The 56,453-nt window shown below is 39.5% G+C and carries 38 protein-coding genes; 12 read left to right on the top strand and 26 right to left on the bottom strand.

Going from position 1 to position 56,453, the window contains the following annotated elements; translation table 11 throughout:
* Positions 1–464, top strand: a 464-nt coding sequence (locus AAV96_RS05685; protein ID WP_046738624.1) for a TetR/AcrR family transcriptional regulator, incomplete at its 5' end; no start/stop codon positions are given.
* Positions 465–519: 55 nt separating this feature from the next.
* On the opposite strand, the gene AAV96_RS05680 is transcribed toward AAV96_RS05685, so the two are convergent.
* The 9 genes from AAV96_RS05680 to adeR form a co-directional block, all read right to left on the bottom strand.
* Positions 520–1,638, bottom strand: coding sequence for an OmpA family protein (locus tag AAV96_RS05680; RefSeq protein ID WP_227505825.1), 1,119 nt, complete (start codon positions 1,636–1,638; stop codon positions 520–522).
* A 68-nt stretch (positions 1,639–1,706) separates the two neighbouring features.
* A complete protein-coding gene (locus AAV96_RS05675) occupies positions 1,707–7,799 on the bottom strand; it encodes an SdrD B-like domain-containing protein (RefSeq protein ID WP_046738619.1) in 6,093 nt (2,030 codons plus the stop codon).
* 130 nt (positions 7,800–7,929) lie between these two features.
* Complete coding sequence (locus AAV96_RS05670) at positions 7,930–10,611, bottom strand: beta strand repeat-containing protein (protein WP_046738618.1); 2,682 nt, start codon at positions 10,609–10,611, stop codon at positions 7,930–7,932.
* A gap of 39 nt (positions 10,612–10,650) precedes the next feature.
* Complete coding sequence (locus AAV96_RS05665; protein WP_004662635.1) at positions 10,651–11,145, bottom strand: hypothetical protein; 495 nt, start codon at positions 11,143–11,145, stop codon at positions 10,651–10,653.
* Between the two features lie 233 nt (positions 11,146–11,378).
* Positions 11,379–15,374, bottom strand: coding sequence for an SdrD B-like domain-containing protein (locus AAV96_RS05660; RefSeq protein WP_046738617.1), 3,996 nt, complete (start codon positions 15,372–15,374; stop codon positions 11,379–11,381).
* Positions 15,361–18,048, bottom strand: coding sequence for a DUF11 domain-containing protein (locus AAV96_RS05655; RefSeq protein WP_046738616.1), 2,688 nt, complete (start codon positions 18,046–18,048; stop codon positions 15,361–15,363). Before AAV96_RS05655 ends, AAV96_RS05660 begins: the two co-directional genes overlap by 14 nt.
* A gap of 19 nt (positions 18,049–18,067) precedes the next feature.
* Entirely contained in the window at positions 18,068–20,728 is a 2,661-nt protein-coding gene (locus AAV96_RS05650) for a DUF11 domain-containing protein (protein ID WP_046738615.1), read from the bottom strand.
* A gap of 324 nt (positions 20,729–21,052) precedes the next feature.
* Complete coding sequence (gene adeS, locus AAV96_RS05645) at positions 21,053–22,132, bottom strand: two-component sensor histidine kinase AdeS (protein WP_046738614.1); 1,080 nt, start codon at positions 22,130–22,132, stop codon at positions 21,053–21,055.
* Between the two features lie 42 nt (positions 22,133–22,174).
* Positions 22,175–22,906: an efflux system response regulator transcription factor AdeR gene (adeR, locus tag AAV96_RS05640; RefSeq protein WP_046738623.1), complete on the bottom strand. Its 732-nt coding sequence runs from the start codon at positions 22,904–22,906 to the stop codon at positions 22,175–22,177.
* 143 nt (positions 22,907–23,049) lie between these two features.
* On the opposite strand from adeR, the gene AAV96_RS05635 reads away from it, so the two are divergent.
* The 4 genes from AAV96_RS05635 (at position 23,050) to AAV96_RS05620 (ending at position 29,265) form a co-directional block, all read left to right on the top strand.
* The gene (locus AAV96_RS05635) at positions 23,050–24,195 is read left to right on the top strand and encodes an efflux RND transporter periplasmic adaptor subunit (protein ID WP_046738613.1); all 1,146 of its coding nucleotides are present in this window, start codon (positions 23,050–23,052) and stop codon (positions 24,193–24,195) included.
* Positions 24,195–27,308 carry a multidrug efflux RND transporter permease subunit AdeB gene (adeB, locus tag AAV96_RS05630; RefSeq protein WP_046738612.1) on the top strand — a complete coding sequence of 1,038 codons (3,114 nt, stop codon included), beginning with the start codon at positions 24,195–24,197 and terminating at the stop codon, positions 27,306–27,308. Before AAV96_RS05635 ends, adeB begins: the two co-directional genes overlap by 1 nt.
* A gap of 75 nt (positions 27,309–27,383) precedes the next feature.
* Positions 27,384–28,784, top strand: coding sequence for an AdeC/AdeK/OprM family multidrug efflux complex outer membrane factor (gene adeC, locus AAV96_RS05625; protein ID WP_046738611.1), 1,401 nt, complete (start codon positions 27,384–27,386; stop codon positions 28,782–28,784).
* Between the two features lie 85 nt (positions 28,785–28,869).
* A complete protein-coding gene (locus tag AAV96_RS05620; protein WP_004662651.1) occupies positions 28,870–29,265 on the top strand; it encodes an acyl-CoA thioesterase in 396 nt (131 codons plus the stop codon).
* Positions 29,266–29,309: 44 nt separating this feature from the next.
* On the opposite strand, the gene AAV96_RS05615 is transcribed toward AAV96_RS05620, so the two are convergent.
* The 6 genes from AAV96_RS05615 to AAV96_RS05590 all read right to left on the bottom strand — a co-directional run bounded on the left by AAV96_RS05615 (position 29,310) and on the right by AAV96_RS05590 (position 36,781).
* Positions 29,310–30,251 carry a Dyp-type peroxidase gene (locus AAV96_RS05615; RefSeq protein WP_046738610.1) on the bottom strand — a complete coding sequence of 314 codons (942 nt, stop codon included), beginning with the start codon at positions 30,249–30,251 and terminating at the stop codon, positions 29,310–29,312.
* A gap of 84 nt (positions 30,252–30,335) precedes the next feature.
* A complete protein-coding gene (gene fdhD / locus AAV96_RS05610; RefSeq protein WP_046738609.1) occupies positions 30,336–31,124 on the bottom strand; it encodes a formate dehydrogenase accessory sulfurtransferase FdhD in 789 nt (262 codons plus the stop codon).
* Between the two features lie 26 nt (positions 31,125–31,150).
* Positions 31,151–33,559: an FdhF/YdeP family oxidoreductase gene (locus tag AAV96_RS05605; protein ID WP_046738608.1), complete on the bottom strand. Its 2,409-nt coding sequence runs from the start codon at positions 33,557–33,559 to the stop codon at positions 31,151–31,153.
* 166 nt (positions 33,560–33,725) lie between these two features.
* Positions 33,726–34,733 carry a putative solute-binding protein gene (locus tag AAV96_RS05600; RefSeq protein ID WP_004662661.1) on the bottom strand — a complete coding sequence of 336 codons (1,008 nt, stop codon included), beginning with the start codon at positions 34,731–34,733 and terminating at the stop codon, positions 33,726–33,728.
* An 81-nt stretch (positions 34,734–34,814) separates the two neighbouring features.
* Positions 34,815–35,726: a metal-dependent hydrolase gene (locus AAV96_RS05595; protein ID WP_046738622.1), complete on the bottom strand. Its 912-nt coding sequence runs from the start codon at positions 35,724–35,726 to the stop codon at positions 34,815–34,817.
* Positions 35,727–35,779: 53 nt separating this feature from the next.
* Positions 35,780–36,781 carry a putative solute-binding protein gene (locus tag AAV96_RS05590; RefSeq protein ID WP_004662666.1) on the bottom strand — a complete coding sequence of 334 codons (1,002 nt, stop codon included), beginning with the start codon at positions 36,779–36,781 and terminating at the stop codon, positions 35,780–35,782.
* Positions 36,782–36,950: 169 nt separating this feature from the next.
* Here AAV96_RS05590 and AAV96_RS05585 point away from each other — a divergent pair, with 169 nt between their 5' ends.
* Positions 36,951–37,958 carry a helix-turn-helix domain-containing protein gene (locus AAV96_RS05585; RefSeq protein ID WP_004662668.1) on the top strand — a complete coding sequence of 336 codons (1,008 nt, stop codon included), beginning with the start codon at positions 36,951–36,953 and terminating at the stop codon, positions 37,956–37,958.
* Between the two features lie 94 nt (positions 37,959–38,052).
* On the opposite strand, the gene AAV96_RS18245 is transcribed toward AAV96_RS05585, so the two are convergent.
* A complete protein-coding gene (locus AAV96_RS18245; protein WP_171249124.1) occupies positions 38,053–38,226 on the bottom strand; it encodes a hypothetical protein in 174 nt (57 codons plus the stop codon).
* A gap of 42 nt (positions 38,227–38,268) precedes the next feature.
* Positions 38,269–39,093, bottom strand: a complete 825-nt coding sequence (locus AAV96_RS05580; protein WP_046738607.1) for a hypothetical protein — start codon at positions 39,091–39,093, stop codon at positions 38,269–38,271.
* Positions 39,094–39,445: 352 nt separating this feature from the next.
* On the opposite strand from AAV96_RS05580, the gene AAV96_RS05575 reads away from it, so the two are divergent.
* The 4 genes from AAV96_RS05575 (at position 39,446) to AAV96_RS05565 (ending at position 43,494) form a co-directional block, all read left to right on the top strand.
* Positions 39,446–40,891, top strand: a complete 1,446-nt coding sequence (locus AAV96_RS05575; protein ID WP_046738606.1) for a cytochrome ubiquinol oxidase subunit I — start codon at positions 39,446–39,448, stop codon at positions 40,889–40,891.
* Positions 40,884–41,888, top strand: coding sequence for a cytochrome d ubiquinol oxidase subunit II (cydB, locus tag AAV96_RS05570; protein ID WP_046738605.1), 1,005 nt, complete (start codon positions 40,884–40,886; stop codon positions 41,886–41,888). The genes AAV96_RS05575 and cydB overlap by 8 nt, the downstream gene beginning before the upstream one ends.
* 9 nt (positions 41,889–41,897) lie before the next feature.
* Positions 41,898–42,020: a hypothetical protein gene (locus AAV96_RS18505; protein ID WP_264673817.1), complete on the top strand. Its 123-nt coding sequence runs from the start codon at positions 41,898–41,900 to the stop codon at positions 42,018–42,020.
* Positions 42,021–42,081: 61 nt separating this feature from the next.
* Entirely contained in the window at positions 42,082–43,494 is a 1,413-nt protein-coding gene (locus AAV96_RS05565) for a PLP-dependent aminotransferase family protein (protein WP_046738604.1), read from the top strand.
* On the opposite strand, the gene AAV96_RS05560 is transcribed toward AAV96_RS05565, so the two are convergent.
* Entirely contained in the window at positions 43,491–44,555 is a 1,065-nt protein-coding gene (locus tag AAV96_RS05560) for an AraC family transcriptional regulator (RefSeq protein ID WP_046738603.1), read from the bottom strand. The genes AAV96_RS05565 and AAV96_RS05560 overlap by 4 nt on opposite strands.
* A gap of 118 nt (positions 44,556–44,673) precedes the next feature.
* On the opposite strand from AAV96_RS05560, the gene AAV96_RS05555 reads away from it, so the two are divergent.
* Both AAV96_RS05555 and AAV96_RS05550 read left to right on the top strand, forming a co-directional pair.
* Positions 44,674–45,390: an enoyl-CoA hydratase/isomerase family protein gene (locus AAV96_RS05555; protein WP_046738602.1), complete on the top strand. Its 717-nt coding sequence runs from the start codon at positions 44,674–44,676 to the stop codon at positions 45,388–45,390.
* Positions 45,391–45,427: 37 nt separating this feature from the next.
* Positions 45,428–46,255 (top strand): SDR family oxidoreductase, encoded by an 828-nt coding sequence (locus tag AAV96_RS05550; protein ID WP_046738601.1) that lies wholly within the window; start codon positions 45,428–45,430, stop codon positions 46,253–46,255.
* A gap of 70 nt (positions 46,256–46,325) precedes the next feature.
* Here the strand turns inward: AAV96_RS05550 and AAV96_RS05545 are convergent, their stop codons facing one another.
* The 8 genes from AAV96_RS05545 to hutC form a co-directional block, all read right to left on the bottom strand.
* Positions 46,326–47,597 (bottom strand): Glu/Leu/Phe/Val family dehydrogenase, encoded by a 1,272-nt coding sequence (locus tag AAV96_RS05545; RefSeq protein ID WP_046738600.1) that lies wholly within the window; start codon positions 47,595–47,597, stop codon positions 46,326–46,328.
* Between the two features lie 32 nt (positions 47,598–47,629).
* Positions 47,630–48,550 (bottom strand): formimidoylglutamase, encoded by a 921-nt coding sequence (gene hutG / locus AAV96_RS05540; RefSeq protein ID WP_046738621.1) that lies wholly within the window; start codon positions 48,548–48,550, stop codon positions 47,630–47,632.
* Between the two features lie 34 nt (positions 48,551–48,584).
* Positions 48,585–49,790, bottom strand: a complete 1,206-nt coding sequence (gene hutI / locus AAV96_RS05535; RefSeq protein ID WP_046738599.1) for an imidazolonepropionase — start codon at positions 49,788–49,790, stop codon at positions 48,585–48,587.
* A 52-nt stretch (positions 49,791–49,842) separates the two neighbouring features.
* Positions 49,843–51,252 (bottom strand): amino acid permease, encoded by a 1,410-nt coding sequence (locus AAV96_RS05530; RefSeq protein ID WP_046738598.1) that lies wholly within the window; start codon positions 51,250–51,252, stop codon positions 49,843–49,845.
* A 64-nt stretch (positions 51,253–51,316) separates the two neighbouring features.
* Positions 51,317–52,855 (bottom strand): histidine ammonia-lyase, encoded by a 1,539-nt coding sequence (gene hutH, locus AAV96_RS05525; protein WP_046738597.1) that lies wholly within the window; start codon positions 52,853–52,855, stop codon positions 51,317–51,319.
* An 84-nt stretch (positions 52,856–52,939) separates the two neighbouring features.
* On the bottom strand, positions 52,940–54,616 hold the full coding sequence (hutU, locus tag AAV96_RS05520; RefSeq protein ID WP_046738596.1) for a urocanate hydratase: 1,677 nt from the start codon (positions 54,614–54,616) through the stop codon (positions 52,940–52,942).
* A 237-nt stretch (positions 54,617–54,853) separates the two neighbouring features.
* The gene (locus AAV96_RS05515; RefSeq protein ID WP_005216752.1) at positions 54,854–55,435 is read right to left on the bottom strand and encodes a HutD family protein; all 582 of its coding nucleotides are present in this window, start codon (positions 55,433–55,435) and stop codon (positions 54,854–54,856) included.
* Complete coding sequence (hutC, locus tag AAV96_RS05510) at positions 55,432–56,184, bottom strand: histidine utilization repressor (RefSeq protein WP_046738595.1); 753 nt, start codon at positions 56,182–56,184, stop codon at positions 55,432–55,434. Before hutC ends, AAV96_RS05515 begins: the two co-directional genes overlap by 4 nt.
* Positions 56,185–56,453: the final 269 nt, after the last annotated feature.

Here is a 56,453-nt window from a genome sequence, read left to right as displayed (position 1 = left end):
AATATTTTAAAAATAAAGAAGAAATCTACGATGCGATGGCAAAATCATTTGTCAAAGAAGTTCTAGACATGGTTAAAGAACTGACACCTATTATTGTCGAAATGGAGTTAGAACCATTATTTGAAATGATTTTCTATACTTTTCGTGACTTACTTACCCGTGATAATGATCGCTATCTCATCTGTCTACGATATGCAACTGAACTTAAATATGAGCGCTATATTGGACAAATTGAAATGGCATTGATGGAGGTTCTAATGAAATACATGATGCGCCACCCTAAATATTTGAAAGTGAGCAATTTGAGTGTTACAGCCTATATCAGTATCAATAGTAGTATTTTTAATGTAGCACGACATCTCATTTTGCCTAATCCACAAATTAGTTTCGATGAAATGGTCAAAGGCTTAAGCACGATGATTATTAGCTATATTGATGCAGAATTAGCTAAAGCTGAACGTTAAAAAAAGAGCTTTACAGCTCTCTTTTTAACGTACTTTCACTGTTTTCAACAGAGAGTTATTTTTCTACTTGGAGATCCTGACGTTGCTTGAAAGTTGATACTTCTTTACCTTCTGGATCAACATAGACTAATTCGACTCTACGACTTAATGCATGACCAAATTTCTGATTTTCATCGTTAATTGTTTGATTTTTACCTTTTGCCTCAACTGCAACTCGATCTAAATGAATCCCTTGTTGTTGAAGGTATGCAAGTACACTCTGTGCTCGTCTCATCGAAAGTTTTAAATTATATTGTTCGCTTGCACGAGCATCAGTAAAACCGTACAGAGTCAAGGTGTAGGTTGGATTATCTTTTAAGAATGTTACAACTTGATTTAACACATCAATCGATTCTTTTGATAAGTTTGATTGATCTAAGGCGAAGTGAACTACATTTGGTACATTTGATGGAACTTTAGCTACTGGTGGTTCAGCGATAACTTTCTGTTCAGGCGACCAAATTGGCCACTTCCCTTTAACTCCATGACAACCTTTAGCATCACCATTCAATTCTTGTAAAGATGGATAATTAATTTTAGGTAATTCTAATGCTGTTGCAGACTTACACGCAGATGCTTTGAGATTTGATTGATCAATTAAACTTTGAGCGGATAGAAACAATTCTCTTGAGTGCCGCCATCCAAGTTCACAATGTTCTGCTGCTGCCCAAACCAACATCACTTCTGCTTGAGCAATCTCAGCCTGAGCACATGAAAAACCTTCCGTTTGCTTTAATAATTCAGCATTTGCCCAAAGGTCTCTGCGCATAACACTTGATTCAGAAAGAATAGCTGTTGTCAGCGTAAATTTTTCAATTTGTCCTTGTTCTAAGGCCTCAATAATAATTTTTGCTTGTTGCAGCGCTTCAATTCTCGCAGAACTTGGACTCTTTTCACTTGCTTCGTGAGCAGCGTAACTTAACCACGATAAGGCTTTTATCGCTTGATAATATGCAATATTTTCTGATGGTTTTAAATAAGGTATCAGACGTGTTTGTAATGCCGCAACTTGCTTATCTTTAGGATTATAAGGCTTCTGTTGATTGACATCTTGTACCAAAGAACTAGATTGCTCTCCAACAATAATTTGCTCAGATGCAGACTCAGCAAATACAGAAGTGCTTACTGCAAGCAAACTAGCAGAAACCCCTATATAAAAATAAGAACACATTTTATATAAATTATTGTGAAGATATTTCATGTTTATGGTTCTCTCGAAGCATTTATTCCAGCGTTATTACCAGCAAATAGATTCTCATCGAACTTGAATCTAAAACGAACATAAGCGCCCTGAATTGTAGTATCACTATCTACCAGATCATCATCTTTATAACCTGAGAAGTTATAGCCACCTGACAACCATAAGTTTGCTGCAACAAGATACCCAACCTCACCACCAACGAGAACTCGACGCCCTGAACTCATATCAGACCATAATACACCTGTGTGTACTCCTGCATCCCATCTTTCATTGATGTCATACATAGCTCTTGCACTGAACATATGTGTCATACCTGTAGACTCTAAACCAGAGAATGTAGCCTGCACATTTTTCACCGCATATTGACCCGACAATGTAAGATCACGTGTTGGATGATAATTTAAATGGTTCGAGAAAATATAAACATGTTTAAGGTATGGTTTAGTTAAATCAGTTTTATTATCATCATAACGATATTCAACTTTAGCTAGTGCATCAAAACGATTGTGTTCTGTATCACGATAAGCCAATCCTAATTGGAAGCGATCTACTAAACGATCACCTCCACTATTACTTTTACTATCTGTTAGGCTAACGACATTTTTTGCCAATAATGTCACATCATCCGAATATTTATAAGCAGCGCCTAAATTGTTCAATATCGTATCTGATTGATCTGTCCAACGTGCTTCAATGCGAGCAACCGCTTTCCAGTTAGGGTTCTTTAAATATTCAATACCTAAAGATGCTGCTGTGCTATCAGAATTTGAGTTATTGGCATTTGATAATGATTTAGTTTGTTCAAAACTCGTATTGGCATAAAAACCTTTTTCAAGTTCCCAACGATTACGTAAACCAATTGCTGCCTCAGCCTCTCTCGCACTAATACCATCCCGAACACGATATTCACTGAAGGCTGTTCCATTATTGTTATATTTACTATCAAGACCAAATACTGTTACATTTCGGCGTTGATTACTATTTAGATCATAAAGACCGTTAATACTTGAAACTAATTCGTGACGCGCGTAAGCACGGAGTTTGGAATTAATTTGATAATTTGCACCCAACGCAAAAATACGACGATCCGCTTCAGAAATGTCTTGTTCATATTCAGCAAAGACATTCGAACCTTGCCAAGGTAGTTGACTGATTAATTTAGAGCGAACTGTGACACCATGATATGGTGCAACTTGTGTTGTATTCAGTGTTGCTGGATTAGATGACTCATCATAATACTTTAAACCAAGTTCTACAGCCAAAATACGGTTAATTGCCCGTTCAATACTTGCTGATACACCTTGATTTACGCCACTTAACTGATCTTCTGTGCGAATCGCTTCAAGCTTAGCTAAGCCGATTTTATTTAATTGTACACGTCCCTTAATGCCGCTTTCTTTACGACCAGCAGTAATAGGCGCCGCTGTATTATAAAATTCTCTATCAGCTTGGTTATGATAAACTTTCATTTCCAAGTCTTTATAAGAATAGTTTAATTCAACTCGTGCAGCATCACCCGATAACTTACCAGTTGCATCTGGTTTCACATTACCTGACGTCGATGAATTTAAGTCATCATTAATATTCTCTGAACGAGCAAACTCAGCAATGAATTTACCTTTATCATTGGCAAATTTAACGACAGTATTCACACTTGCTAACTGATCTTGAGTTAGTGGGTTATTACTCTTCACATAAGAACCACCTAGTTTAACTTTATCGGTGACTTTTACAGAACCAGACACACCACCAACCGTATATTCTTCACCACCTTGATCAGATTCAACTGTAATTCGTAAATATACTGGGTTTAAGTCAGCATCAACACTTGGAACAGGATCTTTCAAATAAATACTATTACTGAAAGTATCAATCTCATAATCAGTAAAACGAGTCAAACTTGTACGTGCAATAATTAAACCCGAATTATTACGATCACGCGTAATAACTTCTACTTTTTCACTGTTTTCACGCACGTCTTGCGCATTAACACCATTACCTAAACTATAAGGACCTGAAATACCCATAGCACGTTGTTCATTCACAACTTGTTGTGAATTTGTCTGTGCAGCAAACGCAGTAACTTTATATTTATCAGCTTCTACTGTACTACGAACACCTGTCAATGAACGGTTGTATTGACCTAAAGATAGGCCCTCATCATTTTCAGTACGAGTTACGTAGTCACCATACATTGCATATGAACGTCCTTTATCGACACGAACATACAATTTACTAGTAGATTGAGCATCAAAGCCTTTGGCAGCAGAATCACCGTAAACTGGATAGTATTCATCAGGACGAATATCACGGAATAATCTTTGGTTTTTATCTTTATCTGAATCATATGCAAGTGTAAGCAGGTATTCACCTTTTACCTTACCTTTCAAAAATAATGCAGCACGACCCGTTATATTGCGCTTTCCATCTTTTGAAGCTGAAATCTCATTTAATTCTTCTTCAAAACCATCATTTGAATTAATACCACTCAGTTCTTTAGGGTCAAACTTTTTGAAATTAAAAGAACCTTCGACCATACCTACAGCGATAATCGGTCTTAAATCAGGTAAGAAACGAATAGGTGTGCTTGAATGGAAGATACCACTTTCAACCGATAATGTTCCTTCACCAGCTTCAATTGGCGCTTGAATTGGAACAAGTAAAGTTCCACCTTCAACGAATACTTGGATACCTGGCTGTTTTGGATCTAAGTCTACTAAGTCAATCTTACCGATTGAACTATCTAAGGTGATAGGTGTACGGTTTGATACAAGCGTACCATGTCGATCGACAATTTTTAAATTGACGTTAAAACGATCACGTCCATTTGCCTGTGGAATCGTTTTACTCGGCTCAAGTTGCAACTTATCTAACTGATCAGGTGCAATAACATTAATACGTTTAATGTCTCGAGTATTGCCCATCATATCCACTTGACGTACTTCGATGGTGTTGTGACCTGTACTTAAATCAACACCGATAAAGTCTAAACCTGAAACCTGCATGTTCGGCAATACAGCACGTTTACCAATGCGCTTTTCAGGAACACGAGTTCCATTTACCCAAAGCTCAAGCTGAGTACCTGCTGCACCTTTAACCTGAATAGAGGTCTGAGGATAAGGCAATACTTGCCCATCTTTAAGATTTAAAATTTCTAGTTGATTATTCACAGCCGTTTCTAAAGCTGCTTCAAGATTAATCATTTTCGCAGGATTAACAGTATCTACAGACTCTTCATTTGGCAGAGCAAGAGTTGAAGAACTCGGTAAAGCGACAGATGGTTGAACACCAGACTTTTCTGGCTCAAATTGTATTTGCTTGATTTCTTTAATTTGTTCTTTTGAAAAATCAAGATTACAATTTGCCTGAACTCCAACTGCTGAAATACAGCCACTAGATGGCTGTCCACGAACATCCGTAACTTTAGAAAAAATTGGATCAATCGTTAAATCAGAACGTAATATTTGCTCTAAATTTGTATTATCTTGTTCAATACGTTTTTTACGCTCTAGCACTCGTTCAATTAAAGATTCTGAACATTGACCAACACCTTCAGCTATCGCAAAATCGGCACGATGCAATTCACCACGTTTTAAATCGACAAAACGGCTATTTGGATCACCTGCTTGGCGATTATTTATTAATACTAATTCAGAACCAATTGGTAAACTTGTACGATCGACTTTTAAAACATGCGTTTTTGCACTAATTCCATAGAAGTCATACTTACCTTCGCTATCAGTAATAACATAACTACCATCTTCAAGATAAATACGAACACCAGGAACACCTATTTCACCAGCATCTTGGATGCCATTCCGATTACAGTCGGTGAAGATTTTACCTACGATAAAACCTTCAGACATCATCATACCAGGTGTGACTTCTACTTTTGCTGATGCTTCATTAGACTCAACACCATTTTTATCTTTAGCGCGTACACGGTTTATACCATCACCATTGAGTGCATTTGGTCCAATATAAACTCGATAATTTACTTCAAGGTCTTTACTTGGAGTGAGTGTACCTAATCCAAGTGTTAAATAAGGCCCCTTACCACCTAATGGATCTTCTACCTTATTACCATTAACTCGCATTGAGCCTTGAACATAAATAAAGCCTCTAGGGAGTTTATCGGTAATCGAAACATTTGATAAATCTACAGTTCCAAGATTTGCAACCTTAACAGTATATTCTTCGAAATCGCCAATCTCTGCAGTTTTATTTTTGGCTTTTTTTGTTACAAATAAAGTAGAACTGTTAGCTGGAAGTTCAGGGTCAATTGGAATATCAATATTGAGTGCAGGATCATTATCATTAAGAGTAAACTTACCTGCATATGACCATATTGAATTAACTGCTTTATCAGCTGGAAAAATTGGATATACATTGGTATCACTAGGGAAGTGGTATGGTGTATTACTCGGAATAGTCTTTGTGTCTACAATAAAACTATATGTACCTGCTTTCACCAGTGGGTAGATAAATTCACCAGCATCATTTGTAAGTTGTGATGCTGGAATAGAAACTTTGTTTCCTGAAACAGGATCAATCGAAAATGCGATATTATCACCGATTGGTTGACCATTTTGATCCAATAAAGTAACTGTAGCACCGGCTACAGGTAAACCCGTTTTAGCATCAAATACTGTACCATACGGATCCATTAACACACTTGTATTAATGTCGGTAATTGTTCCTGTAGATTGGCCTTGCGCATCCAAACAGTCAGTTAAACTAATATCAACTTTATCACGTTTAAGTGTCTGCAAAACAGCATCACGTTGAATACCTTTATCTGAAAGTGTTGTTGGTAATGTATAGCGAAATACACCAGTATTTGGCCCAGTTTCAATACCAATAACTTCTTCTAAATCATCTGTTTTTGTAGATTTAATTCGAATTTTAACACGATCTGCACTATAACGATCTGCATTACAACTTGCATTCTTAGCTTCTATATTCAGTGGTTTATTTACACTACCAGTTGCCAAAATACTCTTAAAATCACTCGAATTATTTGTAATATCTGCTGAACCACTAACTAAAGTAGATGCAACGTTTGATAAAACATCTTTTTGACTATCAGTTACAGCATATGAAACTTTATAAGTATTTTTTACTGTGGTTTTTGCAATATTGCGGTTCATACTAACAACAAGATCAACTTGCTCAGATGTATTTGCAGCGATTTGTGGAAAACCGACAACAAGCTGGTTGATCTGTGTAATGTCACTTGGAGCAATAGTACTATAACTATTATTAGCGAGCTTGTATAAAATTTTGGCTTGAGTATTTTTTACTAAAGCGGATTTAAATGTTGTATTTGGCGGTAAATCATCAACCAACAAAACCATCTTTTGTGTTTGACCATCGACCATGACATCGGTTGGTCTAGCTGGCTTCTTACCCTCATTGCTAATATTGAGCGTGTAATTTAAGTCATAATTTGCACTTGCAGAAGGCTCAAAAGTTTTTTGCTGTACTTCTTTAGTTGCAACTAATTTTGCACCATAGCTAATTGCACTATCTATAGCAGTTGCAATTGCTGTTTTGTCTTCAACAACTGTTGCTGTAATTGGTAAATTAAATTGCTGACCTTCGGTTAAATTTGAACTTGTAGTAGCAACAACCCACAAATTGACACTTTGGCCAATTTGTAAAGCTACATTAGTTGTTAATTGTTGATCATTCGTATCAAATTGACCATCTTTGTTGCTATCTATGTAGATTTTAATATTGTTTAATTCATTAATTGTTAATGCTTCTAGCTGAACATTAACAGGTGCATTACTATTATTCGATAAAGTATTGGCCCATATTACTCGCACACTAGGTTCAACATCGAGTACTGGTGGGGTAGTTAAAGTAATAGCATACAAAGCTGAAACATTAACTTCGACTGTATTAGAAACTGATTGTTGTTCTTTACCATTTGCTGCTGTAAAAGTTGCGTAAGCAACGTTTTTGATTTTACTACCTACATCAGGAATATTCGCGGCATGACCATACTGCGCAGACAATATAGATATTGTCAACGTTGATAACATGAAAGACATGTTTCGACTTACACGAATTTGCTTCTGTTGTAGCACAGCGCTCTACCCTTCAACTAAATAGTCTAAATAAAAAAACTTTAAAATTATTGTTGTGGACACCTGCTTTGCGCAAATGCCCACATATTTAATCAATTCATTTTGAGCAATCGAAATTGCTTAATGAATATTAATTATTTACTTTGATTACAAACTCTAATACCGCACTTGTATTTGGTACAAGAGGTGTTTTCTCAGCAGCGATAGTACCTGTTGAACCATCAGTTAATGCAGCAGTTGAAGTACTCAATGTCGCATTTGTAGCTACTGGAGATGCACTTGCAATCACTTTCAACGTTGTATATGCAGGCGTAGCATCGCTAATCACAACATTAGTTACGTCAGCATTACCTTCATTTGTTGCAGTAATTCTATACTTCACACACTCGCCCGGCTTAGCAGAAACAGTATTTTGAGTATAAGTACCAGCAACACCTGTTGAACAGTTTGCTAAAGATTGCTCTTTCACTAAACGTACTTGACCACTTGTTACAGTTGTTAAGTCAGTATTCACTAGATCAGCAACAGACTGACCACCAGCATTTGTAGGTTGAATGGTCAATACAACTGCGCTTGGTGTTCCTGCAGTTGCATTTACTGGAGCTTGAACTTTAATGAGTAAGTTAACAGATGCGCCACGAGCAATGCTTCCAGTTTTCGCTGCAAGATCACTACCTGTAACTAATTCATTAGCATCAGCTACACCATCGTTATTCAAGTCAACATATAAGCTTGTTGTCCAACCACTTGCAGCTTGGTCATTCGTCAATGTGAATGGTAGGCTACCTGCTGTAGCGCCTTCAACAATGTTACCGTTGTTGGTTAAGGTATGCTTGTAAACAACCGTACCACCTGGCGCAACTTGACCAGTACGGTCATTTTGCAAGCTAAGAATACGATTAGTTTCTACTGTTACGCGATCAGACATTACATCTGTTAAGCCGGTAGCAGGCGAAGCAACCTTAAAGATAACTTCTTGATCACCAGCTGGTGCATTTGCAGGAGGTGTAACAACTGCTACAAGTTTAACAGTACCACCACTTGGTACATTACCTGTATTCGTGATTGGAGCACCTGTTGGATTACCAGTACCATCAGCTAAGTAATATTGAACTGTCCAACCGGCTGGTAATGCAGGCGATGTAGATAAATTATAGTTATCTCCAGTTGCACCTTTATTATCAATAGTTAATGGGAAGTTAGTTGCTTGACCCGGTTTAGTTGATTTCGTATCAATATATTGACCTGTATCTTTACCAGATGCACCAACAATAGCTCCAGTACTATCTGTTGCGTCACCGTTATGCAAGTCAACCGTAGATGCAACAACTTTATCAATAACTAAAGTAATTGTATCTGTAGCTGAGGCATTAGTTACAGGTGCTGAAGTTAAGATCGTGTTAATAGGAGTTGTAGAAGAAAAACCAGAAGGCAGTGTTACTTTTGAAATAACCTGATAAGTAGCACCACTAGCAATAGGTCCTGTATCTACAACACCGTCACCATTCGTATCAGTTAATGGCGTTACACCATCAGATTTGAATAATTCAACAATACTACCAGTTGGTAAAGAGTTTTTGTTTACAGTGATGTTGAATGCTTCTGTAACATTACCAGTGTTATGTACAACGATTGGCTCACCACCACCCGCAGTAACACCAAAGGTAACTGGAGTACCTTGAGTTGTTGACTTAGTAATTACATCAGGTGTTGGAGTTGTTGTTGATTGTCCATCAGCAAATGCATCTGTAGTGCTATCGTTAATAGTACCTTTTTTAACACTTAACACAGTTACATCGTTCGGGTTAGATGGCGTTTTGCCTTCTGTACCTGGACCATCTGGATCAACTTCAGCGATGTTTGTAATGATACCAGCTGGAGTATTTTGAACCACTTGAACTTTAAATTTCAATACACCCGTGCTGTTAGCTGCAACAGCAGGAATAACTAATGTAGCTGTGCCTGAAGTGAAATTATACCCATCAGCATCAACAGCATCATTTACAGCAGTACCATTTACAGTAGCAGAACCAGCAACATAAGTTAAACCAGCTGGAAGTACGTCTGTAATCGTAACGTTAGTTGCGGTCGTGTTACCAGTATTTTGATAAGCTAAAGTATATTCAACTTCACGCGCAGCAGGGCTTGATGAAGTTGCATCTATATTACTAACACTTGCAGATTTTAATAAACTAATTACAGCGCCATTGGTAATCTTAACTGTATCTACGTTTTTAGCAGTTACACTTGTATCAAAACCACTGATTGCTGAAACAGTTAACTTACCAAGATCACCAGCAGTAACGTTGTTGCTTGCTGTTGTTGCTTGTACGATTAAGTTAACAGATTCGCCTGCTGCTAAAGTTACGCTTGTTACAGGAGTTTGGCTATCTGGAACACCATCTTTGTTGGCATCAAGATAAACTTTTAAACCACTGAAATCGTAATTATCAGTCGTGTTATCACGTGTATCATTATTGGCAACAGCTACGTTAAAGGTATCGCTACCATTACCAGTATTTGTTAATGTGTGAGATAAAGATACTTGACCATTAGCGTTAGCAGTTTTAGTTTGATCTGCGATCAACGTGAAACTTGCTACTTGCAATACAGTCGTAGTAACTACGTTTGATGTCACAGTTTTATTAGAACCATTGCTATCAGTATAGCTTGCAGATGCAATGTTACTAATGTTTGTGCCCGCACTAGGAGCTGCTGCGTGTGCTGAAGGAAGGAAAGCTGCACCACCTGCAACAAATGCAATCGAAGCTGCTAATTGCGTTAGTTTTAAACGTTGAGTTTGATTTGACATTCGGAACTTACCCCTGTTGAATATTCAATGTCAGTTTGTTTAATTTTTGGTTTTGTCACTGTTAATACGCGTTTGTGCTGATACCGTTACAGATTTCCCAGCAGGAAGTTCTGCGATCGTCCAACGTAATGCACGATAATCTTTCAGTGGAACATTCACCATTTGATTACCCTCTTTGCGTTTTAAAGGCATCGGGGCAAAATTTGTACCGTCTGTACTTGCTTGCGCGTTTTCTGGCTCAGATTTCGCCAAAAATAAAGTTTCTACGGGTATTGGTAACGTAGCAGCTAAGTTTTTAATTTTTCCTGATGTATTATTTGTATACGTTGCACGATACTCGATTACATCGTTTGGCTTCACTTTATTGACTAACTTAGCTACTGGTTTCCCATCTGTGCTTACACTAATGAGATACGTTTTTAATTCTACAGATACAGGATCTTTTGCAACTTTAGTTTCAGCAGAAACACTAACCGCCAAAATCAAACTAGCTGCACCAAGTAAACCTTTTTTCCAATTATCTTTTAAATGCATCTTTATTGTTTCCAAACTCAACATCCTAAATTTCTGAACAGTTTTTTTAACTCAAAGTTCAAATAATTTTTACCATTACAAAAATACAGCATTTTTATGTACTTTTGTTGAAAAAAATCACTTTTTTGTAAAAAAAACATCTACTGGTTCAAATAATAGCAACTTCTATACCAACTTCTCGTACAAAGTATGCCAAATAAATAATATTTTCGGCATACTTTATCTATTATTTACTATTGCGACACACAAAATCTCAGAGTACCTGAAGCTGATGGATTTAATAACCCAGTCAAGCTCCATTCAAGATAATCACCAGAATGGCTTGTATTACAAGTATTTCCACTTGGTGTTAGGCTACAACTCACACTGCCAAAATTAGTACCAATTGGTAAACTATCTTTCACTTTTACGTTCTGTAATTTCTTGGTACTGTTATTTTTGTAGGTGATTTCATACTCTAAATTATCTTGCTTAGCGGCCTGATTAGTCGTTACAAATGCATTTGTATCGGAAGAAGTTGAAGGACAGCTTGCAACTGCACGAACTTTTTTTGTCAGTGTTAAACCAGCACTACCAATAAGTGTCACATCCTGACGTTTAAGCGTTTGCCCTAAAATCGTTTGTGACGGATTTGTCAGAGCAAATTGATAACTTGCTTGAAGAGTTCCAATATGTTGTGCGCCAGCAGCAACATTAGTTGGTACATGGACTCGCTGTACTAAACAAATATCGACACTTGGCTGTAATAGAACAGTACTTGCAGCAGTTGGGTTAAATACAACTTCACCCATATCCACCTGACCATTACAGTTCGTATCTCGATAAACCAGTGCTTGCCATGGTTGATCAGCGCTAGAATTTGGTTGCTGAGTCTGAGTCTGTAATAATTGAGTGAGTTGAACTGGAATTTGCGTGCTTAAACGGTGAGGATAGTCAGTGACATCTCCAGCAATAGCTGTATGTTGCCCATCTTCATTCAACACAACATTAAGAATCACATCACCAAAATTATTTGCTGTATAGCTTGTCGCACTTGTCTTGGTTAAAGCAATTGTATCTGTCGAACGAGTGTAGCCTGTTGTGCCACTGACAGAAATATATTCTGGTAAATTCTGCTGAACAATACAAAAAGATGATGGTAATAAGCTTTGTTCAATTGAGAAAGCATAATCACCATTTGCACTTGTCACTGTTGAAGCTAACTGTGTAGTACTACAGTTATTCAAACGAATTGTACTATTTGCAATCCCAACTTCACCTGCATCTTGTATGCCATTATATGCTTTACTCACATCTAATGTTGTTCCGCTATTATCAAAAAATACTCGTCCAGTAATATCAACGTAAACAAGCTTAGTATTTGTAAAAGTACAGGTAATATTGGCACCTTCTTTTATACGAACAGCGGGAATCGTCACAATATTATTTACAAGCGTCCAAAAAGTACCTGTATTACCTGTTACACCGCTATTTGCATCTACACAGCTAACACCTGATAAGACATATCCAGCTAAAGCACTTTCTGTAAAAGAAACATCTGTATTCAATGTTTGCGCCCAAAGCTGTTGTGCAGAGGTTGCTGTGGTTCCTGCTGTCACCGTAGTTACAGAATCCGTGGTAACTGCTGTTGTACTATTTACAAGATTGCTAAGATTAATATAGTTAAACGTACCCGTCCCATTCACAGAGTTTTTAGCAATCTTAATTTTTGCACCATCTATAATATTGATACTTGCAGGGACCCCACTAGTAGTTGCATTGTCAAAGTTTGCAGTTGAACAACTACCACTAAGTGATAAACCAATTGATCCATAACCACCAGCTGCACGCTCACTCGCCCCAGCATAGGTGTTTCTATTTGCAATACGATAAGTAATTCGATGATAACCTGGTGCTAAAGCAGAAGATGTCGATGCTGAAATCCCACCACCCAAATAGTTATTCGAGCTACTCACTACAACACCATCCACCATAATATAGCCACTATCATCAATACCGACACTTGTGTTACCCATACATACAGTGACTGTTTGTGAATTAGCAATATATACACCTGTGGTAAATTCCCATGCTCGACGGTTATCTCCAATATCAGGTGTATTGATTAAATTAAGTTGTACAGTTGAATTTGCATCTGAACTCATATTGGTAATAATTCTTTGAATCATCGCAGAAGCAGTTGTACTAGATGCTCCATAAGTTGAATCACTCGTACCATTATTACCAGAAATTAAGTACCCACCTGTTGGGCTGGCTTGGTTAGCTGGCCATGCACTCACGATGGATGAACTCTCATCAGCAAAAGCACCAACTTTTGCAGTTCCCCCCGTTCCTTCATAACCCACCCAAAATGCACCATTAGGTCTGTATTCATTTTGTTGGTTACTTCCCCATACTTTATAGAGCGTCTCTCCTACACCACTACCTGGGTTAAACTCATCACTCGACACTTTAACAGTTGCTTGCTGAGCAGTACCTAAAGAGGAAGCGGCTGTTGTACTGTAACTCACAGATAATTGTTTTGTAGTCCCATTAGCCACGCTGCCTAAAGGGCATGTCCAGTTGCTACCACTTTGGGTACATGCCGCCCCACCGACCACACTTACCCCCGTTACACTCACACCCGTTTGTGGTGCAGCAACATAAGTCGCAATTGCATTCGTTGCATTGTTCGGCCCTTCATTTTTAATATCAATGAGTTGAGAACCTACTCGACCTCGAACAATAGTAGGTAAGTTGGGCGTAATGCTAAAGCGAGCTTCTAAAATAGTTGCATCAGCAGTTACTGCTGTTGGATTTACGATAATTGCATTTACAGAACTACTGTCATTTGTAGTTGCAGAATCGGTAGATGTTGCTTCAATCGTTGCTGTATTTGTAATTGTTCCCGCTACTGCAGCTGTTGCTTGAAGTACGATGGTACATGTGGCAGTACTTGCACCGCTAAATGTTCCTGTTAGATTATAGCCACTTGTATCGTTACCAGAGAGCGTTGGGGAACATGTCGTACCTGTTCCAGTCGTGCTTGCAGTACCAACGATACTGACAGCTTTTAAATTAGAAGGAATCGCATCAGAAAAAGGAGCCAAATAAGCTGAGCCACCAACGGTTGCACTTGCTGGTTTAGTATTACTAATCTGCAATTGATACTGCATGACAGAATTTACAGGAACATTATTTAATTGGGTTTGTACAAAAGTTCCCGACGTTCCAATACGTTGGCTTTTTACGATAGAAATATCACTATCGGCATCCATACTTGAAACACCAAAGAAGAAAGCATCAGCGCCTGTTGTTGACCACGTCGACCCACGACCATCACCACGTACATAGACATCAAAAGTTAAAGATGTAATCCCTTTACCTTTAATATATACACTTCCACTCGCTCCACCATTTCCACTCGCGGCTCTAATTGTAGTTGCGTTGTTAGTAATATTATTACCACTAACAGTAAGCTCTTTACTTCCCGCAATACGGCTCATCACTACAGGAACATTACTATTTGTTAATGTAAATTCTGCACCAAAACCTAATCCACTTGATGCTTCTGCACCTAATGCACTTGCTTGTAATATGGGGTTAGTCACTGGGCGATTGAAACTAATGACAATGGTACCCATTTTCACCCTAGAATTTGTCGCGATTCCTGAGCCATTTAAACCACGTGTGGTAATCTCCATCGCCACGCCGTTGTTTGAGGTCACACTAATCCCGCCATTTGTACTCAAACAATCTACACCATTTGTACAGCCAGTCGGTGCATTTTGAAGCGATGCAGCAAACATATTATCAGCAGGGTTACCATAACCATTCAATGGCTGAAGAATATTCACTGGAGCAACTACGTTATTATTATTTGTATCCCCACCCATAAAAAAATCAGGTTTATTAAACTGATTACTATTCGATGTATAAGGTGTCGCATTATAAACAGAATTTGTAATTGAATAACTTACCGTTGTTGTCGGTGCGTATGTCTCACCCGTATTGTCTGATGGGTTGTTTCTATTCAGCAAAAAAGTGTGGGTTCCTGAAGATGCAGTTGGACCCTGCCCAGACCCAGAGCCTGAATAAATCTCAATAGTTGGTGGAGCAGCCAATACAGCTTGGCTACACATCAAACAAGTTAAGATAAACAAAACCAAGGTATATATATAACTAACTTTATGATTCATCATGCTGTAATTAGAGATATTCTTTTTCATTTTTTGCTTACTGACCAACATAGCGCACCCCAAAATTAAATTCATAACTTTGATTTGCAGCCACACTATTTAATGTTCCTGAAACCGCACCAGCATTACCAACTGTGGGAGCCGTCATACCACTACATGATGTGCAGATAGGCGATTGAGATAAAACTGTATAGGCAGGCGTCATATCTCTAAAGGTAAATGCAGTACTCAAACCAGTAGCACTTGTATTGGTTAAAATCACCTTATACAAAACACACTGACCTTGACCATTTGCTTGTTTACCTATATTTAGACTATTTGTTGTATAGGACTCATCAGCTGTGCCATTACAATCAAAATCACGTGCTTGCAACTTACTCAACTTCAATTGTGTCTGATTCACTGTAGTTACATCGGTAATTGATGCCACAACTTGACCATTAGCATTATTCGTTAAATTAATCGTGGTGGTATTCGCTTGGGCAATATTATTTGCTACAAGATTTTTAACCTGAAGCAATAATTTGACTTGAGTATGTGCTGCTAATTTTCCACCCGGCAAGTCAGCTAAACTTCTCATTACCAAATCCCCAGCATCAAAAACACCATTCCCATTTACGTCATAAAAAAGAGTGCTGTTAAACTCAACCTGATCGTTATTCGAAAGAAAACTGTAGTTCCCTGTATAATCAACATCAGTATTATTGGTTAAAAGATGACTATAAATGACGGTGCCTAATGGCGAGACTTGTCCACGAGAATTTGGCGTGAATTCTACTTTAGCCACAGAATTGACACTTTGAATGGTAATCGCATCCTTAATAATATCTTGGCTCGGATTACTACTATTATTACCACTTACAAAACTTGTAGAAAGAGCGCGGAAATAGATCGGTGTAGTTACACTACTGTTCAATTGATCCACTTCAACAACAGCACAGATTAACTGACTTTCACCATTATTCAGATAGATGGTTTTACCTGTTTCACTACCTAAGACACTACAATTTGAACCATTTCCAGAAACATAAAAACGAACACGGTTCACGCCATTAGGCAAAATTAGATTCGTAAAATCACTTGTTGAGTTCGCACTAAGTAAATATTCAGTTCCAATACCAGTATGGCTCACTTTTAATGGAAATATTGCTTGCCCACCCGCAACAGGATTGGTACTTGTTGATGCAATCACGGTTTTCCACGGATTGCCAGCATTATCAACATTTCCATTACCCAAACCATTGTTTTCAGGACTATTCGTCAAATCAACTAAACGCGCTACCGTTGTGGCAAGTAAATTACCCTGATCTTTAATCAAACTCGTTTTGCTAATATCACCTAAAGACTGAGCTTGAGGTGAAACTTCGAATGTCGTATCAGTCGTTACAGCATAACTACTAGGTAAACGCACTTTAACAACGATTGGTAAATTTACGCCTGCGGATAATAAGCCTGTATCAGGAATACCATCCCCATTGCTATCTAATAATGGGGTTACGCCATCTGCACGATAAAATTCAATTTGGCTACCTGTCGGAAAAGTACTGCCCGTCATCGTTACATTAAATCGATCAGTACTATTACCCGTATTCCAAACATAGTTATTAAACGTAAGCTCCCCACCTTGAGCCGCAGCAGAAGCAATAACCGTAGCACTATTGTTTACATCACTTGCACTACCATTAATTTTGACAGCATAAATTGAAGCAACATTAAGTACAGCTATGTTACTGAGATCAGATATATTTGCAGTTGTTGCGTTATTATCATGATCATACTGAAAATTAACGGTATTATTGATTGACCCAGCAGTTGATTTATTTACTTTAACCTTAAATTCAATATAGCCAGTTGCATTTGCTGGTATTGAGCTAATGACTGCAGTTACAGTATTTGATGTTACACTGTAATTGATTCCTGCTGGATCGTTACTACCAGTACTTGGATTTACAGTTGTACCGTTCCAATTTTCACCAGCATTTAGTTGATAAGCCAAACTTGAATCAAGTGTATCCGTTAAAGTTACAGAGCCAGTCGCTGTGCTACCTAAGTTTTGATAATCCAAACGAACGGTAACAACGTCTCCAGTTGCCACACTTGTTTGAGAAAACTTTTTACGAACAACCAAAGCAGACTGATTCGTAACAGTTGCTGTATCGATATTGTTTTTTGTTCCAGATGCACTATTTAAAGAATTTACAGTTAATGTTAATAATCCATTTTGATTAACCGTTGCACCACTCGGTACATTTGCCGCCACAATAAGGCCAACTGACTCACCTGCACTTAAGGAATAAGAAGTAATCGCTGCGCCATCAGGCACGCCATCATTATCTTTATCTAAAAATACAGATAGATTACTGTAGTCATAGCTATCTCCAGTATTATTTGTCACTGCAAAGGTATACTGGTCGACTTCATTACCCGTGTTAGTCAAAGTATGGTTGAAATATACAGTCTGACCCGCTACGACATTTTTAGTATTATTTGCCGTCAAATTAACAGAATAAACTGGAAGAATCGTTGTTTGAACTAAATTAGAACGGCTAACTTGAACAACGGTTGAGCCTTCTTCAGTGTACTCACCTATCGCCATATTACTAATGATTTGGCGTGTAGGAACAGCAGCAGAGCTAGACTGATGTACTCCCAATAAAGTAACCAACAAAATCCCTAAAGTGATCTTGCTGTTGCGGATATTCTCTAATGTATTGATTATATTCATCTTCTAGCATCCGCCTAACTTAAGGTGTAACCTGAATAGAAAAATACAACGCTGCTTGCTCCTGTGGTGCAAGTGCTCCAATATTTCCAGATATTTGATCTCCACTCACAGCAACAGAACCCTTACTCACTGACGGCGGCAATGCATTTCGCAAAATACTATAAGCAGGTACAACATCATTAATCACAACATTCGCTGCTGGTGTTGAACCATCATTTTTAATTGTTAAACGATAGGTAACGCATTGATTTGGCTTAATTGTCAATGGGTTGCTCGCATATGTCGCGGTGGCAACATTCATAAGTGCACATGCTTCATCTTTAGACTGTTCTTTGGTCAAACGAAGTTGCGTAGGATCAACTGTTGTTAAATCTGTATTTTGAATTGTTGTAAGCGTTAAACCTTGGATTGTATTCGTAGCAGAGACGACGATATTTGCTGCACTAGAAATACCATTTGCTGCTGTTAATGGAGCTTGAACTTTTAAAATTAGCTGCACTGAACTTTGAGGGTTTAATCCACCTGTTATAGACAAATCAGTAGCAATTGGGTCTGTGGTATCTAATACACCATTATTATTGGCATCGTAATACAAAGTATAAGTGAAACCATCATTAATGTTTTGAGGGACTACGCTAAGACTTACTTTTCCGCTTGTATCACCTTCAACAAATGTACCCATATTTTTTAATGTATGCAGATATACAACCGTACCGCCGACATTAATCCGCCCTTGTTGATCATTTGCTAAAGTCAACTTGCGTACAGCCACATCAACTTGATCTTTAATACTGTCACCTTGAGCATTCATCGGTGATTTCATAGCGAACCAAATTGGTAAACTTGTCAAAGTCGTATTCGCAGGAACAGTGACAACAGCACAATACTGTTTAGTTGTTCCAGCCGCCATGTTGCCAGTACTGGTAATTTCTCCCTGTAACGTTTGACATGTTGCATCACCATTATAGAACTTCACTACCCAATCTGTTGGTAACGTCGTATTGATACTATTAATGTCAATCGTTGTACTCGATGCATACAAATTATAATTATTTGAGGCCGTGCTATTATTTCGAATAACAAGTGGGAAAACAGCTGTTGCACCTTTTACAGCATTTTTCACCAATAAGGCTTGCCCACCTGAACCAGTAACGTTTCCAACTCCCACACCTGAATTGTTACTGTTATACAAATCGCTTTCGCCCACGGCAACTGTATTGACTAATCGATCACGCGTACTATTTTTTACACTGGTATCTGTTACGGAAGTTGCGGTAATGTCGAAATCCATTGTACTTGTAGAAGTACAATTCGCTGGGAAATAAACCCCTAATTTAATTCTTTTTGAAGTGCCGTAAGCCAATCCGCCTGTATCAATTACACCGTCGCCATTAGTATCTGTCAGCAATGTACGACCATCTGCATGATATAAACGAACTACAGCACAACTTGGTACGTTACTTTTAACGAAGCTTAAATTATAAGTATCAGTCGCCTGTCCTGTATTCCAAACATAATTATCAAACTGGACTTCTTTTGCTACGCCACCAAAAGTATTATTTTGGATTTGTAAGTTATTCAAACCACCGTTTGGCTCGCCATCATCATTCGCGTTACTTGGGCTATAGTTAAGTACAACACCTAAGGTTTGCTGAACGTTAAAAATTACAGTATTCGTTAGCGTATTTTTCAGAATAGCATTTGATGCATTGTATTGTTGATAGTCGGCGGTATTGGCAACTTTTTCGGTAGCATTCGCATTCACAGTGACTTTAAAACTTACTGTACCTTTACTTAAAGCTGCCACACTTGCAAGCTCTACATCTACTTGCCCATTACTCACTTTATATTTTATTGGCGCATTTGCACCCGTCTCAACATCATCAGCATCAGTTAAAGATCCTGAACCATTCCCCCAACTACCACTACCCGATTTATATGTTACATCTGTAGCTAAGATATCTCTTAATACGAGTCTTGCTGCCGCAGTACCCGTGTTTGTATAAGCTAAGGTATAAGTAATTTCCGTGCCAGTTTTACCTGTGCTTATATTTTGTGATTTCGTCACTTGAATTACAGCATCATCCACAACTTTTGCTGTATCACTTACGGTCATAGCGATCGCATTATCATGCTGGCTTGTAGCTGTTAAAGTAAAATTAGCGACATTATTTGCAGTTACGTTGGTTGGAATACTTCCAACGACAACTAATGAGGCAAACTCACCAGCTTCTAAGCGAAAACTTGTCGTTGAATTCAGTAAATTATTATTATCATCAGGCTCGCCATTCTGATCCCGATCGATGTAAACGGCTACATTATCTAAATTAAATTGATCATTCGTTAACTGAGTAAGGCTTAATTTATAATCGTCTACGATGTTACCAGTATTGGTTAAAACATGCGGGAAGTTTACTTTACTTCCAATAGTTCCGATATTTTGTTGATTACTTTGTAAAGTTAAAGAGTAAATTGGTTGAACAGTTAAAATAACTGCATTTGAATTAATAACTTGCAAATTACCTTGTTCATCATAGAAGTCACCACTTGCAATATTCGTGATACTACTTCCTGCTTTAGGTTGAGCAAATGCAATAGAACTATGAAATCCAACAAATAAGCCAAATAAAGCGATAAATGAAGTTTTTGAGACAGCACTTTTCTTGAATCGGCTTATCATGTTTCAGAACCCACAAAAAATGTAAAGATAGATTTCTTATTGACAAATTGTACGAATTTATTGACAATTTTCACAAAAGAATACTACAAAAATATCGACTTGAACACACAAATTGACAAAAACGTGATTTTTTTATTTAGTTTTACCAAATGGTAAAAAAACTTGTAGATCAATGTTATGTCTGAATAATAATCTGGTAATGATTAAAGATTGATTAAATTTTTCTCATTTCTAATTTTCATTTTCACCATTAATAAAATACAATTTATATCAATAGCTTACATTAAAAATAATTACAAACTAAATTTTAAACTCTCAAAAAATTTATATATGATCTTTTTCTATCGGTAACTTGATGCTAAACACACTATTCTGATTTGGATTGCTATATTCAATCGAACCTTTATGCGCAATCACAATCGCATATACAACAGCTAAACCTAAACCTGTACCGCCAAATTCTTTATTCCTTGACTGTTCCAATCTAAAAAAAGGATTGAACAAATCTTGTTGATATTCTTGAGGAATGCCCGGCCCTTCATCTTCAATGTTTAAAATCCATTCTTTAGCAGTGCTACTTGAAGAAATTTTAATTGTGCCTGCATTTGTGTATCGAACAGCATTGTCAAATAAAGCAATTAATATTTGTTCAATACGTCGTCGGTCACAAAAAATAAGAGTCATCGCTAATCGCAGTTCAGCAGTTAAATTTGCTGTAGTGAATCTTTGTTCAAATATTTTTAATACTTTTTCAATGCTGTCCTGAATATTGACCCATTCATAATTTAATCGTAGCTGTTGATTTTCAACAAGGCTCAGTGTACGAAGATCTTCAACAAGATGAGACAAACCCTCAACTTGATTTAATAGACTTTTAAATAGGATTTCATCAGGTTTAAAAACACCATCTAAAACACCTTGTAAACGTCCTTGCAAAATCGTAATTGGGGTTCTTAACTCATGCGCAATTGCAGCATTCCAAAGTTGGGCATTTTTAACAGAACTTTCTAATTGTTTCGCCATACTATTAAAGTTATGCATCAACTCAGCTATTTCAGTGGAATGAATTTGACTGTCATCAGCACGCGCGGATAGATCGCCCTGACTAATTTTTTTTGCCGCATCCGCCAAGAAATTGATTGGCTTAATAAAACGTTGGGCAAGATGCATTCCAATAATGATAGAAATGACACCTCCACAAAAAATCACCGTAGATAGCCAAATCCAATCGACAAAATGGAATTCCGTCCAATCTTCTTGTAATGAACTTAAAGTAATCCATCCCGCATCGATGGCATAGTTATAAATGAAATAGCCCAGAAAAACTGAAAAAAGTGTCACGCTTAAGTTCACAATACTTAAGGCAATAAAGAGCTGTTTACTGATTCCTGAGTGACTTTTCATAACATTTTTCCAAATAACTTGCCTGCTGATCTTTTGACTACACTATATTTCTTGTGGGTGATCGAGTCGGTAACCGACACCTCGAACATTGATCAACATCTGCTGCAATCCATGCTCCTCTAATTTTTTTCTTAATTTACTGACATGACTATCTACAGTACGCTCCAAAGCGTCACTATCGGGTAAGCAGTGATTTAAAAGCTCACCTCGTGTAAAAACTTTGTAAGGATGATCAATCATTTGCAGCAATATTTTATATTCGGTCAGGGTAAGATTCAGCATGACTTTTTTGTCTTGTTGATGAATATAAACACTATGTATATCGGTATTAATTTCGATGTTTTTATAGATGAGATTCTTCTTGACTGTTTGGCTGTTTTGCTGAGCCCGCCGTAGCACAGCCTGCACCCGTGCGACCACCTCATTGGGATTAAAAGGCTTAACCACAAAGTCATCCGCACCAATCCGTAATGCCATCACCTTATCAATATCTTGGTCAAGTGCAGTCAACATAATGACAGGAGTTTGCGCCTTTTGACGAATTTTATTTAGCACATCCCAACCATTCAGTTCAGGCAATTTAATATCCAGCAGAATTAAATCAATCGCTTGTGCAGCATGCATTTCAATCGCCTGTTTGCCATTCATTGCCCGAATGACACGCATCCCTTCACGCTTGAGATAGTGCTCGATAATGTCTCCAATATCATACTCATCCTCTACCACAAGAATAAGTTTGTCGTGACAATCGAAAGAAAAGGAATGCTCAAACATAACGATCCAGATCAATAAAACAATCAATTCATCATACGATGATTTATCTGTCAATCTCCACACTTTTTCCACACTTCCCCGATATTGGTTACACAAAGCAGGAAAATAATGTCAGCATCAAAAACTCCCAAGGTTTGGACAGAATGCAAAAGCATCTATTACTTCCATTATTTTTATCCATCGGACTTGTATTACAAGGTTGTGGTTCAGAGGAGGCAAAGCCAGCCGAAACTCCCCCTGCAAAAGTGAGTGTTTTAAATCTTCAACCGCAAGCGGTGAACTTTAGCGAAAATTTGCCAGCGCGTGTGCAGGCCTTCCGTACTGCCGAGATCCGTCCGCAGGTCGGCGGTATTATTGAAAAAGTATTATTCCGACAAGGCAGTGAAGTCAAAGCTGGCCAAGCACTATATAAAATTAACGCTGAAACCTTCCAAGCGGATGTGAACAGTAATCGTGCCTCTCTGAATAAGGCTGAAGCTGAAGTGGTACGTTTAAAGGTTCAGTTAGAACGTTATGAACAATTATTGCCAAGCAATGCGATCAGTAAGCAAGAAGTCAGTAATGCACAAGCCGAATATCGTCAAGCCTTAGCTGATGTTGCGCAAATGAAAGCGCTACTTACCCGTCAAAACTTGAATCTGCAATATGCCACGGTACGTGCCCCGATCTCGGGTCGTATTGGACAGTCTTTTGTGACTGAAGGTGCATTGGTTAGCCAAGGTGATGCCAATACCATGGCAACTGTTCAACAGATCGACAAGGTTTATGTTGATGTAAAACAGTCGATTGGTGAATACGAACGTTTACAGGCTGCGCTACAAAGTGGTGAGTTGTCAGCTAATAATGAGAAAACGGTACGTATTTCAAATAGCCATGGTCAAGCGTATAACGTCACCGCAAAAATGCTATTTGAAGACATTAACGTCGATCCAGAAACTGGCGATGTCACCATTCGTATCGAAGTTCAAAACCCTGAAAGAAAGTTACTTCCAGGTATGTACGTACGTGTGAATATTGACCGTGCTTCTGTTCCACAAGCTCTATTGATTCCAGCACAAGCGGTACAACGCAACATCAATGGCGAGCCACAAGTGTATGTGATCAATAGCAAAGGTGCAGCAGAGATTCGCCCAATTGAGTTGGGACAACAATATGATCAGTTCTATATCGCCAATAAAGGCCTAAAAACAGGCGATAAAGTGGTTGTAGAAGGTGTTGATCGTATTCAACCGAATCAAAAACTTGAAATCAGCAACTGGAAAGTCCCTGCAATACAAGGAGCTCAATGATGATGTCACAATTCTTCATTCGCCGCCCTGTGTTCGCTTGGGTGATTGCGATTTTCATTATTTTATTTGGGCTATTGAGTATTCCCAAATTACCGATTGCCCGCTTCCCAAGTGTGGCGCCGCCTCAGGTCAACATTAGCGCGGTATACCCAGGTGCGACGCCAAAGACGATCAATGACAGCGTTGTGACTTTGATCGAACGAGAATTATCTGGGGTTAAAAACCTGCTTTACTATAGCGCGACTACGGATACCTCTGGTACTGCTCAGATTTCTGCGACCTTTAAACCAGGTACAGATGTTGAAATGGCGCAGGTCGATGTACAAAACAAGATCAAGGCTGTTGAAGCACGTCTACCTCAAGTGGTTCGCCAGCAAGGCCTACAGGTTGAAGCCTCGTCATCAGGCTTCCTGATGCTGGTTGGAATCAACTCACCGAATGGACAATATTCTGAAGTTGACTTGAGTGATTATCTGGTCCGTAACGTGGTCGAAGAACTGAAACGTGTTGAAGGCGTAGGTAAAGTTCAATCCTTCGGTGCAGAAAAAGCCATGCGTATCTGGGTTGACCCAAACAAACTGGTGTCTTACGGTCTGTCGATTAGTGATGTCAATAATGCGATCCGCGAAAATAACGTCGAGATCGCACCCGGCCGACTCGGTGATCTGCCTGCAGTCAAAGGTCAATTAATCACAATCCCCTTGTCTGCTGAAGGTCAGTTGGGTGATGTTGATCAATTTAAAAATATCAGTCTCAAAAGTAAGACCAGTGGTAGTGTCATTAAACTATCTGACGTTGCCAATGTAGAAATGGGTTCACAGGCTTATAACTTTGCAATTTTAGAAGATGGCAAACCTGCAACGGCTGCCGCGATTCAGCTCAGTCCGGGTGCCAATGCAGTGAAAACCGCTGAAGGTGTCAGAGCAAAAATTGAAGAATTAAAACTCAATTTACCTGAAGGCATGCAATTTAGTATTCCTTATGACACTGCACCTTTCGTTAAAATTTCAATCGAAAAAGTAATTCATACCTTACTTGAAGCCATGGTTCTTGTGTTCATTGTGATGTATTTATTCTTGCATAATGTTCGCTATACCTTAATTCCAGCCATTGTTGCACCGATTGCGCTATTGGGTACCTTTGCAGTGATGTTGCTTGCAGGCTTTTCGATCAATGTACTGACCATGTTTGGTATGGTGCTCGCGATCGGGATTATCGTCGATGATGCGATTGTGGTGGTGGAAAACGTCGAACGGATTATGGCAACTGAAGGCCTGCCACCGAAAGAAGCAACCTCCAAGGCGATGAAGGAAATCACCAGCCCGATTATTGGTATTACCTTGGTCTTGGCCGCAGTATTCTTGCCGATGGCATTTGCCAGTGGTTCGGTCGGCATTATCTATCAACAATTTACCTTAACCATGTCAGTGTCGATTCTGTTCTCAGCATTATTGGCGTTGATTTTGACCCCTGCACTATGTGCCACCATCCTCAAACCGATTGATGGACATCATCAAAAGAAAGGTTTCTTTGCATGGTTTGACCGTAGCTTCGATAAAGTCACCAAAAAGTATGAATTGATCCTGCTGAAAGTGATCAAACATAGCATTCCAATGATGGTGATTTTTGTGGTCATTACAGGTCTTACCTTTGCAGGCATGAAGTATTGGCCTACAGCCTTTATGCCTGAGGAAGATCAAGGCTGGTTCCTGACTTCGTTCCAGTTGCCTTCTGATGCCACTGCCGAAAGAACACGAGGCGTGGTCAATGAGTTTGAAAACAGTCTAAAAGACAATCCGAATGTCAAAAGTAACACCACCATTATGGGCTGGGGTTTCAGTGGTGCAGGTCAAAACGTAGGTATTGCCTTTACCACGCTCAAAGATTTTAAAGAGCGTACGTCAAGTGCAAGCGAAATGACCAATGCTGTCAATAAAACGATGGCACATAGTAAAGAAGGCGCAACCATGGCTGTGCTTCCGCCTGCCATTGATGAACTTGGGACTTTTTCAGGTTTCAGCTTACGCTTACAAGACCGTGCCAACCTAGGAATGCCTGCACTTTTAGCTGCACAAGACCAGTTAATGGAAATGGCAGCCAAGAATAAAAAGTTCTATATGGTCTGGAATGAGGGTCTACCGCAAGGTGACAATATTTCTTTAAAAATTGACCGTGCAAAATTGAATGTTCTTGGTGTGAAGTTCGCAGATGTTTCTGACATCATTTCAACCTCAATGGGTTCAATGTATATCAATGACTTCCCAAATCAGGGACGTATGCAACAAGTCATTGTACAGGTCGATGCCAAATCACGAATGCAATTAAAAGATATTTTGAATCTGAAAGTCATGGGTTCAAATGGACAATTGGTCTCTTTATCTGAAGTCGTCACACCGCAATGGAATAAAGCACCACAGCAATATAACCGCTATAACGGTCGCCCATCGTTGAGTATTGCAGGTATCCCAAACTTTGATACGTCATCAGGCGATGCCATGCGTGAAATGGAGAACCTGATTGCCAAATTGCCAAAAGGCATCGGTTATGAATGGACTGGTATTTCCTTACAGGAAAAGCAATCTGAATCTCAGATGGCGTTCTTACTTGCCCTTTCCATGCTGGTGGTATTCCTTGTTCTGGCTGCACTTTATGAAAGTTGGGCAATTCCGCTTTCAGTGATGCTGGTCGTGCCTTTGGGTATTTTTGGTGCCATTGTTGCGATTATGTCTCGAGGCTTGATGAATGATGTGTTCTTTAAAATTGGCCTGATTACCATTATTGGTTTATCCGCCAAGAACGCGATTCTGATTGTCGAATTTGCCAAGATGCTGAAAGAAGAAGGCATGAGTTTAGTTGAGGCCACTGTTGCTGCAGCCAAACTTCGTTTACGTCCGATTCTGATGACTTCACTCGCCTTTACCTGTGGTGTGATTCCATTGGTCATCGCTTCAGGTGCCAGTTCGGAAACACAGCATGCCTTAGGTACAGGTGTATTTGGTGGCATGATTTCAGCGACAATTTTGGCAATCTTCTTTGTCCCAGTCTTCTTCATTTTCATCCTGAGTGCAGTTGAAAAGCTGTTTTCTTCGAAGCAAAAAAACCATCTTAACTGACATTGAGCAGAGGGAATCAAATGATTTCCTCTGACTCCTCCTCTGTATTTATCCTTATATTATTTGGAGAAGACCATGTCTAATGTGACTGTCTTATCTCGTAGCCTGCTTGTCTCTACGCTTTCAATTGCCTTGACAGCGTGTATGAATATGCAGGCACCAAAACCTGTGATTAAATCCGATATTCCACAAAATTTTTCTCAAACCACGGCTGGAACTTCGATTGCCAATCAGGGGTATCAACAATTTTTTTCAGACTCACGTTTATTAAAAGTGATCGAAATCAGTTTAAATCACAATCGTGATTTACGTACTGCAACACTGAATATCCAACGTGCACAACAACAATATCAAATCAGCAAGAATGACCAGTTACCGACCATCGGAGCAACTGGCAGTGCCGTACGACAAGTCAACCCTACTGTGAATCCAAATAATCCTTATTCCACCTTTCAGGTGGGACTTGGCGTAACTGCTTATGAGTTAGACTTTTGGGGCCGTGTACAAAATTTAAAAGACGCGGCGTTAAATAATTACCTTGCCACCCAAAGTGCTAGAGATGCCACTCAAATTAGTTTAGTGAGTCAGGTCAGCCAAGCATGGTTGAATTATGCCTATGCAAAGGCCAATTTAAATCTGGCTGAGCAGACCTTAAAAGCACAACTCGATTCCTATAACCTCAACAAAAAACGCTTTGATGTCGGGATTGATAGTGAAGTTCCTTTACGTCAGGCTCAGATTTCGGTTGAAACAGCCCGAAATGATGTGGCGACCTATAAGACCCAAGTGTCACAAGCTCAAAATCTACTGGATCTATTGGCTGGTCAAGCTATTCCCCAAAATCTCCTACCGAATCATGCCGTGAAAAGTATTAGTGCTGAAAGTACTTTTGCAACAGGCTTAAGCAGTGATTTACTCAATAATCGCCCTGACCTAAAAGCTGCTGAATACCAACTTCTTGCAGCAGGTGCCAATATTGGTGCAGCGAAAGCACGAATGTTCCCGACCATCAGTCTGACAGGTTCAGCAGGATATGCGTCGACAGATCTCAAAGATTTATTTAAATCAGGAGGTTTCTCTTGGTCAGTTGGGCCAAGTATTGATCTTCCGATTTTTGATTGGGGAACGCGTAAAGCCAATATTAAAATTTCTGAAACAGAGCAACAAATTGCACTGGCAGATTATGAAAAAGCCATTCAATCTGCTTTCCGAGAGGTTAATGATGCCTTTGCTGCCCGTGCCCATATTGAAGATCGCTTGAGTGCTCAACGCCGTTTGGTTTCAGCAACCGATACTACCTATAAATTATCTACGGCTCGCTTTAGAGCAGGCATTGACAGTTATCTGACCGTGTTGGATGCGCAACGTTCTGCTTATGCAGCTCAGCAAGGTCTATTGATGCTGGAACAAACCAAATTAAATAACCAGATCGAACTCTATAAAGCTTTAGGTGGTGGCTTATCTCGGGCTTCGTAAACGCTTAAGTCGATTATTTGGGCTGATTTTTACTCACTCAGCCCTTATAGTATTTGGGTTTAAATGAGGAAATAATCATTGATCTATGTTTACACTTTCGATTACACCCAGATTCTATGAAACCGATGCTTTCGGACATATCAACAATACTGTTATCACAGGTTGGTTTGAAACTGCGCGTGAACCAGTTTTCCGTCTATTTAACCCAAGCATGGAAATCAAAAATCTGCCTTTGATTCTGGCACGGGTTGAAGTCGATTTTGTTGCCCAAATCTATTACGGCGCTGATATCGAAATCAAAACTTGGATTGAGCATATCGGCAATTCTTCATTCGTTGTTGCACATGAAGCTTGGCAAAATGAGCATTGCGTTGCGCGTGGCAAAGCGGTTCAGGTGTATTTCGATTTCAGCACGCAAAAATCAGGTCGTATCCCAGATCCATTCCGTGTTCAGTTACAACAATATCTAATTAACCAATAAATATTTCCCGCTGAAATAAACGTATTCATTTCAGCGGATCAAGCTTACTCGCCTAAATCTTCGAGAAAATCAAAGGTTGGAACGAAGAATAAGCTGCCAGAAACTGCGGTACTAAAATCGAGTAAACGATCGATATGCCCCGTTTCCTTGCCCAAGAACATATTCTCCAGCATGGTTTTGGTGATATTAAAAGAACGTGAATATCCGATAAAGAACGTGCCATATTCTCCTTCTGTTGGATTGGAAAATGGCATATTGGCTCTTAAGATTTTAAGCTCGTTCCCGTCAGCATCATGTGCCTTACTTGCGACATTATGTGCGCTTTGTGGTTTGATATCATCGCCAAGCTCGACGTCATCATATTTCTTTCGACCAATCACCTTTTCTTGCTCTTCAGTATTTAGGCCTTTCCACATTTCCATATTATGTAAATACTTTTGAATAAACACATAACTACCGCCCAGAAACTCGGCATCTTCTTGACCGACATAAGCAATCTCTTTGGCAATTTCATGCTCAGGGTTCTCTGTCCCATCCACAAAGCCAAGAATGGCGCGACCATCAAAGTATCTAAAACCTTTGGTCTCGCTAATTGGATAGGTATCCTCTTTGAGTTGATCATGCAAAATCGAGGCAAGTTCATAACAAATTGCCATTTGATTGGCACGAATATGAAAGAATAAATCACCTGTTGTCGCGACCGCTGTATGTCTTGGCCCTTTGATCTCTTGAAATGGTGCCAGTTCTTTCGGCTTATTTAAATCTGGGAACAGTAAATCCCAAGCATTTGAGCCGATCCCCACCGAAGCACTGAAATTACTGTTTGGAAAACGATTGGTTAGACTGCGGACTAAGGCTGAGAAATTGGCGAGAAAATCAATCACCCCTGAATGATCAGGGTTGGTGTTGATGCCAAGTACAATAAATAAAGCATTTTCACCTGAAAGATTGTTGATCACAGGCTGAGGTCTTAAAGGTATATTCATAATATTTGGGAATAAAAAAACTTAATGCTCATATCCTACACAAATCAATACATTAGAAATAATGCAAATCACAAATTTTTACTATTATTGCGTGTATAAAACAAAGCTATCTCCACGGCAAAAACTGGCCAAGGTCAGATTTAATTGTTTTGCCATCTCAATCGCCATACTGGTCGGTGCAGAAATTGTCGCCAATAGTCCAATATTGCATTGTGCGCATTTGCGAATCAGTTCATAACTGGCACGGCTGGTCATTACCACAAAGCCCTCGGCAACATTCAGTTTTTGCTCCGCCAGATGACCAAGTAATTTATCTAAAGCATTATGCCTGCCGACATCTTCAAAAAGTGCCATGATTTTCCCTTGTACCACCCACGCCGCGGCATGTGCGCCACCAGTGAGTTCAGTAATTTTTTGTCGGGCTTTTAGTTGAGCAATGGCACTTGGAATTTGATTAAGCCACAAAGATGAAACTTTACTACTGACCAACGGCAGCTCGGAATAGAGTTGTTTTAAACTCTCAATCCCACATAAACCACAGCCTGTCCGTCCCACCATCATTCGGCGATGTTGTTTGAGTGCCATAAATGCACGAGAGGAAATCGTCATATCGACTTCAACCCCTAATGCATTGTGACGAATCTCTAGTGAATATAGCTCGCTTAGACTATGTAATATCCCTTCCGACAGGCTAAAACCTTTGGCAAATACCTCAAGGTCTGACGGTGTTGCCATCATCACGGCATGGGAAATTCCATTGTAAATCAGTGCAACAGGATATTCCTGAATGATATAATCCATTTCATTTTCAGAACTATCCTGATGAAAACGATGCACTTGCACCGTTTCATAACCACGTGTTTTGGTATCCAAAATTGACCTCTTCGCTATCCGTGCAACTATGCGCCACTAACGCGTTCATTGGCGTGTTCAGGATCAACTGCAATCGCTAGGTTAAAATGTTCAGGTGCCTGACCCGCATGCAGGATTACAGGGATGCTTTTTGATGCCGGAATTTTGGCATATTTATCATGACTGCCCAATGCCACCAATGGATTGGTTTCAGGATAATAAGCGGCTAGACTGCCTTGCGGGATGTTATAAGGCACGATACGGAAACTATGGACAATCCGTTTAACCGCATCCGAGAAGACACTTTCGATATCGACCCATTGATCAGCCTCAAAGCCTGCTGCATCAATATCTGCTTGATTCATAAATAACACTCGACGTTGCCCGAATACACCGCGATAGCGGTCGTCCAAACCATATAATGTAGTGTTGTATTGATCATGCGAACGTGTCGTCATCAATGTATAAACTTGTTGCTCACTATAAGCTGCAGCATACTGATTTTCTTTGTCTTCATATACTTCGACCAATGGCGTAATCAAAAATTGTGCTTTGCCGCTTGGTGTGTTCCAGACGTGCTGATTGGCTGGATGCTCTAAATGGAAACCACTCGGTTGATAAACCCGTTGATTGAAGTCATGAAACTCATCAAAAACCTCGGCAATCGAGTCACGAATACGGTCATAACTTTCAATATACCAGCGCCATTTCACATGACTCTCAGGCAATGCTGCTTCTGCCATACGCGCTACAATATCGGGTTCAGATAAGATATTTTCAGAGATCGGTGGATTTCGTCCTGCTGAAAGATGCACATTACTCATCGAATCTTCTACTGAAATCGCTTGAGGTCCATGTACCTGCATATCCACTTCGGTACGCCCTAAACACGGCAGCATCAAAGCATCTTTACCACAAACTAGATGGCTACGATTCAACTTGGTCGTGATATTGACCGTTAAATTACAACGGCGTAATGCCTCTTGGGTATAAGGTGTATCAGGCGTTGCTACGGCAAAGTTACCTCCTAAACCAATAAAGACTTTGACATCGCCTTCGTACATCGCCTTGATGGTATCGACCACGCCAAAACCATGTTTACGCGGCGACTTGATGCCAAATACGCGATCAATACTATCGAGTAGCTTATCACTTGGGTTTTCATTGATACCCATAGTACGGTCACCCTGCACATTACTATGTCCACGAACTGGACAAAGCCCTGAACCTGGCCGTCCAATATGTCCTCTTGCTAACATGAGGTTCGCCAGCATGTGAATATTGGCGGTGCCATGACGATGTTGAGTAATTCCCATACCCCAACAGAAAATGGCGGTTTTTGCCTCCAAATACATCTTGGCAATTGACTCTAAATGCTCAGGTGAAAGCCCCGTATGTTTATGAATTTCAGACCATGCCGTACTATCAATCTCAGCCAACATTTCATCAAAACCAATCGTATTCATTTCAATGAAGCTACGATCAAAAACACTTGATTTTCCTTTAGCCAGTGCCTTTCTATCCCATTCCAATAAATGCTTCATCACCCCAAACATCAATGCATAGTCACCACCAATTTTAGGTTGGAAATAGTAACGGCTGATTGGCGTACTACCATTGGTCATCATTTCCAATGGTGCTTGCGGATCTTGGAAGCGCTCTAAACCGCGTTCTTTGATTGGATTAATCGCAACAATATTGCCCCCACGTCTTGAGACCTCTCTCAAGGTTGCTAACATACGTGGATGATTAGTCCCCGGGTTATGCCCGAAACTAAAGATAGCATCGGCCTGATCGAAGTCATCCAGAATAACGGTACCTTTGCCTAAACCTATCGCATCTTTTAAACCCACACTGGTAGTTTCATGACACATATTGGAACAATCAGGAAAGTTATTGGTTCCGAAGCTTCTGACAAAAAGTTGATATAAAAAAGCGGCTTCATTACTGGCACGACCAGAAGTATAGAATGCCGCTTGATCAGGATGATCGAGTGCTTGTAGATGTTTGGCAATCAGTTGAAATGCATCATCCCAAGAAATCGGCACATATTTATCTGTCACAGGATCGTAACGCATTGGATCGGTTAAACGTCCAAGGTCTTCCAAATAAAAATCACTCTGCTCTGATAACCAGCTGACTGTATGTTGGGCAAAGAATTCAGGCGTCACTGTTTTACTGGTGGCTTCAAATGCAACGGCTTTGGCACCGTTCTCGCAAAAGTTAAAGGCATGTGCATCCTTTTTCTCAGGCCATGCACAACCGGGACAGTCAAAACCAGTAGGTTGATTAATATTCAGTAAAGTAATTGAACCTTTTTTTAAAATATCCTGCCTTTTTAGATTACGGGCAACACTTAACAATGCCCCCCATCCACCGGCAGGTTGGGTATAAGGTTCAATTCGTGCAAAACTGGTATTTTCTTGCTTATGAATGGTTTGTTCTGAGTTATCCATCGTATTGCCTTTATCTGAACTTTTTTAACCTTTGATCTATAAATAGAATTAACATGAATTGTATTTCTTTTCTATTCTTGATTTGTTTTATAGCTTTTCTTATATACAAAAAAATAAAGCTTAGAGTGACCTAAGCTTTATTTATCATTAATTAAAATGAGTAGATTCATTCACCCGCTAAAGCGCACTCAAAATTTGCTTTATCCACTGAGCAACGTGCTTTCTTTAAAACTGACATCATGCTCGCATCGTAAATGCCACGCTGAGTTAATTCAATACGACCATCACGCATCATTTTTTGATATTTCAACTTATCTTCTGCTGTTAAATTCATTTTATAATTTGCTGGTATCTCTGACTCTAAACGTTTAATCGTTGCAAAGATTTTCGGTAATTGCTTAACCGACCAATCACGAGATTTTTGACCAAAACCTGCTGGGAATTTTTCAGGTCGAATCACTAGATTTGCCGTCACTTGAAGTACAGGAAAATTGTACATGACTCCATTAGTGCCTAAGCCTTTACTCAACTCTAATGGTTTATAGGCATAAGCAGGTGCGCCGATCATATCCACCTGACCATTGTTAAATTTCGCAGCAAAGTTAGAAATATCTGAAAGTACGGCTTGCGCTCCAACACGTTGTACAATTAATTTTTGTGCATCGTCATACCCTAATACAGCAAACTTCTTACCTGCCGCTTTCTCAATTGAATTAATACTTTTATCTCGGACAAAAATATAAGCAGAACCTAGTGGCGAAATGCCGACCACTTCATATTTATTACCCCCAAGATTAGTCGTCATTTTCGCAGCATTTCGTGGATCTGAAACAAAAGTAATGGCACGTTTCGCAATCTCATCACTTGGTACACCACCCAGAGAATCAATAGAACCTACAAATTTATTATAAGGACGAGCACGCATAGCGGTCATTGCAACACCCGCGCATTTTCCTGCTTTAAAGTTATTGTCTGCAACCTGTTCATCCGTAATGGCAAGCAGGTTAACATCAGCGCCCCAGCCTTTGGCTGCCAATGCCCAATCTTGCATCATTTTATAAGCTTCACCTGATTTCCCTAAGATATCAAAAACACAGACATCAATTGCAGCTTGGGTTGAGGCTGACACACTTAAAATTGAAGCAGTTGTGATTGCAAGTACAATCTTTTTCATTTTTCCATCCTTCAACAAACTATACGTTCGTTTCCTTATAAAACATTAAATGAAGTGGTTATTTAGCCACCTTAAACACAATTATTTCAGTGCCTGAACAGCCGCTGAACGTGCTAAATAATCTAAAGCTTGTTGTGTATCGCCTTCTGTTTCTGGGTGAAATCGAGGGGAAATCCAACGCATCGTTGCTTGGGTTAAAAAAGTTAATGTAGGTCCATTGTCGGTTGCTTTCGCCTGTTTTTGATAAATCGGCAATAATCTCCAAAAATTTCGATTAAAAATTTTTCGAATACTGATGTCTGGATCTTGTTTACCTAAGTCACGTGCAATATCGGCCAGTAAATAAATAAAAATAGGGAAAACCAGCAGCATTAAAAACTGACGATAAAGATAAAAAAGTACAGGATTTGGTAGAATTTCCTTAAATAAATCAAATGCAACACAACGATGTTCCACTTCTTCAGCCAAATGCCAACGGAACATATCTGCAATGACCGGATCAGCCTCGTCCCATGATGTGTTATCCATACACCATTGCCCAAGTGCGCCTGTGAAATGTTCAATCGCTGCAACTACGCCCACACGCGTAATTAACCAAAAGTGTGCCAAAGCTTGAATATCTAATGCCTTAATCCCTAATGGAATTTCTCCGAGTAGCACACTAAAAATCCAATTAATTTTTTTAAATGAAGGCTCTAAATCATAGTTATGCTGTTTCAAAAACTCCTGAGCACTTTGATGTGCACGTGCATGGGTCGCTTCTTGTCGAATAAATCCTTTTACATCATCTGTTAAAATAGGATCTTTCAAATAGGGTAAGGCTTTATTATAAACACGACAGAACCAAAACTCTCCCGCAGGTAAGATTAAATTAATCCCATTGATCAAGTGTGAACAGATTGCATCATTTGGAATCCATTGCACTGGAGAGTTGGAAAAATCAAACTTTACAGATCGTGCAACCAGTTTGTGATGCTGCGTGTGTGCATTCATATGAACCTCAGCTTTTCTTTGTAGCATTTTCAATGTTTAAACAAATCTTTGAGCTATTCACCACTCAATGAACATTCAAAATTGGTGCGTTCAACCGTACAACGTGCACGTTTTAAAACCCCCATCATGACTGGGTCATACACCCCAAGTTTGGTCAGCTCCATTCGTCCATCACGTAACATTTGTTGATAACGGCGTTTATCTTCACTGGAAAGACTTTGTTTATACTTCGCTGGAATTTCAGCTTCTAAACGGGAAATGGTGGCAAAGTTTTTAGATAACTGCTTCGTTGCCCAAGCTCGCGATTTCAATCCAAATCCTGCTGGAAATTTTTCAGGTCGAATAATGATGTCACCTGTTAAATTAATGACGGGAAAATCAAACATAGCGCCATTACTTCCAAGACCTTTACTAATTTCTAAAGGCTTGTAAGCATATGCTGGGGCTGCAATTACATCGACTTGGTTATTATTAAACTTCTTCGCAAAATCTGAAATTTCTGAAGGCACGCCCACTAAATCTAGTCGATCGACTATCATTTTTTGCGCTTGATCATAATGTAAATAAGCAAACCTTTTGCCCTTGCCTTTTTCTATAGTATTAATACTTTTATCTTTGACAAATACGTAAGCCAAACCAATTTGAGCGATTGCAGCCACCTCGAATTGATCCCCAGCTACAGTTGTCACTAATCTGTGTTTATTACGAGGGTCTAATACATAGCTAATCGCTTTTTGTGCAATTGAATTACTATTAATCGCGCCTAATGCATCAATTGAACCTGCGAATTTATTGTATTTACGTGCACGCATTGAAGTCATGGATACGCCATCGCATTTCCCTGCTTCAAAATCGTTTTGTGCTTTGGCTTCATCTTGATAAGGAATAAGATTAAGCTCTGCATTCCATATTTTTGCAGCTAAAGCCCATTCTTCTACAATTTTATAAGACTCGCCCGCCTTACCCAGTAAATCGAATACACAAATATCAACTTTCGCTTGTGCAGCAGTCGAAAATACTGAGATAAAGGCTGTAATCAAAATCCCTTTTTTCATACTAATCCTAATGCCGTTTTTTTTAATTCATTGAGACATATCAAATAGCAGTAACGATAAAATTACCAACTGCAAAGCTAGATGTCTGATGCGGCTATTTTTAAATAAAAAAAAATGCTGTAATAGTTCTTCGCAAGCCATTTTAGTATCATTTTCCGACAGCATAATTATGATGAAAAAAGAAGTAGAAAAGACCGTTCCAGGTACGTATATCGCCCTCATCGTTGATGTGGTTTCACGTTGGAATATTTCTGCGAATGAATTATTAAAGGATTCAGGTCTTGATCCTGATCAACTTGTACAGCCCTTATGGCGTGCTGATGCTAAAATCGTGATGAACATTTTGAAACGGGCACTTGAACTCACCCACGTACCACCTTTAGAGTTTGGTTTTTATCTGGGTATGCAAATGACCATTACCTGTCATGGCTTGATGGGGATGGCAGCAATGTTGGCTGCAAATGTCAGACAAGCACTAAATATCGCTCAAGAATTCATTTCACTTCAATCCAGTATTCACACCATCAAACTTGATATTCAAGATCAATATGCTGTTATTTTATTTGAACAGACTGAAGCTTATTATTTAGATGAGATCATTCAAATTGCACTTTTATTGGGCTTTGCCAAAATGGGGAAAAATATATCAGGACATGAATTAACAGGCTATGCAGATGTTCAATTTAGCAAACCCGATTATTTTGATAAATTACTCCCCTTAATTCCTGGAGAAGTTAGATTTAATCGTCCGATTACTCGTCTGGAGTTTAAAAAAGAAATTTTAGATCTTCCTTTACTTCATTCGGACGCGATCGCAGAACGTTTTGCACGAGAGGAATGTAAATCTCAACTGCGTAAGTTATTAGAACAAAATAGTTTTAATCGCACCGTACAAGATTTAATCTATGACGAAGCTATGGGTATTAGTCCCTTAACTGAAATTTTAAAGAAGCTACAAATGTCTGAACGTGCTTTACAGAGAAAACTAGAAAGTGAAGGCACAAATTTTAGGGAGCTTGTCGAAAAAGTCAGATGTGAAAAAGCCATTCAACTCCTGAAAAATCCCAATTTATCCCTCGAAAATATTGCAGATCATCTCGGCTATAGCAATACTAAAAACTTCTCTCGGGCATTCAAACGTTGGACGTCAACTACACCACGGCGTTATGACACTTAAACGCAAATATTATAATCATGGAAAGTAAAAAAACTTACTGGTGAATGCTCTAATCACCAGTAAGAAAAAAGTGATATTTTTCCATAATGGCTCATTATTTACGGGGTGCTGTGGATGACTGAACTTGCGAAGCATTCTGTTTCTGTTGTGATGGCATATAATCCGGCTGATTGCTCACAGCAAGAAAGAAAAAGACAAGAAATAAACAGTCTAATAGAATACTGATTCCTACTGCAAGGTATGGGAATTTCGATTGTTCCTGAGACATGAGTCTGCTCCTATTCAAATATTAAAATTCAATTCGATACAATCACATCGTGGACAAGATTTTAAAACTGGCGCCATTTTGAATACGGGTTTGCATGTATTCGGCATAGACCGATAACTTTTCAAAAATATGTTCTGAATAAAACATATCTTCTATCAGATGAGCCGATTGGGCTTGGCTAAATTGACCAATTTCTGCGATGAGTGGAGCATTCAACTGAGCAAATAAAATACAGAGTTTTTTATGCCACTCATCTTTGTGTTTAAATAACAATTTTCGTGTATTGATTAACTCATCATTCAGCATACTTTCAGTCTTATCAGCGTGAATGACATTAATTTTTACATCAAAATAATCTTCTAAGATCTTTACCTGTGTCAGATCAATCGGCAAATGTGTGACTAAAAAGATATGAAAGATATCAGTTCGGCACAAAGCCTTGACTAGACAACGAAACAGAAAATCCTCTTCTGTCTTTGGGGAATCAACCAGATCAATATAAAGCTTTAGGCTATGCAGCACTTGTTCAATTTTGAGATTGACACTTTTTTCTGCCTGAAAATAGGGATTCAGAATTGCTAATACTGACGGCACGACAGGTGTTGTATAAATCACTGACTGATTTAAATTGGCAATAATAAATGGCGCAAATAAATACCCTAGATTATTATCATTTTCGCCAATCGAAGACTGTGCAATATAAGCAACGCTATCTTTAGAAAAATCTCTTAAAACCTTGCCCCTTAATAAAGTGGCTTCCAGATTGACATATTCAAGACGTAGTTGTTCCTGTACCGATTGCGATGGCTCTCTGTCTTGAAACAAACGTGTCATCGCATTAAGTTCTTTGGTTACAAACATTGTCATACGCCATCCAGTCAAAATCTTTCTATGCAAAACGATTTACAAGTGTTTTGATTCGAAACACTTGCTTGATGCTGTTATTTTGGATGAGGTATAGACAGCTGAATAGCTACAGAGTTTGGCTAAAAACATATAACAGATCATTTCATTTCTATCAATCTGTTATAAAAAAACAATAAGAAATTGTATCTACTCATATACAAAAAAAAATTCGATCATGAATCCTGCTTAGCTTAGATAGTTTTTAGATCAGATGTGGATAGAGCTCACCATTTTATTTACCTTCAATTATTTAAGTCTATTTTTCACATTTTCCTAGCGACTGCTTCTGCTCGTCTGTTATAGGAGAGGATATATGGATCTTGGTCTCACTGCTTTAGAATTAGCTCGAATACAGTTTGCATTTACTGTTTCATTTCACATTATCTTTCCTGCCACCTCAATTGGTCTCGCCTGTTTTCTTGCCATGCTGGAATGGAAATGGTTACGTAGTCAAAATCCGATTTACAAAGAGTTATTCAAATTTTGGATCAAAATCTTTGCTGTTGCCTTTGGGATGGGGGTCGTCTCTGGCGTGGTGATGAGTTACCAGTTTGGCACTAACTGGAGTGAATTTTCCCGTGTTGCAGGAAGTATTACTGGCCCCTTGCTGACCTATGAAGTTTTAAGTGCATTCTTTTTAGAAGCTGGATTTCTCGGCATCATGTTGTTCGGTTGGGGGCGTGTCAGCCCCAAGGCACACTTTTTTGCCACATTGATGGTTGCAATCGGCACCTGTATTTCCATGTTCTGGATTCTATCCTCCAACAGTTGGATGCAGACGCCGCAAGGCTTCAGTGTCGAAAATGGCATTATCATCCCAACTGATTGGTGGGCGATCGTGTTTAACCCATCCTTCCCTTATCGCTTTGCGCATATGGCAGTTGCCGCATTTTTAGTCTCCTCATTATTAGTGGTGGGTACCGCGGCATGGCATTTGATCAAAGGTCGCCGTGACGAACTCATTAAAAAATCTTTTTCAATGGGGCTTTGGATGGTACTCGCCACTTCATGTTTACAAGTGGTGATTGGTGATCATCACGGTTTGAATACCTTAAAACATCAACCTGCAAAATTAGCAGCCATAGAAGGTCATTGGAAAACCAATCACGATGAAGGTATGCCACTCCTGCTGTTCGCCATTCCGAACATGGATAAAGAAGAAAATCTCTATGAAGTCGGAATTCCTCATCTCGGCAGTCTAATACTCACCCATTCTATGGAAGGTAAAGTCACAGGTTTAAAAGACTTTGCGCCTGAAGACCGCCCAAATGCCACCATTGTGTTTTGGAGTTTCCGTGTCATGGTTGCTCTGGGGATGTTGATGGTTATGCTGTCTTTATTCGCTTTATGGCTGCGCAAAAAAGGCAAACTGTATGGTTCATCTTGGTTTCATAAATTTGCTTTGGTGATGGGACCTACAGGTTATATCGCGCTACTTGCAGGTTGGGTTACGACTGAAGTCGGTCGTCAACCGTGGGTGATTTACGGCGTGATGCGAACTAAAGATGGTTTATCCCATGCAGTGACAGCCGATCAAGTCGGAATCAGTTTAATTATCTTCGTACTGGTCTATACCATCGTGTTTGGTAGCGGCATTTACTATATGTTGAAACTCTTGAAAAAAGGCCCTGAATTTATTGAAGCGATTGATCTAGAACCCGCAGGTCATGGACATTTCAAAACACCGATGCGTCCACTCAGTGCAGTCGATGAAAGCATTGATCAACAAGCCCCAAACAAGGAGAAACACCATGATTGATTTATCTCTGATTTGGGTCGGCATTATCGGACTTGGTGTCCTGATCTATGTCATTTTGGATGGTTTTGATCTCGGGATTGGGATTCTATTCCCCTTCATTAAAAGCAGCGAAGAACGTGATGTGATGATGAATACTGTCGCACCTGTGTGGGATGGTAATGAAACATGGATGGTATTGGGCGGCGCAGGGTTATTTGCAGCCTTTCCTTTAGTTTATTCAACCGTACTGTCTGCGTTATATATGCCGATTATCCTGATGGTGACTGCACTGATTTTCCGTGGGGTTGCCTTTGAGTTTCGATTTAAAGCCAATCGCACCAAATACCTATGGGATCAAGCCTTCATTTGGGGTTCAATTCTATCTAGTTTCCTACAAGGGGTAATTTTAGGTGCTTATATTCAGGGTATCCAAACCACCAATGGAATTTTCTCTGGTTCAGGTTTGGATTGGTTCACACCTTTCTCACTTTTTACAGGTTTAGGCGTAGTTGTGATGTATGCAGCACTCGGCTGTGGTTGGTTGATCATGAAAACAGATCACGAACTACAAGCTAAAATGTATGGACTGATGCCTAAGTTGATTATTGTATTGTTCATAATATTTGCAGGCGTCAGTTTATACACGCCACTCACCCATCCTGAAATTGCAGCACGTTGGTTTGCTTTGCCGAATCTTCTTTATTTTAGTCCTGTACCCATCTTGGTCTTATTATTTACATTCCTTATTTTAAAAGCATGTAAACAACGGCAAGATTTCAAACCCTTTATCTATACTTTAGCTTTGGTGTTTTTAGCTTTTACAGGTTTTGTGATCAGTCTTTGGCCGAATATCATTCCTCCCTCAGTCACAATTTGGGAAGCAGCAGCACCCTACTCAAGTCAAAAATTTGCCTTAATCGGTGCTGTGATTTTAATTCCGGTGATTATTGCCTATACCATCCTGTCGTACTGGGTATTTCGGGATAAAGTCCGTATTGGTGATGAAGGCTATCACTAGGAGCTTTGTATGAAAATAAAATCGCTGCATTTAAATCCAACCCAATGGTTTATAATCTTATGGTTAGTCGGATTTTTTGCACTCGCCATCATTGCAGGTCTATTTAGATTATTCTTGATGTTTGCTTATTAAAAAATGGGTGGAATAGCTTTTAGATGAGGGCTATTCCATCAATACGGATTTACTTTATTTTATGTATAAATCAGAACAATTAGCACATAACTTGAAACTGCTTATTGAAAATGGTTCTTGGCAGCCACACACCAAGTTACCCTCTTTACGTGAGCAAGTACAACGATCAGGTTTCAGTCTTATTACCGTGATGAATGCTTACCAAGAACTGGAAGCACAAGGGCTGATTTATTCAAAAGAAAAGTCAGGTTATTTTGTGGCTGAGCAAAATCATATTCAGATTCCGCAAGCCTATTCAGTGGTGTCTTTAAATCCGAAAATTGAAATTAACTCACTGGTTTTTAAATATCTCAAGTCGATTCAATCTTCCAAAGTCAGCCCATTAGGTTCTGCCTTTCCAGACAGTCAGTTGCTGTATCCCCCAAAGTTGATTCAAATCATGGGGCAACTTTCACGCAATCGACATAGTTATGACCAAACTTCAAATTTACCTCCCGGTAATTTTGCACTCAGAAAGCTGATTGCGCAACGCTATTGTATGCAAGGGATTCCAACCGATGCAGATGACATTGTCATTACATCAGGAGGACTAGAAGCATTAAATCTTTCACTACAAGCGATTACTCAACCTGGTGATTATATTTTATTGCAGCAAACAATTTTTTATGGCGCTTGGCAGGCTGCTGAACGTTTAGGTTTAAAAGTCATCACCATCCCAGAACATCCACAGCATGGCTTTGATATCGAGGCTTTTGAACAAGTCATCAAAAATTATCCAATCAAAGTTTGCTGGTTTATGCTGAATGCACATAACCCTATTGGCTTTACTGTCAGCGATGACATCAAATATAAAATCGCTAAATTGTTGCATGAACATCAAATTCATTTAATCGAAGATGATGTTTATGAAGAAATGTTTTATGGCAGCCAGAAACCATTGCCAATGAAGTATTTTGACCAACAAAATCTAGTATTACATTGTTCTTCTTTTTCTAAAACATTAGGCTCAAGTTTCCGTATGGGCTGGGTCTATGCAGGTAAATTCTCTGAACATATTCAACATTTACAATTGATGAGTACTATTTCTGCCAACGCCTTGATCCAAAATGCGCTGGTGGAATTCCTCTCCCATCATCATTATGAAAAGCATTTAAGAACTCTGCGACGCGCATTAGAAAAGAATAAAAAGCAGTTCTTTCAATATCTCAAACAACATTTGCCGCAAGACTGTAAGGTGTATAACTATCCAAGCGGTTATTTTCTATGGATTCAACTCCCAGACAAAGTCAGCAGTATGCAAGTCTATGAACAGCTTATTCAACAGCAGGTGGGCGTTGCGCCAAGCCCCTTATTTAATGTGTTGCCCTCACATCAACATTTTATTCGTATGAATTGTTCTTTTGAATGGACAGAACAGATTCAGCATTCGCTAGAGTTATTCACCACGACGATTCAACATCAAATACCCAATTAATTCAGCTTGGACAGATTATTTTTGCGATACTGACTTGGTGTTTCCCCAAACATCTTTTTAAAAGCACGAATAAAATTGGTGGCTTCTTCATACCCCACCAAACCAGCAATATCCTGAATACTATATTGCTGCTGTTGCAGTAATTTCTTGGCTTGATTAAACCGAACCTCAGCCAAGATTTGCAAAAATGTAGTGCCCTGTGCTTGTAAATGCCGCTTAATAGTTCGTTCTGACATATTTAAACGTTGCGCAATCAATGGAAGTGAGGGATAACCGTGACTGGAATGATACAACAACTCGGAGCGAATACTTTTTTGTAAGTCCCGAGTACTTTCTTTTACGAGTTTAAGCTTGTCATTTTCACAATACAAAATAGCCTGTTGGAATGCGACTTGATCTGCATTCGAATTCTTACAATGTAAATATTTTCTAGAAAATCGAAAACCGTTACGTGTTTGATTAAAATGAATCTTTATCTCGGATAAATCAATTTTGTCATAATTCTGAGCATCTGCCCAATCCACAAAAACCTCACAACTTTCTGCAATTTTCTCAGAAAATAAGGTAAGAAAATGAATTGCTCCAAATAATAAGCTCTCGATCAAAAAATGTCTCAACTGATCGGATTGTTCTGCATCACCTAATTTCACTGGGTGAACATCATCTAGATAAACATAGATAAACGATTCATCAATGTGCCATTCAGGGGTAAAATTTTGGATTCGAGTACAAAAATACTGCTGACAAAGGCTTAATGCCGTTTCAACATCCGCACAACTCAGAAATGCAAACCCTAAAGCCCCATGCGAAGTTGGGCGTAACCTAAACCCATATTCAATCCCAAGACGCGGATTCCCCGTCAATCGTAACGCATTCACCACCAATTTTGACCATTGATGCGCACTCATCTTGGCATCGGCTTGTTGCATTTCAGTCGAAATCAATCCCGTTCCATGCAAAACGATGTGTGCATCGATGCCATACTCATAAACGATTTCTAATAATACATGGGCATAAGAAACAGATATGGTTTCTTGAAACAATCCAAAAGGATCTCGCATGACACATCCTATGTCCTAAAATGATCATTAATATGGCATAGTCTCCCCTATTGAGCGAGCATTTTCTTCGAAATAATAACCTCAAGATTGATGACTAAAACAATGAGGAATTGCTGAAATGGCAACCATGACACTTGATAAACAGCAATCGACCTATGTGCTGAATTTAACCAATGGCAATCAGGAAAATGCTTTAAATAAAGCGGTATTAGAAGAATATTTTGCTATTTTTGATGAAATTGAAAGTGATAAAAATAATGCCTGTTTAATTATTCGAAGTGAGCATCCTAAAACCTTTTGTAATGGCTTAGACCTTGCTTGGTTAATGCAACAATCGTTGGAAGATAAAAAAGCCTTTACCCTGCAACTTGAAAATATGTTGCTCCGTTTAGCACTACTCAACTTACCTGTAATTGCTGAAATCGGTGGTAATGCTTATGCAGGCGGTGCAATTCTCGCGTCTGCTTGTGACTTCCGATTTATGCGATCAGATCGAGGACGTTTTTGCTTTCCAGAAGTCCATCTGGGCATTCCTTTTACAGATACCATTGCTGAAATTGTACAACTACTTCCCAATCAACATACGATCTGGGAAATGTCTTTGACAGGCAAAACCATGACAGGCACTGAATGTCTACAGTCCCAACTCGTTCACCAAATTGAACCAATCGAATCATTAAGTTATGAAGTGTTTAAATTTGCAGAAGATATGGCACAAAAGCACCGCCTAACCTATGCCGTGATCAAACGTCAGCTCCGCCATCGAATTGTAGAGAGTGCCAAGCAACGCCAACTATATGATCCTGAAAAATTTGCACATCCTTTCATGATCTAATTCAACGTTTACAACAACTCAAATCTAGGACATTTCAATGAATAATATGCAAGGAAGAACTGTTTTTATTACGGGTGGAAGTCGAGGTATTGGCAGAGCGATTGCTATAAAAGCAGCTCAGGCAGGTGCTAATGTCGTAATTGCAGCAAAAACCGAAGTCGAGACAACTAAATTAACAGGTACTATTTATAGTGTGGCTGAAGAAATTGAAGGTGCTGGCGGCAAAGCACTGCCTTTACTGCTTGATGTGAGGGATGAGCAGCAAATCCATACAGCTATTCAGCAAGCAGCCAAAGCCTTTGGCGGAATTGATGTGCTGATTAATAACGCAGGTGCAATTGCATTAATGGGGGTGGAATCCACATCGTTAAAACAATATGACCTGATCCAAACCATTAACCATCGTGCAACGTTTATCTGCGCACAAGCTGCATTGCCCTTTTTAAAGCAATCTGAAAATCCACATATTTTAAGCTTATCACCGCCTGTAAATATGTCGCCAAAATGGTTAGGTATGCTTGCACCTTATGCTTTATCTAAATACGGTATGACGATTTTGACTTTAGGCATGGCAGAAGAATTTCACCAATATGGTATTTCTTGCAATACCTTGTGGCCTGAAACCTATATCGCAACAGCAGCCGTATCCAAGAATTTAGGTGAGGAAAGTACCTTACAGGTCAGCCGTAAACCTGAGATCATGGCTGATGCAGCTTTTGCGATTTATAGCACGGCAAAAGGCGAACTCACAGGGCAAAGCCTGACCGATGAACAAGCTTTGTCTCGTATTGGCATCACTGACTTTTCTCAATATGCATGTGTCGCCGGAAATACCAATCTACAGAAAGATTTCTTTTTGGATTAATTCAACAATAAAAAATGACCTTAAAACATCAGTCTTAAGGTCATTTTAAAAGCTAAGCTAAAAAATAAAATTAACCAGGGAAAATACCACGCTCTTTACGTGCTTTTAAGATACGCTCACAACCTAAAATGAAAGCAGCAGTACGTAATGTACATTCTTTCTCGCTTGATTTATGCCATACATCATTGATGGCTTGAATCATCAATTTATCTAGTTTTTCGTTAATTTCTTCCTCAGACCAGAAGTAGCTCGACATATCTTGAACCCATTCAAAGTAAGATACGGTTACACCGCCCGCATTACAGATGACGTCAGGTACAACCGTAATACCACGTTGAACCAATACATCGTCCGCTTCTGGAAATGTTGGACCGTTCGCACCTTCAAGCACTAACTTCGCAGTTAGTTTTTGCGCACGTTCAACTGTGATTTGGCTTTCCAATGCAGCAGGAATCAAAATATCCATCTCTACATTCCAGAACTCTTCATCACTGATCGCTTGAGCACCCTCAAAGCCACCCACACCTTGGTGAGTTTCCATGTGTGTTTTCAACGCAGCAAGATCGATCCCTTCTGGATTGAAAATCGTACCTGTGTGATCTTGAATCGTCACAATGATCGATTTTGAGTCTGCAAACAAATATGCAGCTTCACTGCCCACGTTACCAAATCCTTGAACCGCAATTTTCGCACCGTCTAAAGGTAATTTAATTTTTTCAGCCACTTGTTGACCAGTGATAAATACGCCACGACCTGTCGCTTTAATACGCCCAAGAGAACCACCAAGATGTACAGGCTTACCTGTGACAACACCCGTCACGGTATGACCTTGACCCGATGAATAAGTATCCATGATCCAACCCATAACGTTTGGATTGGTACCCACGTCTGGTGCAGGGATATCTTTTTGTGGGCCAATAATATGGCTGATTTCACTGGTATAACGACGTGTTAAACGTTCTAATTCACGTGGAGAAAGTTGACGCGGGTCAACACGGATACCACCCTTTGCACCGCCGAATGGTAGATTTACCACCGCAGTCTTAATTGTCATCCATGCTGAAAGTGCCATTACTTCATTTAAATCTACATCTGGGTGATAGCGAATACCGCCTTTACCCGGACCGCGTGACAAGTTGTGTTGTATACGATAACCTTCAAAATGACGAATTGTGCCATCGTCCATCACAATTGGCACGTCGACAATCAAAGCACGTTTTGGGCGCTTCAATGTGTCCACATAGTCTTCTAAACCATCTAGATATGGAGCAACACGCTCAATCTGTTTAAGATAAGTTGCCCATGGACCGTCATTTTGAGAGACATAAGATAAATTAGACATGTTTTATCCTTTTGATAAGTTCGTTTGAATCATCAATCAAATAGGTAATTAAAAATGATATAAGCAGCTAATTTGGCAGTTCTGTTATCCAAATCAAACCGTGGGTTGCATTCAGCCACATCAAAAACTTTAATTTTTCCAGTTTTCTTAATGGCGTCTAATAATGGGTCAAAGACTGATAAATCAATGCCTTTGACTGCTGGTGCACTAACACCAGGTGCGATACTGGCGCTAAATACGTCCAAATCAATGGTGATGTATAAGTCGTCAACTTTTTCAATAAAACCATTAATTTTCGAAATTAAATTTACAAGATTGGTCAGTTGTAATTCATGGTCGTAGATATAGCTACAATTCAAACGATCCGCTGTTTCAAACAAAACTTTAGTATTTGAATGCTTCGCCACACCGATACAAAGATAATTAAATTCCTGATCATGTTGTTCTGATAATTGTGCTGCATTTAGAAAAGGTGTTCCTGAAGTCACCTCTTCAGCTTCACGAAGATCAAAATGCGCATCAAAATTAATAATCCCAATTTTTCTGTTTGGCTCGTTGTTTTGAATATATTGAAATAATCCAGAAAAACTACCAAAAGCAACCTCATGACCACCACCTAAAACAATGGGTTTCATGCCTTGCTTTAAGCTACGTTCGACCTGTTCAGCCAGTTCAGCTTGCGCCTTTTCCAACTGTCCATTATCACAAACTACTGTACCAATATCCGCAATCGTCACAGCTTGGTGTACTGGCAGGTTTGCCAATTGTGCACGAATCATGTCAGGTGCATCGGCTGCACCTAAACGCCCCTTATTTCGCTTTACCCCTTCATCTGAACTAAAGCCAATTAAAGCAAAAGCAGCATGTTGGCTGGTATTGACCACCTGATGGATACGTAGATGTTGTTCACCTTCACCATCTTTTCGCCCTTGCCATTTAAATGAATGGTTCATCATGAATACAACTCTTTAAAAATTGGTTTTGAGCCTAAATCGAAATTTCGGTGCCATGCTGAATGATTCGTTTCGGCAAATCACCACCTAACCAGTAGACAATTTCCGACGGATGTTCAATATCCCACGCAATAAAATCAGCAACTTTGCCTTGCTCTAAACTACCGTGCGTGCTTTGCAGACCCAACGCATGTGCTGCATGAATTGTTACAGCTGCCAATGTTTGTTCAGGCGTTAGACGAAATAAGGTACTGCCCATATTCATCATTAAACGTAAAGATAAAGCTGGCGATGTGCCCGGATTTAAATCACTGGATAATGCGATACGCACACCATGTTGATGCAAACTGTCTAATGGTGGATATTTAGTCTCTCTCAAGAAATAGAATGCACCCGGCAATAACACAGCAACTGTGCCCGCAGCCGCCATCGCCTTGACATCATCTTCCGTCATAAACTCTAAATGGTCTGCTGATAAAGCCTGATAACGCGCTGCCAAACTTGAACCTCCAAGCGAAGATAATTGTTCAGCGTGCAACTTGATCGGTAGGTTTAAAGACTGGGCTGTTTTAAATAGACGTTCGACTTGAGCTGGCGAAAATGCCAAATATTCACAAAAGGCATCGACTGCATCCACTAAACCTTCTTGGTGTAATTTTGGCAGCATTTCATTGCAGATATGTTCGATATAAGCATCGCTTCGATCTTGATATTCTGGTGGTAAAGCATGCGCAGCCAAGCAAGTGGCACGTACTGTCATCGGCAAAGTTTCTGCGATCTGACGAATCACTCGTAGCATTTTTCGTTCATTGGCATAATCGAGACCATAACCTGACTTAATCTCAATGGTTGTGACACCATCTTCGAGCAGATAACGAACTCGTTTCAAAGCAGATGCCAGCAACTGTTCTTCACTCGCTTCACGCGTGGCGCGAACCGTACTGGCAATCCCTCCACCGCTGGCTGCGATTTCAGCATAACTGACACCTTGCAAGCGTTTTTCAAACTCGATGCTACGATTTCCACCAAATACACTATGCGTATGGCAATCAATCAAGCCAGGTGTGACCCATGCGCCATTCAAATCAATGGTTTCGGAATAAGCATCGGCAGGAAGGTCTTTTAATGCGCCAACCCAATGGATATGCTGCCCTGAAGTAACCATTGCAGCGTGTTCAATACTAGAATATTGCCCATCTTGCATCGTGGCAATATGACAATTTTTCCAAAGCTTTTTCATTCAAAATTCCTCTCACTACTCAGATTTGGTTTACACCTGAGTAGTGTGACTATTAGCTTTCCATTTCGATATTTTGTTGCATGGTTTGATTTTCTTTTACTGTGTTTTGCTTGGGTTTCACCCAAATGGTATAAGCAATCCAAAGTAGAACTAACCACGTTGCACTAACATAAATTGCAGGTCTTGAGTCAGGGAAATATGCAATCACACCAAAGATAAATAGCATGAATGCAATTGCAAATGCAGGTGCGATTGGCCAGCCAATCACAGGGAAATCAAGGGCTTTAATTTCAGCATTAGATAACTTACGACGCATCGCAACTTGAGAAAGTAAAATCATCAACCAGACCCAAACGGTCGCAAAGGTTGCAATTGATGCAATAATCATAAAGACGTTTTCTGGAATCAGGTAGTTTAAAACCACACCAACCAATAACACACCCGCCATGACCATCACTGTCATATATGGCACGCCATTACGAGAAAGTTTGGTAAATGCTTTTGGTGCCTGACCTTCTTTTGCCATACCGTACAACATACGACCGGCACCAAATACATCACTATTGATCGCAGAGATCGCAGCAGTAATTACAACAATGTTCAATACAGTTGCAGCTGATTTGATGCCTAAATTTTCAAAGATCTGAACGAATGGACTACCTTGACTACCAATTTGGTTCCAAGGGAAAATTGCCATCAAAACAAAAATCGTTAAGATATAGAATAATAAAATACGTACTGGAACAGCATTAATTGCACGTGGAATCGTAGTTTTTGGATTTTCTGATTCACCCGCAGTGATACCAATAATTTCAATACCACCAAAAGCAAACACCACTACAGAGAAACACGCAACCAAACCTGCAATCCCATTTGGCATAAAGCCATCGTGAATCCAAAGGTTTTGAATGCTAGCAACACTGCCATGATCGCCATGAAAACCATAAAGAAGTAAACCAAACCCACCCAAAATCATAGCAACAATGGCAACAACTTTAATCAGAGAGAACCAGAACTCTAATTCACCAAAGACTTTTACATGAATGAGGTTAATCGCGCCCAAGAATGAAACTACGGATAAAATCCAGATCCATCGTGGGACATCAGGATACCAAAAGCCCATGTAAATCCCGAAAGCGGTCACATCGGCAATGGCAACAATGACCATTTCAAAAACGTAAGTCCAGCCTGTCGCAAAACCTGCTAATGGGCCAATATAATGAGATGCATAATGACTAAAAGAACCCGATACAGGATTATGTACCGCCATTTCGCCTAAAGCACGCATCACGATATAAATCGCGATACCAGCAATCACATAAGCCAATAACACTGATGGACCTGCGAGTTTAATCGCAGAAGCCGAACCATAAAATAATCCAGTTCCAATCGCAGAACCAAGTGCTAAAAATCGGATATGGCGGGCATTTAACCCCCGTTGTAGTGTGGAGTGTTGTGACATTATAATCTCCAATCCTTGAGGAAATTTAGTTAGATTCGGCCACTCCATGTGACCGTTTTATTGATCACACGTTAGACAAACTCGGTAATAGTTCTGGAATCAGTAATTCGTTCAGGCAACCACTTGCGAGCAATTCACTTGCCTGCTCGATATCTGGCGCAAAGAAACGATCTTCACTGTAATAAGGCACTTGGTCACGCAGCACTTTACGCGCACGCTCAAGTTTTGGAGAACTCTTCAAACCTTCACGGAAATCAAGACCTTGACATGCACCTAACCACTCAACTGCAAGAATGCCGCGAACGTTGTCAGCCATGTACCACAAACGTTTACCTGCATTCGGTGCCATAGAAACATGGTCTTCCTGATTTGCAGAAGTTGGTAAACTATCAACACTAGCAGGATGTGCAAGTGCTTTGTTGTCACTTGCTAACGCAGCGGCTGTTACTTGAGCAATCATGAAGCCTGAATTGACCCCACCATTGGCAACCAAGAATGGCGGCAACTGTGACATGTGGCGATCCATCATCATCGAAATACGACGCTCTGATAGTGAACCAATCTCTGCAATCGCCAATGCAAGATTATCCGCAGCCATCGCCACAGGTTCAGCGTGGAAGTTACCACCCGAAATCACATCACCTTCTGCTGCAAATACCAATGGGTTATCTGATACGGCATTTGATTCAATTGCTAATACTTCTGCGGCTTGACGAATTTGAGTCAAGCAAGCACCCATCACCTGAGGTTGGCAACGAAGTGAGTACGGGTCTTGAACCTTGCTACAGTCTTCATGTGAATGTGCAATTTCACTTGAATCAGTCAGTAAGTCACGATATGCAGCAGCCACATCAATTTGACCACGTTGACCGCGGACCTCATGAATACGCGCATCAAATGGCGCACGTGAACCCAGCATTGCTTCAACACTTAAACCACCACATACGGTTGCAGCAGCAAATAAATCTTCTGCTTCAAACAAACCACGTAAAGCATAAGCTGTTGAAACTTGTGTACCATTTAAAAGTGCTAGACCTTCTTTCGCAGCCAAAGAAATTGGCTCTAAACCCGCAATTTTAAGCGCTTCAACGGCTGGCAACCATTCACCTTTATAACGTGCTTTGCTTTCACCCAATAACACCAAAGACATATGTGCCAGTGGTGCCAAGTCACCAGAAGCACCAACAGAACCTTTTAATGGAATATGGGGATAAACTTCTGCATTGATCAACGCCAAAATGGCATCGATCACTTTACGGCGAATACCCGAAAAGCCACGTGCCAAGCTATTTGCTTTCAGCAACATGATCAGACGCACCATCGCATCATCAAGCGGCTCACCCACGCCAGCAGCGTGTGACAGCACCAAAGAACGCTGTAATTGCTCTAAGTCTTCTGGTGCAATTTTAGTTGATGCAAGTAAACCAAAACCCGTATTGATCCCGTAAGCAGTACGGCCTTCATTGACGATTTGTTCGACACAAGCAACACTCGCATTGATCCCAGCAGAAGCGCTGTCATCGAGTTTGACTTTGATTGGATTTAAATAAGCATGGCGCAGATCTGCTAAGCTAAGTTTGCCCGGTTGAATTAGAAGTTCCATTATTGGCGTCCTGTTTTGCACTCTATTGTTCTCTTACGATGCTGCTTACACAATTGCAAAAAGCATCGTAATGTCCTTGTCTGTTTATTGTGTGATCATTGGCAAGTTCAAGCCTTGCTCTTTGGCACAATCAATTGCGATGTCATAACCCGCATCGGCATGACGCATTACCCCTGTTGCAGGGTCATTTGTCAGTACACGTGCAATACGAGCTGCTGCTTCATCTGTTCCATCACACACAATCACCACACCTGAGTGTTGAGAGAAGCCCATACCTACACCACCGCCGTGATGCAATGACACCCAAGTCGCACCACCTGCTGTATTCAGCAAGGCATTCAATAATGGCCAGTCTGATACGGCATCTGAACCATCTTTCATTGACTCGGTTTCACGGTTCGGACTAGAAACTGAACCTGAATCCAAGTGATCACGACCAATCACGATCGGTGTTGAAAGTTCGCCGCTACGAACCATTTCATTAAATGCCAAACCAAGTTTTGCACGTAAACCTAAACCCACCCAGCAAATACGTGCTGGCAAACCTTGGAAGCTGATGCGTTCACGCGCCATATCCAACCAGCGATGTAAATGTTCATCATCTGGGATTAACTCTTTTACTTTGGCATCTGTCTTATAGATATCTTCTGGATCGCCTGAAAGTGCAGCCCAACGGAATGGACCAACACCGCGACAGAACAATGGACGGATATACGCAGGAACGAAGCCTGGGAAATCAAAGGCATTTTCTATACCTTCATCTTGTGCCATTTGACGAATGTTATTGCCATAGTCAAAAGTTGGAACACCCATTTTTTGGAAATCCAACATCGCTTGAACGTGCTGCGCCATCGATTGTTTCGCTGCTTTCACCACAACTTCTGGTTCAGTTTTCGCGCGTTGACGGTATTCTTCCCATGTCCAGCCAATTGGCAAATAACCATTCAATGGATCATGTGCGCTAGTTTGGTCAGTCACCATATCTGGATGTACACCGCGACGAACTAATTCAGGTAGGATTTCTGCTGCATTGCCATGTAGTGCAATCGAAACTGCCTTACCTTCTTTGGTATATTTTTCAATACGCGCCAAAGCATCATCTAAATCAGTTGCTTGCTCATCGACATAACGGGTACGTAAACGAAAATCAATACTGGTTTGTTGGCATTCGATATTGAGTGAACATGCGCCTGCTAATGTTGCAGCTAAAGGTTGTGCACCGCCCATACCGCCTAAACCTGCAGTCAACACCCAACGACCTGTTAAATCGCCGTTATAGTGTTGGCGACCTGCTTCTACAAAGGTTTCATAAGTGCCTTGTACAATGCCTTGGCTACCAATATAAATCCAAGAACCCGCCGTCATCTGACCATACATTGCCAAACCTTTCGCATCCAATTCATTGAAATGCTCCCAAGTTCCCCAATGTGGTACAAGATTCGAGTTCGCAATTAAAACACGCGGCGCATCTTTATGGGTTTTAAATACACCGACGGGCTTACCCGATTGAACCAATAAAGTTTCATCTGTTTCTAAGTTTTTAAGTGTTTCAACGATCTTGTCAAAACATTCCCAGTTACGTGCAGCACGACCAATACCACCGTAAACAACAAGCTCTTTTGGATTTTCTGCAACATCAGGATCAAGATTATTCATCAACATGCGAAGTGGTGCTTCAGTTAACCAGCTTTTTGCATTGAGCTGTGTACCACGTGGTGCGCGAATTTCTACATCACGAAATTTTGTTGTCGTTGTTGTCACAATCGGACTCCTTCCTTTGAGATTTTAACCGTAAATTAATCTGCTTTTACTGTATAGCAATGTATTAACTTGTATATACATCCATATACTACACAAATCTTTTATCTTGAAAAGATGCATTTTTATTTTTTATAAAAATAAATTACAAGTTAATGAAATTAATTGATTTATTTTTTAATTGACAATAAAAAACCCATACAACCACAAATTGTATGGGTTTAAAAAAGTGAAGACGATTTAGATTTTTATCAGTTCAATTAGACAAATTTTCTTTAAAATTTGTTGACCTAAAACAATATTTTTCAACAATTTTTCATTGTCAATTTTAAGACTATCTTGATGATCCAGATAGAAAATCTGTTGCGCAATTTCAACTTTTAAAAGTTCTAGGCTCTGATTAAAAATAAAAATGAAATCGGCTGAGCTAAATATTTCTGAGTTTGTAGAATCAACAATCCACTGGTATCGTGCGTGATATTTTTGTGGATCATAAATCAGATTAAAATCCCGAATAGATCCATCAATCAACTCACAACTGGTATTACTGTCACCATTAAATTGAACTGATTGTAAGGTTTTGAGGCGTCGAAAATTATTATCAATATTCAATACGATGCCCTGACCATCTAATACAGTCAGAATGCGTTGCATACCATTAAATTTGGAAAAATCACCAGATGTTTTAACATCAGCCATGGAAATTCGCCAATCAAACAGCTCTAGGCTATCACCCTCACTACGCGCAAGTTCAACCGTATAACCAGCACCATTTTTCCATCGCATTCTCTTATAATTAACAGCTTTTAACAGCTCAATCATTGGGTAAATTTACCTTCCAAATAATAACGACTACCCGGATAAATCAATCGAGCACTAGAAATCAATTGTTTGTTTGACCATGTACGGCGACGAATCAATAAGCATGGTTCTGTCTTGTTAATTTTCAGCCATTTACACTCTTGCGCTGAGGCCAGAATTGCTGTTACGACATGCTCACCTTCGGTTACAGGCGCTTTCGACATCAAATAAGCATTGGGTGTAATTGATTTAAAATCCTGCGCCAAATAATCAGGAATTGACACAGGATCAACCAAACGATCTTCAATCTGTACGGGTACATCATTTTCATAATGTACAATAATTGAATGAAATAACTTTTGTCCCTCTCGAATTTGCATAAGTACGCTTTGCTCTGTATTAGCTTGAATTTGTTCAAGTACTAATACTTCCGCACGATGCTTATGATTTCGGGCAATAATCTCTTCAGCAATGTTATTGACATGAAATAGAGCCGTTCGTCCTTGTCCCTCTGCTACAAAAGAGCCTACACCTTGTATACGCACCAATAGACCTTCGCTGGTGAGTTCACGTAAGGCACGGTTCACTGTCATACGGCTACAACCCAACAAATTAACCAATTCACTCTCAGAAGGAATCTTTTTATTTACAGACCAAGTTCCTTCATAGATTTTCTGTGAAATCATTTGTTTCACGCGCAAATACAATGGAATAGGACTATCTTCTTCTAAAGATAAATCCAGATCGTTTTGCTTTGACGCTCTTGACATTGGCTAAAACTCATACTAAATAATCTAAAGCATTGTATATGAATATGATGTTATTTGTATATACAAGCTTATACAATTGAATCATGTTTTACTTTATATAAAGTGCTATAAAGATCGTTATTAACAAATATTATTTAAATGATTCATAAGAAAAATTAATTTATATTTATCAAACTATTATATTAAATAGAGAAATTGACTTTAAAAAAATCATCTGATAATTTCTAAACTTATTTATTTTTATGACATACACGATTGCTCTAAAAATA

Source organism: Acinetobacter sp. AG1 (assembly GCF_001005525.1).
GTDB classification, from domain to species: domain Bacteria; phylum Pseudomonadota; class Gammaproteobacteria; order Pseudomonadales; family Moraxellaceae; genus Acinetobacter; species Acinetobacter modestus.
Note: the sequence above shows the minus strand (reverse complement) of the source record. Positions and strands in the feature narration are given on the sequence as shown.

Coding starts and splice junctions, on each gene's coding strand:
- AAV96_RS05670 (WP_046738618.1), bottom strand. CDS start 10,611: ATGTCAAATCAAACTCAACGTTTAAAACTAACGCAATTAGCAGCTTCG.
- AAV96_RS05665 (WP_004662635.1), bottom strand. CDS start 11,145: ATGCATTTAAAAGATAATTGGAAAAAAGGTTTACTTGGTGCAGCTAGT.
- AAV96_RS05660 (WP_046738617.1), bottom strand. CDS start 15,374: ATGTTGGTCAGTAAGCAAAAAATGAAAAAGAATATCTCTAATTACAGC.
- AAV96_RS05655 (WP_046738616.1), bottom strand. CDS start 18,048: ATGAATATAATCAATACATTAGAGAATATCCGCAACAGCAAGATCACT.
- AAV96_RS05650 (WP_046738615.1), bottom strand. CDS start 20,728: ATGATAAGCCGATTCAAGAAAAGTGCTGTCTCAAAAACTTCATTTATC.
- adeS (WP_046738614.1), bottom strand. CDS start 22,132: ATGAAAAGTCACTCAGGAATCAGTAAACAGCTCTTTATTGCCTTAAGT.
- adeR (WP_046738623.1), bottom strand. CDS start 22,906: ATGTTTGAGCATTCCTTTTCTTTCGATTGTCACGACAAACTTATTCTT.
- AAV96_RS05635 (WP_046738613.1), top strand. CDS start 23,050: ATGCAAAAGCATCTATTACTTCCATTATTTTTATCCATCGGACTTGTA.
- adeB (WP_046738612.1), top strand. CDS start 24,195: ATGATGTCACAATTCTTCATTCGCCGCCCTGTGTTCGCTTGGGTGATT.
- adeC (WP_046738611.1), top strand. CDS start 27,384: ATGTCTAATGTGACTGTCTTATCTCGTAGCCTGCTTGTCTCTACGCTT.
- AAV96_RS05620 (WP_004662651.1), top strand. CDS start 28,870: ATGTTTACACTTTCGATTACACCCAGATTCTATGAAACCGATGCTTTC.
- AAV96_RS05615 (WP_046738610.1), bottom strand. CDS start 30,251: ATGAATATACCTTTAAGACCTCAGCCTGTGATCAACAATCTTTCAGGT.
- AAV96_RS05605 (WP_046738608.1), bottom strand. CDS start 33,559: ATGGATAACTCAGAACAAACCATTCATAAGCAAGAAAATACCAGTTTT.
- AAV96_RS05600 (WP_004662661.1), bottom strand. CDS start 34,733: ATGAAAAAGATTGTACTTGCAATCACAACTGCTTCAATTTTAAGTGTG.
- AAV96_RS05595 (WP_046738622.1), bottom strand. CDS start 35,726: ATGAATGCACACACGCAGCATCACAAACTGGTTGCACGATCTGTAAAG.
- AAV96_RS05590 (WP_004662666.1), bottom strand. CDS start 36,781: ATGAAAAAAGGGATTTTGATTACAGCCTTTATCTCAGTATTTTCGACT.
- AAV96_RS05585 (WP_004662668.1), top strand. CDS start 36,951: ATGATGAAAAAAGAAGTAGAAAAGACCGTTCCAGGTACGTATATCGCC.
- AAV96_RS18245 (WP_171249124.1), bottom strand. CDS start 38,226: ATGTCTCAGGAACAATCGAAATTCCCATACCTTGCAGTAGGAATCAGT.
- AAV96_RS05580 (WP_046738607.1), bottom strand. CDS start 39,093: ATGACAATGTTTGTAACCAAAGAACTTAATGCGATGACACGTTTGTTT.
- AAV96_RS05575 (WP_046738606.1), top strand. CDS start 39,446: ATGGATCTTGGTCTCACTGCTTTAGAATTAGCTCGAATACAGTTTGCA.
- cydB (WP_046738605.1), top strand. CDS start 40,884: ATGATTGATTTATCTCTGATTTGGGTCGGCATTATCGGACTTGGTGTC.
- AAV96_RS18505 (WP_264673817.1), top strand. CDS start 41,898: ATGAAAATAAAATCGCTGCATTTAAATCCAACCCAATGGTTTATAATC.
- AAV96_RS05565 (WP_046738604.1), top strand. CDS start 42,082: ATGTATAAATCAGAACAATTAGCACATAACTTGAAACTGCTTATTGAA.
- AAV96_RS05560 (WP_046738603.1), bottom strand. CDS start 44,555: ATGCGAGATCCTTTTGGATTGTTTCAAGAAACCATATCTGTTTCTTAT.
- AAV96_RS05555 (WP_046738602.1), top strand. CDS start 44,674: ATGGCAACCATGACACTTGATAAACAGCAATCGACCTATGTGCTGAAT.
- AAV96_RS05550 (WP_046738601.1), top strand. CDS start 45,428: ATGAATAATATGCAAGGAAGAACTGTTTTTATTACGGGTGGAAGTCGA.
- AAV96_RS05545 (WP_046738600.1), bottom strand. CDS start 47,597: ATGTCTAATTTATCTTATGTCTCTCAAAATGACGGTCCATGGGCAACT.
- hutG (WP_046738621.1), bottom strand. CDS start 48,550: ATGAACCATTCATTTAAATGGCAAGGGCGAAAAGATGGTGAAGGTGAA.
- hutI (WP_046738599.1), bottom strand. CDS start 49,790: ATGAAAAAGCTTTGGAAAAATTGTCATATTGCCACGATGCAAGATGGG.
- AAV96_RS05530 (WP_046738598.1), bottom strand. CDS start 51,252: ATGTCACAACACTCCACACTACAACGGGGGTTAAATGCCCGCCATATC.
- hutH (WP_046738597.1), bottom strand. CDS start 52,855: ATGGAACTTCTAATTCAACCGGGCAAACTTAGCTTAGCAGATCTGCGC.
- AAV96_RS05515 (WP_005216752.1), bottom strand. CDS start 55,435: ATGATTGAGCTGTTAAAAGCTGTTAATTATAAGAGAATGCGATGGAAA.
- hutC (WP_046738595.1), bottom strand. CDS start 56,184: ATGTCAAGAGCGTCAAAGCAAAACGATCTGGATTTATCTTTAGAAGAA.